This is a genomic window from Phycicoccus endophyticus, from assembly GCF_011326735.1.
Classification (GTDB): Bacteria; Actinomycetota; Actinomycetes; order Actinomycetales; family Dermatophilaceae; genus Phycicoccus; species Phycicoccus endophyticus.
The window spans coordinates 504869-560064 of sequence record NZ_JAANCN010000001.1; the positions used below are offsets into that span (position 1 = coordinate 504869).

54 protein-coding genes and 4 tRNA genes (2 of these 58 running past the window's edge) are annotated in these 55196 nt (G+C 74.3%); 22 read left to right on the top strand and 36 right to left on the bottom strand.

Translation table 11 applies throughout. From position 1 onward, the window contains the following. Window positions 1-298: the 3' portion of an elongation factor G gene (locus G8D98_RS02475; RefSeq protein WP_166098560.1), read on the top strand. The gene continues 1808 nt to the left of window position 1, outside the view; 298 of the gene's 2106 nt are visible here — the last part of the coding sequence; its start codon lies off the left edge, out of view; it ends in the stop codon at window positions 296-298. Window positions 299-304: 6 nt separating this feature from the next. Here G8D98_RS02475 and G8D98_RS02480 read toward each other — a convergent pair whose 3' ends face one another. The 7 genes from G8D98_RS02480 to G8D98_RS02510 form a co-directional block, all read right to left on the bottom strand. Next, window positions 305-844 (bottom strand): HIT family protein, encoded by a 540-nt coding sequence (locus G8D98_RS02480; RefSeq protein WP_166098562.1) that lies wholly within the window; start codon window positions 842-844, stop codon window positions 305-307. A gap of 52 nt (window positions 845-896) precedes the next feature. Further along, the gene (locus G8D98_RS02485; RefSeq protein WP_166098564.1) at window positions 897-1361 is read right to left on the bottom strand and encodes a GNAT family N-acetyltransferase; all 465 of its coding nucleotides are present in this window, start codon (window positions 1359-1361) and stop codon (window positions 897-899) included. A 60-nt stretch (window positions 1362-1421) separates the two neighbouring features. Beyond that, window positions 1422-2246, bottom strand: a complete 825-nt coding sequence (gene ppk2 / locus G8D98_RS02490; protein ID WP_166098943.1) for a polyphosphate kinase 2 — start codon at window positions 2244-2246, stop codon at window positions 1422-1424. A 426-nt stretch (window positions 2247-2672) separates the two neighbouring features. Further along, window positions 2673-4652 (bottom strand): threonine--tRNA ligase, encoded by a 1980-nt coding sequence (thrS, locus tag G8D98_RS02495; protein ID WP_166098567.1) that lies wholly within the window; start codon window positions 4650-4652, stop codon window positions 2673-2675. A 116-nt stretch (window positions 4653-4768) separates the two neighbouring features. After that, window positions 4769-5626, bottom strand: a complete 858-nt coding sequence (locus tag G8D98_RS02500; protein ID WP_166098571.1) for a MaoC family dehydratase — start codon at window positions 5624-5626, stop codon at window positions 4769-4771. Between the two features lie 2 nt (window positions 5627-5628). Next, entirely contained in the window at window positions 5629-6981 is a 1353-nt protein-coding gene (locus G8D98_RS02505) for a 3-oxoacyl-ACP reductase (protein ID WP_166098573.1), read from the bottom strand. A 1-nt stretch (window position 6982) separates the two neighbouring features. Continuing rightward, window positions 6983-8266, bottom strand: coding sequence for an acetyl-CoA C-acetyltransferase (locus G8D98_RS02510; protein ID WP_166098576.1), 1284 nt, complete (start codon window positions 8264-8266; stop codon window positions 6983-6985). Window positions 8267-8368: 102 nt separating this feature from the next. On the opposite strand from G8D98_RS02510, the gene G8D98_RS02515 reads away from it, so the two are divergent. After that, window positions 8369-9010 carry a TetR/AcrR family transcriptional regulator gene (locus tag G8D98_RS02515; RefSeq protein WP_166098578.1) on the top strand — a complete coding sequence of 214 codons (642 nt, stop codon included), beginning with the start codon at window positions 8369-8371 and terminating at the stop codon, window positions 9008-9010. Window positions 9011-9015: 5 nt separating this feature from the next. Here G8D98_RS02515 and G8D98_RS02520 read toward each other — a convergent pair whose 3' ends face one another. From G8D98_RS02520 to G8D98_RS02560, 9 genes are all read right to left on the bottom strand, one after another. Next, window positions 9016-10275, bottom strand: coding sequence for a class I SAM-dependent methyltransferase (locus G8D98_RS02520; protein ID WP_166098580.1), 1260 nt, complete (start codon window positions 10273-10275; stop codon window positions 9016-9018). Window positions 10276-10296: 21 nt separating this feature from the next. After that, entirely contained in the window at window positions 10297-11694 is a 1398-nt protein-coding gene (locus G8D98_RS02525) for an FAD-binding oxidoreductase (RefSeq protein ID WP_229661691.1), read from the bottom strand. Continuing rightward, window positions 11691-12029 (bottom strand): hypothetical protein, encoded by a 339-nt coding sequence (locus tag G8D98_RS15420; protein ID WP_166098583.1) that lies wholly within the window; start codon window positions 12027-12029, stop codon window positions 11691-11693. The genes G8D98_RS02525 and G8D98_RS15420 overlap by 4 nt, the downstream gene beginning before the upstream one ends. 278 nt (window positions 12030-12307) lie before the next feature. Further along, window positions 12308-12381: transfer RNA gene (locus tag G8D98_RS02535), tRNA-Val, on the bottom strand. Window positions 12382-12450: 69 nt separating this feature from the next. Then, a complete protein-coding gene (locus G8D98_RS02540) occupies window positions 12451-12894 on the bottom strand; it encodes a TIGR02611 family protein (RefSeq protein WP_229661690.1) in 444 nt (147 codons plus the stop codon). Beyond that, window positions 12891-13733, bottom strand: coding sequence for an aminotransferase class IV (locus G8D98_RS02545; RefSeq protein WP_166098585.1), 843 nt, complete (start codon window positions 13731-13733; stop codon window positions 12891-12893). Before G8D98_RS02545 ends, G8D98_RS02540 begins: the two co-directional genes overlap by 4 nt. Window positions 13734-13736: 3 nt before the next feature. After that, complete coding sequence (locus G8D98_RS02550; protein ID WP_229661689.1) at window positions 13737-14771, bottom strand: chorismate-binding protein; 1035 nt, start codon at window positions 14769-14771, stop codon at window positions 13737-13739. Window positions 14772-14812: 41 nt separating this feature from the next. After that, window positions 14813-16663 (bottom strand): phosphoenolpyruvate carboxykinase (GTP), encoded by a 1851-nt coding sequence (locus G8D98_RS02555; RefSeq protein WP_166098590.1) that lies wholly within the window; start codon window positions 16661-16663, stop codon window positions 14813-14815. Between the two features lie 257 nt (window positions 16664-16920). Then, window positions 16921-17808, bottom strand: a complete 888-nt coding sequence (locus G8D98_RS02560; protein WP_166098592.1) for a fructose bisphosphate aldolase — start codon at window positions 17806-17808, stop codon at window positions 16921-16923. A 184-nt stretch (window positions 17809-17992) separates the two neighbouring features. Here G8D98_RS02560 and G8D98_RS02565 point away from each other — a divergent pair, with 184 nt between their 5' ends. Further along, window positions 17993-19111, top strand: a complete 1119-nt coding sequence (locus tag G8D98_RS02565; protein ID WP_166098594.1) for a permease — start codon at window positions 17993-17995, stop codon at window positions 19109-19111. 27 nt (window positions 19112-19138) lie between these two features. Here the strand turns inward: G8D98_RS02565 and G8D98_RS02570 are convergent, their stop codons facing one another. Continuing rightward, complete coding sequence (locus G8D98_RS02570) at window positions 19139-20014, bottom strand: SDR family oxidoreductase (RefSeq protein ID WP_166098596.1); 876 nt, start codon at window positions 20012-20014, stop codon at window positions 19139-19141. Between the two features lie 174 nt (window positions 20015-20188). On the opposite strand from G8D98_RS02570, the gene G8D98_RS02575 reads away from it, so the two are divergent. Both G8D98_RS02575 and G8D98_RS02580 read left to right on the top strand, forming a co-directional pair. Then, on the top strand, window positions 20189-21196 hold the full coding sequence (locus G8D98_RS02575; RefSeq protein ID WP_166098599.1) for an SDR family NAD(P)-dependent oxidoreductase: 1008 nt from the start codon (window positions 20189-20191) through the stop codon (window positions 21194-21196). Window positions 21197-21258: 62 nt separating this feature from the next. Next, window positions 21259-21966 (top strand): ZIP family metal transporter, encoded by a 708-nt coding sequence (locus G8D98_RS02580; RefSeq protein ID WP_166098601.1) that lies wholly within the window; start codon window positions 21259-21261, stop codon window positions 21964-21966. A gap of 24 nt (window positions 21967-21990) precedes the next feature. Here G8D98_RS02580 and G8D98_RS02585 read toward each other — a convergent pair whose 3' ends face one another. After that, complete coding sequence (locus G8D98_RS02585; protein WP_166098603.1) at window positions 21991-22191, bottom strand: DUF4177 domain-containing protein; 201 nt, start codon at window positions 22189-22191, stop codon at window positions 21991-21993. A 135-nt stretch (window positions 22192-22326) separates the two neighbouring features. On the opposite strand from G8D98_RS02585, the gene G8D98_RS02590 reads away from it, so the two are divergent. From G8D98_RS02590 to G8D98_RS02600, 3 genes are all read left to right on the top strand, one after another. Continuing rightward, complete coding sequence (locus G8D98_RS02590; protein WP_166098606.1) at window positions 22327-22473, top strand: hypothetical protein; 147 nt, start codon at window positions 22327-22329, stop codon at window positions 22471-22473. Between the two features lie 40 nt (window positions 22474-22513). Beyond that, a complete protein-coding gene (locus G8D98_RS02595; protein WP_229661727.1) occupies window positions 22514-22882 on the top strand; it encodes an iron chaperone in 369 nt (122 codons plus the stop codon). Window positions 22883-22957: 75 nt separating this feature from the next. Then, entirely contained in the window at window positions 22958-23128 is a 171-nt protein-coding gene (locus G8D98_RS02600; protein ID WP_166098613.1) for a hypothetical protein, read from the top strand. Window positions 23129-23251: 123 nt separating this feature from the next. On the opposite strand, the gene G8D98_RS02605 is transcribed toward G8D98_RS02600, so the two are convergent. From G8D98_RS02605 to G8D98_RS02620, 4 genes are all read right to left on the bottom strand, one after another. After that, window positions 23252-23326: transfer RNA gene (locus tag G8D98_RS02605), tRNA-Val, on the bottom strand. Window positions 23327-23342: 16 nt separating this feature from the next. Continuing rightward, window positions 23343-23413 (bottom strand) — tRNA-Cys (locus G8D98_RS02610). A 23-nt stretch (window positions 23414-23436) separates the two neighbouring features. Then, window positions 23437-23509: transfer RNA gene (locus tag G8D98_RS02615), tRNA-Gly, on the bottom strand. 131 nt (window positions 23510-23640) lie between these two features. Beyond that, window positions 23641-24774, bottom strand: coding sequence for a YihY/virulence factor BrkB family protein (locus G8D98_RS02620; protein ID WP_166098615.1), 1134 nt, complete (start codon window positions 24772-24774; stop codon window positions 23641-23643). A 31-nt stretch (window positions 24775-24805) separates the two neighbouring features. On the opposite strand from G8D98_RS02620, the gene G8D98_RS02625 reads away from it, so the two are divergent. Continuing rightward, window positions 24806-26461, top strand: a complete 1656-nt coding sequence (locus G8D98_RS02625; protein ID WP_166098618.1) for an acyl-CoA dehydrogenase family protein — start codon at window positions 24806-24808, stop codon at window positions 26459-26461. A gap of 45 nt (window positions 26462-26506) precedes the next feature. Here G8D98_RS02625 and G8D98_RS02630 read toward each other — a convergent pair whose 3' ends face one another. Further along, window positions 26507-27484 carry a polyphosphate kinase 2 family protein gene (locus G8D98_RS02630; protein WP_166098621.1) on the bottom strand — a complete coding sequence of 326 codons (978 nt, stop codon included), beginning with the start codon at window positions 27482-27484 and terminating at the stop codon, window positions 26507-26509. Window positions 27485-27515: 31 nt separating this feature from the next. Between G8D98_RS02630 and G8D98_RS02635 the strand changes: the two genes are divergently transcribed. Further along, complete coding sequence (locus G8D98_RS02635; RefSeq protein ID WP_166098623.1) at window positions 27516-28283, top strand: dihydrofolate reductase family protein; 768 nt, start codon at window positions 27516-27518, stop codon at window positions 28281-28283. Here G8D98_RS02635 and G8D98_RS02640 read toward each other — a convergent pair. Continuing rightward, on the bottom strand, window positions 28268-29455 hold the full coding sequence (locus tag G8D98_RS02640; protein ID WP_229661688.1) for an alpha/beta hydrolase family protein: 1188 nt from the start codon (window positions 29453-29455) through the stop codon (window positions 28268-28270). The genes G8D98_RS02635 and G8D98_RS02640 overlap by 16 nt on opposite strands. Before the next feature lie 8 nt (window positions 29456-29463). Further along, window positions 29464-31632, bottom strand: a complete 2169-nt coding sequence (locus G8D98_RS02645) for an ATP-dependent DNA ligase (protein ID WP_166098628.1) — start codon at window positions 31630-31632, stop codon at window positions 29464-29466. A 102-nt stretch (window positions 31633-31734) separates the two neighbouring features. Here G8D98_RS02645 and msrB point away from each other — a divergent pair, with 102 nt between their 5' ends. Next, entirely contained in the window at window positions 31735-32166 is a 432-nt protein-coding gene (gene msrB / locus G8D98_RS02650; protein ID WP_187566788.1) for a peptide-methionine (R)-S-oxide reductase MsrB, read from the top strand. A 186-nt stretch (window positions 32167-32352) separates the two neighbouring features. Here msrB and G8D98_RS02655 read toward each other — a convergent pair whose 3' ends face one another. The 3 genes from G8D98_RS02655 to hemG all read right to left on the bottom strand — a co-directional run bounded on the left by G8D98_RS02655 (window position 32353) and on the right by hemG (window position 35643). Continuing rightward, window positions 32353-33264 (bottom strand): type IV toxin-antitoxin system AbiEi family antitoxin domain-containing protein, encoded by a 912-nt coding sequence (locus G8D98_RS02655; protein ID WP_166098631.1) that lies wholly within the window; start codon window positions 33262-33264, stop codon window positions 32353-32355. Between the two features lie 187 nt (window positions 33265-33451). Then, a complete protein-coding gene (gene hemQ / locus G8D98_RS02660) occupies window positions 33452-34177 on the bottom strand; it encodes a hydrogen peroxide-dependent heme synthase (protein WP_166098634.1) in 726 nt (241 codons plus the stop codon). Next, on the bottom strand, window positions 34174-35643 hold the full coding sequence (gene hemG, locus G8D98_RS02665) for a protoporphyrinogen oxidase (protein WP_166098636.1): 1470 nt from the start codon (window positions 35641-35643) through the stop codon (window positions 34174-34176). The genes hemQ and hemG overlap by 4 nt, the downstream gene beginning before the upstream one ends. 153 nt (window positions 35644-35796) lie before the next feature. Here hemG and G8D98_RS02670 point away from each other — a divergent pair, with 153 nt between their 5' ends. Next, complete coding sequence (locus tag G8D98_RS02670; protein WP_166098639.1) at window positions 35797-36744, top strand: DUF4349 domain-containing protein; 948 nt, start codon at window positions 35797-35799, stop codon at window positions 36742-36744. Window positions 36745-36765: 21 nt separating this feature from the next. Here the strand turns inward: G8D98_RS02670 and G8D98_RS02675 are convergent, their stop codons facing one another. From G8D98_RS02675 to G8D98_RS02685, 3 genes are read right to left on the bottom strand one after another with little or no spacing between them, the layout of a single operon-like run. Continuing rightward, a complete protein-coding gene (locus G8D98_RS02675) occupies window positions 36766-37260 on the bottom strand; it encodes a DinB family protein (RefSeq protein WP_166098642.1) in 495 nt (164 codons plus the stop codon). After that, window positions 37257-38330, bottom strand: a complete 1074-nt coding sequence (hemE, locus tag G8D98_RS02680) for a uroporphyrinogen decarboxylase (RefSeq protein ID WP_166098644.1) — start codon at window positions 38328-38330, stop codon at window positions 37257-37259. The genes G8D98_RS02675 and hemE overlap by 4 nt, the downstream gene beginning before the upstream one ends. A 34-nt stretch (window positions 38331-38364) precedes the next feature. Then, entirely contained in the window at window positions 38365-39183 is an 819-nt protein-coding gene (locus G8D98_RS02685; protein ID WP_166098648.1) for an EamA family transporter, read from the bottom strand. Between the two features lie 117 nt (window positions 39184-39300). On the opposite strand from G8D98_RS02685, the gene G8D98_RS02690 reads away from it, so the two are divergent. Genes G8D98_RS02690 through G8D98_RS02705 form a run of 4 tightly spaced genes read left to right on the top strand, consistent with a single transcriptional unit; the run spans window position 39301 to window position 41900 of the window. Further along, the gene (locus tag G8D98_RS02690; RefSeq protein WP_166098651.1) at window positions 39301-39885 is read left to right on the top strand and encodes a DUF3000 domain-containing protein; all 585 of its coding nucleotides are present in this window, start codon (window positions 39301-39303) and stop codon (window positions 39883-39885) included. 8 nt (window positions 39886-39893) lie between these two features. Next, window positions 39894-41162 carry an HRDC domain-containing protein gene (locus G8D98_RS02695; RefSeq protein WP_166098653.1) on the top strand — a complete coding sequence of 423 codons (1269 nt, stop codon included), beginning with the start codon at window positions 39894-39896 and terminating at the stop codon, window positions 41160-41162. Between the two features lie 52 nt (window positions 41163-41214). Continuing rightward, the gene (locus G8D98_RS02700; RefSeq protein ID WP_166098655.1) at window positions 41215-41511 is read left to right on the top strand and encodes an ArsR/SmtB family transcription factor; all 297 of its coding nucleotides are present in this window, start codon (window positions 41215-41217) and stop codon (window positions 41509-41511) included. Then, entirely contained in the window at window positions 41508-41900 is a 393-nt protein-coding gene (locus G8D98_RS02705; protein ID WP_166098658.1) for a VOC family protein, read from the top strand. The genes G8D98_RS02700 and G8D98_RS02705 overlap by 4 nt, the downstream gene beginning before the upstream one ends. 8 nt (window positions 41901-41908) lie before the next feature. Here the strand turns inward: G8D98_RS02705 and G8D98_RS02710 are convergent, their stop codons facing one another. Continuing rightward, window positions 41909-42544 carry a pyridoxamine 5'-phosphate oxidase family protein gene (locus tag G8D98_RS02710; RefSeq protein WP_229661687.1) on the bottom strand — a complete coding sequence of 212 codons (636 nt, stop codon included), beginning with the start codon at window positions 42542-42544 and terminating at the stop codon, window positions 41909-41911. Between the two features lie 133 nt (window positions 42545-42677). On the opposite strand from G8D98_RS02710, the gene G8D98_RS02715 reads away from it, so the two are divergent. From G8D98_RS02715 to G8D98_RS02725, 3 genes are all read left to right on the top strand, one after another. Next, window positions 42678-43889, top strand: coding sequence for a thiolase family protein (locus G8D98_RS02715; protein WP_166098661.1), 1212 nt, complete (start codon window positions 42678-42680; stop codon window positions 43887-43889). A gap of 3 nt (window positions 43890-43892) precedes the next feature. Next, window positions 43893-46016: a 3-hydroxyacyl-CoA dehydrogenase NAD-binding domain-containing protein gene (locus G8D98_RS02720; RefSeq protein WP_166098663.1), complete on the top strand. Its 2124-nt coding sequence runs from the start codon at window positions 43893-43895 to the stop codon at window positions 46014-46016. Between the two features lie 136 nt (window positions 46017-46152). Beyond that, a complete protein-coding gene (locus G8D98_RS02725) occupies window positions 46153-47694 on the top strand; it encodes a helix-turn-helix domain-containing protein (protein ID WP_166098666.1) in 1542 nt (513 codons plus the stop codon). A 72-nt stretch (window positions 47695-47766) separates the two neighbouring features. Here the strand turns inward: G8D98_RS02725 and G8D98_RS02730 are convergent, their stop codons facing one another. From G8D98_RS02730 to G8D98_RS15425, 3 genes are all read right to left on the bottom strand, one after another. After that, on the bottom strand, window positions 47767-48798 hold the full coding sequence (locus G8D98_RS02730) for an aldo/keto reductase (protein WP_166098668.1): 1032 nt from the start codon (window positions 48796-48798) through the stop codon (window positions 47767-47769). Between the two features lie 57 nt (window positions 48799-48855). Beyond that, window positions 48856-50724, bottom strand: a complete 1869-nt coding sequence (dxs, locus tag G8D98_RS02735) for a 1-deoxy-D-xylulose-5-phosphate synthase (protein ID WP_166098671.1) — start codon at window positions 50722-50724, stop codon at window positions 48856-48858. A 153-nt stretch (window positions 50725-50877) separates the two neighbouring features. Beyond that, entirely contained in the window at window positions 50878-51333 is a 456-nt protein-coding gene (locus G8D98_RS15425) for a hypothetical protein (protein WP_229661686.1), read from the bottom strand. A 113-nt stretch (window positions 51334-51446) separates the two neighbouring features. Between G8D98_RS15425 and G8D98_RS02745 the strand changes: the two genes are divergently transcribed. Genes G8D98_RS02745 through cobA form a run of 3 tightly spaced genes read left to right on the top strand, consistent with a single transcriptional unit; the run spans window position 51447 to window position 55065 of the window. After that, the gene (locus G8D98_RS02745) at window positions 51447-53153 is read left to right on the top strand and encodes a nitrite/sulfite reductase (protein ID WP_166098672.1); all 1707 of its coding nucleotides are present in this window, start codon (window positions 51447-51449) and stop codon (window positions 53151-53153) included. After that, a complete protein-coding gene (locus G8D98_RS02750; RefSeq protein ID WP_205859674.1) occupies window positions 53150-53866 on the top strand; it encodes a phosphoadenylyl-sulfate reductase in 717 nt (238 codons plus the stop codon). Before G8D98_RS02745 ends, G8D98_RS02750 begins: the two co-directional genes overlap by 4 nt. After that, window positions 53863-55065, top strand: coding sequence for a uroporphyrinogen-III C-methyltransferase (gene cobA / locus G8D98_RS02755; RefSeq protein ID WP_166098679.1), 1203 nt, complete (start codon window positions 53863-53865; stop codon window positions 55063-55065). Before G8D98_RS02750 ends, cobA begins: the two co-directional genes overlap by 4 nt. Before the next feature lie 34 nt (window positions 55066-55099). Here cobA and acnA read toward each other — a convergent pair whose 3' ends face one another. After that, window positions 55100-55196, bottom strand: the final stretch of a protein-coding gene (acnA, locus tag G8D98_RS02760) for an aconitate hydratase AcnA (RefSeq protein WP_166098681.1). 2675 nt of this gene lie beyond the right edge of the window; the window shows 97 of its 2772 coding nt (coding positions 2676-2772); its start codon lies off the right edge, out of view — the gene reads right to left on this strand; its stop codon occupies window positions 55100-55102.

Here is a 55196-nt window from a genome sequence, read left to right on the forward strand (position 1 = left end):
GTGCCTGCTCGAGCCGGTCGACACCGTGCGGGTCACCCTCGACGACGAGTACCTCGGCGCGGTGATGACCGACATCGGGACCCGCCGCGGGCAGATCATCGGCTCGGAGCCGGACCAGGAGGAGGGCCGCTCGGTCCTCGAGGCGGCCGTCCCCCGCCTGGAGCTGCTCGACTACGCCGTCGCCCTGCGCTCGCTGGCCCACGGCACCGGCACCTTCCACCGTGAGCCGCGCGGCTACGAGCAGCTGCCGGAGCGGATCGCCCGCCAGCACCTGGCCGCGCAGCCCGCGCCGGCGTAGCGCCGCTCAGGCGGGCCAGTGCTCGCTGAGCCGGGAGCGCACGTCCTCGAGCAGCATCGGCAGGGCCTTGGTCCGGGCGATGATCGGGAGGAAGTTGCTGTCGCCGCCCCAGCGCGGGACCACGTGCTGGTGCAGGTGGGCGGCGACCCCGGCGCCGGCGACCTCGCCCTGGTTCATCCCGAGGTTGAACCCCATCGGCGCCGAGGCCGCCTCGAGGGCCCGCACGGCGCCCTTGGTCAGCGTGGTGAACTCGGCGGTCTCCTCGTCGGTGAGGTCGACGTAGCGCGCGACGTGCCGGTAGGGGCAGACGAGGACGTGCCCGGGGTTGTACGGGAAGAGGTTCATCACGACGTAGCAGTGCTCGCCGCGGTGCACGACGAGCCCCTCCTCGTCGCTCTTGCCCGGTGCCGCGCAGAAGGGGCAGCCCTGCCCGGGGTCGGGGTCGGGGCGCTCGCCGTGGATGTACACCATCCGGTGGGGCGTCCACAGCCGCTCGAAGCCGTCCGGATCGCCGACGAAGTCGGCCGGGTCCTCGAGGTCGGGCATGCCTCGATCCTAGGACCGGGGCCGCGGGCGCTCGCGGCGGCCGGCGCGCTCCTTACGGGTCCGGGTCGAGCCGGTACTCCATGAACCGGTCCGAGGCCGGCCCGAAGCCGAGCCGCTCGTAGAGCGAGCGCGCCTGCGGGACGGCGTGCAGCTGGATGCGTGTCACCCCCTCGCCCCGCGCCCACCGCAGCAGGGCCCGCATGAGCTGCTCGCCCGTGCCCCGGCCGCGGGCGTCGCGCGCGACGAAGAGGAGGCTGACGTGGAACCACGCCTCGGCGCCACGGTGGGCGCTCGGCAGCTTCTGGACGCGCGTGCCGTGGACCACCCCGACGGGCCGGCCGCTCGCCTCCTCGGCCAGCCACGTCCGGCGGGCCCGGTCGCGCAGCCACGCGTCGGCGAAGGCGTCGAGGAACCCCGCGGGGATGGTGCTCGCCAGCTCCCGCTCGTGCTGGATGTGCAGGGCGCCCACGGAGAAGGCGTCCCGGGGCTCGGCGGCTCGCACGACGACGCCTTCCATGGCCCGAGCATGGCACGCGGGCGCCCGTCGCGGGCCGCTTCGCTCGGCGGCCCGGCACGCTCAGCGGTGGTCGGGCTGCCCCTGCGCCTGTGCGGCAGCGGCCCTCTCGACCTCGGCGGCATGGTCGGGCACGAGGGTGGACTCGTTGCGGGGCGGGCGCTCGTAGCCCTTGGTCGCCGGACGCGGCGGCACCTCGACCGGCTCCCGTTCGATCGGCTCCCACGGGACCTGGGCGAGCAGGTGGGAGATCATGTTGAGGCGTCCGCGGCGCTTGTCGTCGGACTCGACCTCGAACCACGGCGCCTCGGGGATGTCGGTGTGCACGAACATCACGTCCTTGGCGCGCGAGTAGTCCTCCCATCGGGTGATCGAGGCGACGTCGTTGGGGCTGAGCTTCCAGCGTCGCATCGGGTCCTGTGCCCGGGAGCGGAAGCGCTTCTCCTGCTCGGTGTCCGAGACGCTGAACCAGTACTTCAGGAGGATGACCCCGTCCTCGACGAGCATCCGCTCGAAGATCGGCGCCTGGTGGAGGAAGCGGTGGTACTCGGCGTTGCTGCAGTAGCCCATGACGTGCTCGACGCCGGCGCGGTTGTACCAGGAGCGGTCCATGAGGACGATCTCGCCGGCCGCGGGCAGGTGCGGCACGTAGCGCTGGAAGTACCACTGGGTGCGCTCGCGCTCGGTCGGCGAGGGCAGCGCGACGATGCGCGCGATCCGGGGGTTGAGGTACTCGGTGACGCGCTTGATCGTCGAGCCCTTGCCGGCGGCGTCGCGCCCCTCGAAGACGACGACGATCCGCGCTCCGCGCGCCCGCACCCACGCCTGCATGTCGACCAGCTGGGCCTGCAGGCGCTTCAGCTCGCGCTCGTAGAGCTTCTTGTCCATCCGTGCGACCACCGGTGGCTCCGTCCTGGGGGGTGTCGAGGACCGTCACCGTACGCCGTCGCCGCCCGCACCGGGCACGCACATGGGTGAGGCCCCGGGAAGTATGAGTTCCCGGGGCCTCGTCGACACGCTGTGATGACTCGCGTCTCACGGACCGACATCCGGTCGCCACCACCGTCATCACCCGGTGGCTCCTCACGGCAGAACCGCGAGGCCTGGCGTCCTTCGCCTTTCCGATCCCTCCACCACCGAGGTGGTGAAGTGACTTATTTCTATCCCCGTTCGTGGTGTCGCGCAAGAGCTTTGACGAAGCACTTTGGCCGCGCGGGGCCCGTGTCGGCGTGTCGTCGGCGTGTCGTGTGACTGGCGTGACCGTCGCTCACGAGGTGACCCCGGCGTCTCGCCATCCGGACGCCGGCCTCCGGGTCAGACCTGGGTCTTGGCGCGGATCGCGCCGAGCACCTCCTGCACGGCCTCCTCGACGGGCACGCCGTTCTTCTGCGACCCGTCGCGGTAGCGGAAGGAGACCGCACCGGCCGAGCGGTCCTCCTCCCCCGCGATGAGGACGAAGGGCACCTTGGACTTGCTCGCGTTGCGGATCTTCTTTGGGAAGCGGTCGTCGCTCTCGTCGAGCTCGAACCGCACCCCCTCGGCCGCCAGCCGCTCGCCGACCTCGCGCAGGTAGGGCTCGAACTCCTCGGCGACGGGGATGCCGAGGACCTGGACCGGCGCGAGCCACGGGGGGAAGGCGCCGGCGTAGTGCTCGACGAGGACGCCGACGAAGCGCTCGATCGAGCCGAACTTCGCCGCGTGGATCATCACCGGCTGCTGGCGGGTGCCGTCGGCGGCCTGGTACTCCAGCCCGAAGCGCTCCGGCTGGTTGAAGTCGTACTGGATGGTCGACATCTGCCAGGTGCGCCCGATGGCGTCCCGCGCCTGCACCGAGATCTTCGGGCCGTAGTACGCCGCCCCGCCCGGGTCGGGCACGAGCTCCAGCCCCGAGGCGACGGCGACCTCCTCGAGCACGCGGGTGGCCTCCTCCCACTGGGCGTCCGAGCCGATGAACTTCTCCGGCTTGCTGTCGTCCCGGGTGGAGATCTCCAGGTAGTAGTCCTCAAGCCCGAAGTCGCGCAGCAGCGAGAGGACGAACTCCAGCAGGTGGCCGACCTCGGCCGGTGCGTCCTCCTTGGCCACGTAGGAGTGCGAGTCGTCCTGGGTGATCATCCGCACCCGGGTCAGGCCCGAGAGGACACCGGACTTCTCGTCACGGTAGACGGTGCCGAACTCGAACAGCCGCAGCGGCAGGTCCCGGTAGGAGCGCCCCCGCGAGCGGTAGATGAGGTTGTGGATCGGGCAGTTCATCGCCTTGAGCCGGTAGCTCTGACCGTCGAGGTCCATCGGGGGGAACATGCCGTCGGCGTAGTACGGCAGGTGCCCCGAGGTGTAGAAGAGCTCCTCGCGCGAGATGTGGGGGGTGCCGACGTAGGAGAACCCCTCCTCGATGTGCCGGCGACGGACGTAGTCCTCCATCTCGCGCTTCACGACGCCACCCTTGGGGTGGAAGACAGGCAACCCGGCGCCGAGCACCTCGGGGAAGGAGAACAGGTCCAGCTCGGCCCCGAGCCGGCGGTGGTCGCGCCGCTCGGCCTCGGCGAGCCGCTCGAGGTAGGCCTTCAGCTCCTCCTTGCTCGGCCAGGCGGTGCCGTAGATGCGCTGCAGCTGGGGGTTCCTCTCCGACCCGCGCCAGTAGGCCGCCGCGCTGCGCATCAGCTTGAAGGCGTTGCCGAGCACCTTCGTCGAGGGCACGTGCGGGCCACGGCACAGGTCCCCCCACGCCACCGTGCCGTCCTTGCGCACGTTGTCGTAGATGGTCAGCTGGGAGCCGCCGACCTCGACCGACGCCCCCTCGGCCGCGTCCTCAGCCGCCCCGCCCTTGAGGCCGATGAGCTCGATCTTGTACGGCTCGGCGGCGAGCTCGGCGGCCGCCTCCTGGTCGCTCACCTCGCGACGACGGAAGGTCTGCCCCTCGTTGACGATGCGCTGCATCGTCTTCTCGAGGGCCTTGAGGTCCTCCGGGGTGAACGGGGTCTCGACGTCGAAGTCGTAGTAGAAGCCGTCACGGACGGGGGGGCCGATGCCGAGACGGGCGGAGGGGTTGACCTGCTGGACGGCCTGGGCCAGGACGTGGGCGGCGGAGTGCCGCAGCACCTCGAGGCCGTCCTGCTCGGCGGCGGTCACCGGCTCGACAGCCTCCCCGTCGTGGGCGGCGAGGTGCAGGTCGCGCAGCTCGCCGTCGACCCTGGCCACGAGCACGCCCCGCTGGTCCTCGAACAGCTCGCCGTACGTCGTCCCCTCGGCCACCGATCGCTCGCTTCCGGCGACGTGGACGGTGATCGGGGCGGGCATGCGGGTGCTCCTCGGTGATGGTGGGTGGTGCGCCGGTGGCCCGGCACCCCCACGATGCTATCGAGGCCCCGCGGGCCACGTCGCCGCAGTTCCCCCGACCGGGCCCGCGGCGGATGTCACGCCCGGCTCTCGAGTGTGAGGACGAGGTGTGTCCTCGCGGGGTCGGTGCGCTCGCGCAGGCCGGCGAGCCGCCCGTCCTCGTGCCGTCCGAGGACGAGCTCGACGGTGCTCGGCAGGTACACGGGCGCCGTGAACCACACGCGGCTGCTCGAGGGCCCGAGCGAGCCCCGGCCGAGCGCGGCGAGGGTGCGGGCGTAGGTCCACATGCCGTGCGCGATGTGCCGACGGAACCCGAGGGCGCGCGCCGTGAGCGGGTGCAGGTGGATGGGGTTGACGTCACCGGAGACCCGGGCGTACTCCCGGCCGAGCCCCGCCGGCAGCCGCCACACCCCGGCAGGCGGTCCCTCGGGCAGGTCCGGTGGCGTCTCGCCCCTCGGGGCGTCCTCATGGCCCGCTCCGCGCGCGAGGTAGACGCTGTCGCACTCCCAGACGAGCTCGTCCCCGACGCGGGCCTCGAGCCGCACCGCCAGGGTCCGGCCCCGACGGTGCGGGCGCAGCTCTCCCGCACGGGCCTCGAGGGTCAGGGGCTCGGCGGCGTCCATGGGCCGGTGGGTGGTCACCCGGTTCTCCAGGTGCACCATGCCCGGAAGGGCGAGCGGGAAGTCCGGACGCACCATGAGAGCGGTCTGCACCGGGAAGGCGAGGACCCACGGGTAGGGCTGCGGGACGGTGTCGGAGACGTCGTGGCCGGTGAGCCGCTGGTAGGCGGCGAGCCGGTGGCGGTCGATGCGGACGTCCTCGACCCGCAGGGTGCGCTCGGGCACCTCCTCGCCCGAGCGTCCACGCGCCGTCAGGGCGGCCCGGGCCAGCAGGGGCCCGGTGGCGGGCAGCCCGCCCAGGGTCTCGGTCGGCATCCTCACGCCCCGAGCAGGCTCTGGCCGCACACCCGCAGGACGTTGCCCGAGACCGCGGACTGGGCGTCGGCCGCGAAGTAGGCGATGGTCTCGGCGACGTCGACCGGTAGGCCGCCCTGGGCCAGGCTGCTCAGCCGGCGGCCCACCTCCCGGGTGGCCAGCGGGATCCGCGCGGTCATCTCGGTCTCGATGAACCCGGGGGCCACGGCGTTGACGGTGACGCCCCGGCGGCGTAGCCCGGGGTCGCAGGAGTAGCCGTCGACGAGGCCGATGACGCCCGCCTTGGACGCCGCGTAGCTGCTCTGCCCCCGGTTGCCGGCGATGCCGGCGATCGAGGAGACCAGGACCACCCGACCGCCGTCGCGCAGCCCGTCCTTCGCCAGCAGCGCCTCGTTCATCCGCAGGATGGAGAGGAGGTTCACCTGGAGGACCGAGCCCCACCGGTCGGCGTCGGTGTTCGCGAGCAGCTTGTCGCGCGTGATGCCGGCGTTGTGCACGACGACGTCGAGGCCGCCGTGGCGGGTGCGTGCGTGGTCGAGGATGCGCGCGCCGGCGTCCTCGCTCGTGACGTCGAGCTGGAGGGCGGTCCCGCCGACCTCGTTGGCGACCTGCGCGAGCTGGGCCCCGGCGGCCGGCACGTCGACGCAGACGAGCGTCGCGCCGTCGCGTGCCAGGGTGCGGGCGATGTCGGCGCCGATCCCACGGGCGGCCCCGGTGACGACCGCGACCTTGCCCGTGAGGGGACCCTCGGGGCTCTCGGCAGCGGTGTCGACCTCGGCGTCGCCGACCCGCACGACCTGCCCGTCGACGTAGGCCGAGCGGGCCGAGAGGAAGAAGAGGACCGTGCCGAGAGCCGCGGCCTCGTGACCGTCGCCGGTGAGCACGAGGTTGGCCGTGGCTCCCTCGCGCAGCTCCTTGGCGACCGAGCGGGTGACCCCCTCGAGGGCACGGCGGGCCGCGCGCTGGGCGGGCGATCCCGCGCCTCGCGGGTCCCGTCCCACGACGACGACACGGGCACAGCGCCCCAGACGCCGCAGGGCCGGCGCCAGCGTGGCCCGCAGCGACTCCAGGTCGGCCGGCGTCTCGGCGGCGGTCAGGTCGAGGACCACGCCCCCGAGCCGTTCCTGCTCGGGAGGCGTCTCGGTCAGGCTGACCCCCGCGGCGGTCAGCCCGCCGCGCAGCGCCGTGACCGCCGGCGTGTCACCGTGCCCACCGACGAGAACCTGGCCCTCGGTGACCGGCTGGCCCGGGGTGTACCGGCGCAGCGGCACCGGCCGGGGCAGCCCGAGGCTCGTGGCGAGCCTCGCCCCCACCCCGGTGTTGACGAACGCGGTGTACCGGTCGGAGCGGGCCATCTCAGGCCGCCTCGAGGATGGCGACGACACCCTGCCCGCCGGCGGCGCAGATCGAGACGAGCCCTCGCGCCCCGGACCCCTTCTCGTGGAGGAGCTTGGCGAGGGTGGCGACGATCCGCCCGCCCGTGGCGGCGAACGGATGGCCGGCGGCGAGCGAGGAGCCGGTGACGTTGAGCCGGTCCCGGTCGATGGCCCCGAGCGGCGCATCGAGCCCCAGCCGCTCGTGGCAGAACTCCTCGTCCTCCCATGCGGCAAGCGTCGTGAGCACGGTCGAGGCGAACGCCTCGTGGATCTCGTAGAGGTCGAAGTCGGCCAGGGTGAGCCCCTGACGCGCGAGCAGCCGCGGCACCGCGTACGCCGGTGCCAGCAGGAGGCCCTCCTCGCCGCCGACGTAGTCCACGGCGGCGGTCTCGGCGTCGACGAACCAGGCCAGCGGGGTCAGGCCGTGCGCCTGCGCCCACTCCGGCGTGCCGAGCAGGACGGTGGAGGCGCCGTCGGACAGTGGGGTGGAGTTGCCGGCGGTCAGGGTCGCCTCGGGGCCGGTACCGAAGGCCGTGCGCAGCGACGCCAGCTTCTCCAGCGTGGTGTCCGGGCGCAGGTTCTGGTCACGGGTGAGGCCGAGGTAGGGCGTCACGAGGTCGTCGAAGAAGCCGCGCTCGTAGGCCGCGGCGAGGTTGTGGTGGGAGGCCAGGGCGAGCTCGTCCTGCGCCTGCCGCTCGATGCCCCACCGGGCGGCCGTGAGCGCCATGTGCTCCCCCATCGACATGCCGGTGCGCGGCTCGGTGGCGGCGGGCACCTGGACGCCGAGGTCGGTGGGCCGCAGGGCGGCGGCCGCCCGGGCCCGCTGGCCCGCGGTGCGGGCGCGCGAGAGCCGCAGGAGCTTCCGGCGCAGCCGCTCGGGGACGACGACGGGCGCGTCCGAGGCGGAGTCCACGCCCCCCGCGATGCCCGAGTCGACCTGCCCGAGCGCGATCTTGTTGGCCACGAGGACCGCGGCCTCGAGCCCGGTCCCGCAGGCCTGCTGGACGTCGTAGGCGGGGGTCTGCGGCGACAGGCTCGAGCCGAGCACGGCCTCACGGGTGAGGTTGAAGTCGCGGCTGTGCTTGATGACCGCTCCGGCCGCGACCTCGCCGAGCCGCTCCCCCGCCAGCCCGTGCCGGGCGACGAGCCCCTCGAGCGCTGCGGTGAGCATGTCCTGGTTGGAGGCCTCGGCGTAGGGGCCGAACTGGCGGGCGAACGGGATCCGGTTGCCGCCGAGGACGGCGGCGCGGCGGGTGGTGGTCACCGGGAGGTGCTCCTTCGCGGGGTACGGGCGGCGGCACGGGGACCGCCGATATCCGGTACCGACGGTACACGGTACCGAGCGTCCCTGCTACCGTCGGGACCCGTGACCTCCGCCGCCCAGCCCGACGGGCGCCGTGCGCGCTGGGACGAGCACCGCCTCGCCCGGCGGCGCGAGCTCGTCGAGGCGGCCGTGGCCGCCGTCCGCGAGCACGGCGCGGCCGTCGGCATGGACGAGATCGCCGCCGTCGCGGGCACCTCGAAGACGGTCGTGTACCGGCACTTCGGGGACCGCGCGGGCCTCTACGCCGCGGTCGCCGACCGGGTGGACGCGACGATCATCCGCAGCATCACCCGCGCGGCCGGCGGCGCCGAGGCCGGCCCCCTCCCGCCGCGCGAGGTCGTCCGGGCGGCGATCGGCGCCTACCTGCACCTCGTCGAGAGCGACCCTCAGGTCTACCGCTTCATCGTCAACGCGCCACTGCTGGCCCCCGGTGAGCGCCCCGAGGGGGACGTCACCGCCGGGATGACCGGGCGGGTCGCCGAGCACGTGGCGCGGATCGTGCGCGACGGGCTGCGCGGCCGGGTCGAGGAGCCCACGGCCCGGCTGTGGGGCGTGGCGCTCGTCGGCATGGTCCGCGCGGTCGCCGACGCCTGGCTCGCCGAGGGCGCGGCGGACGGGCGCACTGCGAGCGACCTCGCGGACGCGCTCACTACGCTCGCGTGGGACGGCCTCTCGCCGAGCTGACCGCCTCAGGCGCTCCACCAGGGCCGCAGCGGACGGCCGTGGTTCCCGGTCTCGTCGGTCTTGGCGGCCAGGACGTGGTGCAGCTGGATCTCGTTGCGCTCGAACGCCAGCCGCGACCCGGCCATGTAGAGGCCCCACACGCGGGCGGTCCCCTCGCCGACCTCGGCCACACACTCGTCCCAGTGCTCGACGAGGTTGGCACACCAGCCCGCGAGGGTCTTGGCGTAGTGCTCGCGCAGGTTCTCCTCGTGGAGCACCTCGAGCCCGACGTCCTGGACCTCGGTGATGATCCGCCCGGACCCGGTCAGCTCGCCGTCGGGGAAGACGTACCGGTCGATGAACGCCCCGGTGGAGGTGGGCCGGTTGTGCGGTCGGGTGATGCAGTGGTTGAGCACCAGCCCGCCGGGGCGCAGCCGGTCCTTGATGAACCCGAAGTACGCGGGGTAGTTCCGCACCCCGATGTGCTCGGTCAGGCCGATCGAGGAGAGAGCGTCGAACCCGGTCTCGGTGACGTCGCGGTAGTCGCTGTGGCGCACCTCCGCGAGGTCGGAGAGCCCCTCCTCGGCGATGGCCTTCTGGGCCCACAGGGCCTGCTCGCGCGAGAGGGTGACACCGAGGGTCGAGACCCCCTGCCGGGCGGCGTAGCGCACCATCCCGCCCCAGCCGCACCCGATGTCGAGCAGGCGGTCCCCGGGCCGGAGGCCGAGCTTGTCGAAGACGAGCCGGTACTTGTTCTCCTGGGCCTGCTCGAGGGTGGCCTCGGGCGTGGGGTAGCAGGCGCACGTGTAGGTCATCGACGGGCCGAGGACCAGCTCGTAGAACCGGTTCGAGACGTCGTAGTGGTGGTGGATCGCCTCGGCGTCGCGGGTCAGGGAGTGGCGCAGCCCCTCGGCGACCCGGCGCCAGCGCGGCAGGCTCTCCTGCGGCGGCGGGGGCGGCGGGGTGAGCCCCTTGACCCCCAGCAGTCGGGCGAGCTCGACGACGTCGTCGCGGCCGGGGCGCCGGTAGCGGATCCTCGACATCGCCGCGAGCACCTCGTACGGGTCGCCGGGGTGGACCCCGTCGACCGTCAGCTCCCCGGTGAGGTAGGCACGGGCCAGGCCGAGGTCGCCCGGGGCGGTCGCGACGTAGGACACCCCGCGCTCGGACTCGACCCGCAGCCGGTACGGGGCGTCGGTCGGGCCGGCTGCGGACCCGTCGTAGGCCTCGAGCCGCACGGGCAGCGGTCCGTCGACGACGGACTCGACGATGGTGGCGATGCTCACGCTCTCTCCTCCAGGGTGTGGTCAGGCACCGCGCACGGCCTTGGCGTACAGGTCGGGCAACCGGTGGTCGGGGTCGAAGCGCTCCTTGAGCGCCGGGTAGTGCGCGCCGCCGTAGTGGCGCCAGAAGGTCTCCTCGTCGTAGAAGGCCTCCGAGTAGAGGGACTTGTGCCCGCCGAGCTCGCTCACCTCGTCCTCGATGCGGCGGTTCGCCGCACCGGGCGGCGCGGCGGGGTCGGCCGGGACCGTGGACCAGAAGCCGACGTTGACGTAGCGCTCCCCCGGCTGGAGCGGGTAGAGGGTCCACGCCTGCTCGCTGCGCAGCTGGAGCGGGCAGAGCCAGACCGGCTCGATGGGCACCTCGCGCAGGAACCAGCGCAGGAAGTCGGCGGTGCGCTCCAGCGGGATCTCGACGTCCTGGACGACCCGCTCGCGCGGTGGGCGGCCCTTGCGCGCCTCGAGCCGGTCGGCGACGTCGAAGCGCCGGTCGAGGGCGACGAGCTTCCAGTAGACGCTCGAGCGCAGCCAGCGCCGGGGCCACAGCCGCCGCACCAGGGGGTTCTGGGCACCAAAGGCCCGGCTGCACCAGAACCAGTCGGTGTCCCAGCGCCAGAGGTAGTCGTGCGTGGTCAGGGTGTCGCGGGCCGGCCGGGGGGCGTCGTGCTGGATCGAGCGGTAGAAGACCCGCTGGCCGGTGTAGTCGCTCGTCGGCCCGGGCTCCTCCGAACGCCGGCCAAGGACCAGGTAGGACTCGTCGGCGCTGAAGACGACACCGTCGAGGTAGTCGACGGCCTCGCCGTCGTGCTCGCCGCTGTCCATCACCGCGCCGACGGCCGCGACGAGGGCGTCGAGGTCGTGGAAGCGTACGTGCCGCAGGCTCACGGTGCGCCCGACGGGCTCGAGCTCGATCCGCAGCCGGGTCGCGTACCCGAGCGTCCCGTAGGAGTTGGGAAAGCCCTGGAACAGCTCGGGGTGCCGGTCGGTGGGGTCGGTGGTGACCACCTCACCGGCGCCGGTGAGCACGTCCATCTCGAGGACGGACTCGTGGGGCAGCCCGTTGCGCCACGAGGTCGACTCGATGCCGAGCCCGGTGACGGCGCCGCCGAGGGTGATGGTGCGCAGCTGGGGGACGACGAGCGGGGTCAGACCGTGCGGGAGGGTCGCGTCGACCAGGTCCTCGTACGTGCACATCCCCTGCACGTCGGCGGTGCGGGCGTCGGGGTCGACGGCGACGACGCCGGTGAGGCCGCTGGTGTCCAGCCCGGGCACGTCGGTGGCGGTGCGCCCCCGGAAGAGGTTGCTCGTGCGCTTGGCCAGCCGGACCGGGGCACCCTGCGGGATGGCGTGGTAGCTCGCGACGAGCCGCTCGACGCCGGCCTCGTGGGCCGCTCGGCCGGTCGTCGGCGCTGAGGTCACCGTCACGAGGGGTCCTCCACGACCTCGACCAGGTCTCCGACCGTGACCGTCCCCGCCTCCCCCACCGCGGCGTAGAGCCCGGGGCACGCGTTGCCCGTGCCCTCCACGGCGAGCAGCACGCCGCCGACCCGGACGACGTGGCCGGCGAGCGACTCGACCTGGGCCGTGGGGGCGTCGAGGACGAGGTTGGCCCGGGTGTGCGGGGAGTCGGCCCCGACGATGGAGACCGCCGCCTTCTTCGGCCGGTCGCCGGTCAGCCCGGCAGCGCCGACCCGCGAGCTGGTGTGCGCCCGGCCGTCGCGCCCCCGCTCCGGGTAGGTGTGGATGGCGCGGACCGACATCTGCATCCCCTATGCATACACCCGAGACGGTGCCGCTGCGTGACGCACCCCACGCTGCGGGCACTGCCCCCCACATATGACGAGGCCGACACCCGGGTCAGAGTGTCGGCCTCCTCACCACGCCCACCCCCTTCGTCCCTGCCCGATGGGGGTGGTGCGGTACTCACCAGTATGCACCGCTTCTTGACTGTTAACAGAGAATCTCTTTACTTTCTCTTTACTCGTCTCACGCCTCGGTCATCACCGACCTCGGGCGGCTCGACGGGCAGGACCCCGGGTGGATGTGGAGGGACTCGAACCCCCGGCCTCTCGCGTGTGAAGCGAACGCTCTAACCAGCTGAGCTACACATCCGGGTGCCTTGCGGCGTGCCGAGGATACCCGGCGCCGTCGCGGCGTGGAAATCGGCTGTGCCCCGGCGGCTCACAGCCAGAGGTTGGCGTGCAGCCAGGCCGCGACGCCGTCCGGGACGATGCCGGGCACACCCATCACCTTGGTGACGCCCCACAGGACGGCCGCGACGAACGCGAACGTCGCGAGGGCGACGCCGGCCTGGGTCCACCGGGACTGGGCCCGCACCCACTGGTCCCACTGGCGCACCTTGTCCTTGACAAACTCCAGCAGCCGAGCCGCCGGCTCGAACTCCGATGACCACACGGCGATCCCGAGGATGACGATGAACCACCCCGGCCCGGGCAGCGGCACGAGGAGCAGCCCTCCCCCGACGAGCACGAGACCGAGGACGGCCACCGCGGCGCGCAGCACGTGCCGGGTCGTCGGGTTGTTGCGCAGCCGTCGCCGCCACTCCCACTCGTCGTCGTCGCCGGCGGGGCGGAAGAACTCCCGACGGTGCTCGGACGCGCTCACGGGTCCACCGTGCGGGCCGCGTGCGTGGCCCAGATCTCGCGCACCGCGGTGGTCACCGGGCCGGGGGCCGCCAGCTCACGGCCGTCGAGCACCGAGACCGGCAGGACGTCCTTGACCGAGGAGGTGAGGAAGACCTCCTCGGCCTGCGCGAGCACCTCCAGCGGCAGCGTCTCCTCACGCACCTCGAGCGCCTCGGCCCGGCACCACTGCAGGACGAGCTCGCGGGTGATGCCGGCGAGGCAGCCGCTCTCCACCGGCGGCGTGCGCAGGACTCCCCCGGTGACGACGAAGACGTTGCTCCCGGTCCCCTCGCACAGCTCGCCGCGGGTGTTGGCGAAGAGCGCCTCGAGCGCACCCTGCTCGTGGGCCCGGGCCAGCGCGACGACGTTCTCGGCGTACGAGGTCGTCTTCAGCCCGGCGGTGGCCGAGCGCTCGTTGCGCACCCAGGGCACGGTGACGGCGGCACCGGAAGGCGGCGGAGGGTCGTGGGCGACCGCGGTGACGACGTAGGTCAGCCGCGAGGCCTGCCGGTCCGAGCCGAGGGGGCCCCGCCCGGCGGTGACGGTCCACCGCAGCCGCCCGAAGGGGATGGGCTCGCCCGCGAGCACCGCGGCGATACCCTCCCGGACGCGGTCGTGGTCGGCGGCCGGCAGCCCGAGACCTGCCATCGAGCGGTCGAGGCGGGCGAGGTGGCGGGAGAGCGCGAACGCCTCGCCGCCGTCCACCTTGGCGGTCTCGAAGACGCCGTCCCCGACGGTCACGCCGTGGTCGAGCGCGCTGAGCGCCGGCTCGTCGGGCGCCACCCTGGCGCCGTCGACCCACACCCGGACCTCGCTCATGCCTCACACCCTTCCAGACGCGGCCCCCGCGCCGGCGGCGAGCCCGACGAGCCGAGCCGCCTTCAGCTCGGTCTCGTCCCACTCGGCAACGGGCGAGCTGCCCCAGGTGATCCCCGCCCCCGTGCCGAACCGCAGCACCCGGGTGCCGTCCGCCCGCCGCGCGGCCCAGAACGTCCGGATGCCGACCGCGAGCTCGGCCTCGTCACGGTCGGCGTCGACCCACCCGACCGCGCCGCAGTACGGACCCCGAGGCACCGGCTCGAGGTCGGCGATGGCCTGCAGGGCGGTGTGCTTGGGCGCACCGCTCACCGAGCCGGGCGGGAACGTGGCCTCGAGCACCTGTGCCCAGGTGGCTCCGGGGCGCAGGTGCCCGGCGACGTCGGAGACCAGATGGACCAGGCCGGGGTGCCGCTCGAGCCGGCAGAGCGCCTCGACGATGACCGTTCCCGGGGTGCTGACGTGCTGGAGGTCGTTGCGGACGAGGTCGACGATCATGACGTTCTCCGCGTAGTCCTTCGCGAGCAGCCCGTCCGCCGCCACGGCGGTGCCCTTGACCGGGCCGGAGACCAGGCGCGCGCCGTGCCGCCCGAGGTATCGCTCGGGCGAGGCACACGCGACCTCGACCCCGGCCTCGGGCAGGTCCAGGGTGGCCGCGAACGGCGCGGGGTTGCCGGTGGCGAGGCGCTCGCCGAGCGCCAGCAGCGAGGCGTCCTCGGGCAGCTCGTGCTCGAGGACCCGGCAGAGGTTGACCTGGTAGACGGTGCCCGCGGCCACCCGGCGGCGGACCTCGGCGACCCCGGCGAGGTACTCGGCCCGCTCGAGGCTGCTCGTCCACGGGCCGGCGAGCCTCGGCCACGGGTCGCGACCCCCCGGGGGCCGGCCGGCGGGAGTGCGCTCGACCTCGGCCATCCGCACGGCGGTGAGCTCGCCCTCGAAGGTGACCACCACCGCCCAGAACCCCTCGGTCAGGTCGTCGGCGTCGTGGGTGACGGCCTCGACCCCGCGGGCCTGCACCGCTGCGAACCGCGCGACCGCCACGCCGAGCATCGTAGGGCCCGGGGTGGCGGTCGCAGGACGGCTCAGGCGGTGACGGTGGCCTCCTGGTCGAGAGCGGCCGCCACCCGGCGGTGTGCGGCCCAGATCTCCTCGGGCAGGTCGGCGAACTGCTCCAGGTGCTCCCGACGGTGGTCCATCTCCTCGCGCCAGCGTTCGACGTCGATGCTGAGGATCGTCTCGAGGTCGCCGTCGTCGATCTGGAGACCCTCGAGGTTGAGCTCCTCGCGCAGCGGCACGACGCCGACCGGGGTCTGCCGCCCGGTGACCTCACCCTTCTTGAGCTGGACGAGCCACAGCAGCGCCCGCAGGTTCTCCCGGTAGCCCGGCCACAGGAAGTGCCCGTCCTCGGGGTCGCGCTGGAACCAGTTGACGTGCGCGAAGATCGGCTGGTCGCTGGTGGCGCCGACGATGTCGAGCCAGTGCTGGGCGTACGCACCCTCGGGGTAGGACATGAAGGGCCGCATCGACATCGGGTCGTACCGCAGCTTGCCCTCGACGCCCTCGGCGGCGAAGGTCGCCTCGGCGCCGAGGGTGAGCCCGTCGTACACGCCCTCGGCGAGGTCGGTGATCGCCCGCACGAGCGGTTCGCGGTCACGGGTGCGACCGCCGAAGATGATCGCGTCGATCTTCACACCCTTGGGGTCCTCGAAGTCCTCGGCGACGTTGGGGACGTTGGCCAGGGTCGTCGTGAACCGGCTGTTCGGGTGGGCCCACGGCTCCCCCGCCTCGTCGGGGTTGCGGTCGGCGATCAGCTCGCCCTTCCAGTCCCGCCAGCCGGTGACGTCCTCGGGCGGGTTCGGCGTGCGCCCCTCCCACCACACCTCGTGGGTGTCCTCGTTGTAGGCGATGTTCGTGAAGAGGGCACCGGTCCCGGGCGCCACCGCCTCCAGCGCCGTCGGGTTGGTCTTCTCGTTGGTGTCCTTGGCGACGCCGAAGACGCCGTTCTCGGGGTTGAGCCCGTAGAGGCAGCCGTCCTCGCCGACCCACAGCCAGGCGATGTCGTCACCGTAGAAGGAGACGTGGTAGCGCTCGCCGAGGGCGTCGGGCGCGAGGGTCATCGCGAGGTTGGTCTTGCCCGAGGCGCTCGGGAACCCGCCGCAGACGTGGTGGGTCTCGCCGGTCTCCTTGTCGGTGATCCCGAGGAGCATGAACTGCTCGCCGAGGAACTCCCGAGAGGCCCATCCGTCGTACGCCGCCTGGCGCAGCCCGTGGGCGATCTTGCCGAGCAGCGCGTTGCCGCCGTAGGAGGAGCCGAAGTGCAGGATGGTCCGCTCGTCGGCCACCGTGACGAAGTAGCGCTTGTCGTGCGGCGTGCCCTGGCCGAGGTTGGGCAGGTCGCCGGTGACGTGCACGGCGCGCACGAACATCTCGGGGTCGGCGAGGTGGTTGATCAGGTCGACCCCGACGCGCGCCATCCGGATCATGTGCAGGCACACCGTGCGGTTGTCGGTCAGCTGCACCCCCGCCGCGAACCGCTCCAGCGGGGACCCCAGCGGTGCCATGAGGTACGGGATGACGTACATCGTCTTGCCCGCGAGGGCCCCCTGCATGTGTCCCTCGACGACGGGGCGGATCTCGTCGCTGTGCCGCCAGTTGTTGTAGACGCCCTCGTCCTGCGGGCGGCTCGTCGCGACGATGGTGCGCTCCTCCGAGCGCGCGGTGTCCTTGGCGTAGCTGCGCGAGTAGTACAGGCCCTCACCGGCCGGCTGGATCTCCCCCGAGGCCAGGGACTCCTCCACCAGCCGGGCGTCGTCGGAGGCGCTGACGACCTCCACCCGCTCGGCGCCGAGGAAGTCCGCCCAGTGGCGGACGTACTCGCGCACGCTGGTGTTGGTCAGCCCCGCATCGTCCAGGGACTTGTCCAGGTCGGCCACAATGCTCACCCTTTTCGGTCGTCATGCCGGTCAACCCGAGGACAGAGCCACGACGTGTCCGCCCCTCGAGGTAGCCCATTGCACCGCACCCGCGACGAGGGGGTCCACAGCGGAAGCGCTTAGATCCGGGAGTCCTTGGTCACATCCGGCCTCCAGGGGGCGAGACTCCGGTCACATCGGCGCTCTGCGGCGACTTCCGCTGTGCGACAACGTTGTCAGCGACGGGCTCCCGTGCCGGCCGCGGTCGCGGCGCCCGCTCAGGTTGCCGAGGCCGCCCTGATGGCCTCGATCGAGGCGTCCAGGGCCGCGTCGAACTCGGCCTGGCTCATCTGCGCGCTCAGCCCCTCGGTCAGCGCCCGCGAGAAGCTCGCGATGACGCCCTCGGCCCGGCGGAGCCGCTCGACGGCCTCTTCGCGGGAGTACCCGCCCGAGAGGGCCGCCACCCGCAGCACCCGCGGGTGCGCGAGCAGGCGACGGTGGCCGTCGTCCGCCTCGGGCAGGGTGAGCTTGAGGACGACGGAACGGTCCTCGGCGAGGGCGTCGAGGTGCACGAGGAGGGCACGTTCGAGCAGCTCCTCGGCGGTCGCCTTCTGCGGGCAGTGGATGTCGACCTCGGGCTCGACGATCGGGACCAGGCCCGCGTCGAGGATCCGGCCGGCCAGCTCGAACTGCTGGTCCACGACGGCGTCGATACCGGCGGGGTCGGCCTCGAGGACGAGCGAGCGCATCTTCGTCCCGAACACCCCGTGCGAGAGGGCCCTCTCGAGCAGCGCGTCGAGCCCCGGGACCGGCTTCATCAGCCGCACGCCGTCGGCCGGCTCCGCCAGGCCCTTGTCCACCTTGAGGAAGGGGACGATGTGCTTGCGCTGCCACAGGTACTCGGCCGAGCCGAGGCCGTCGATCTCGCGGTCCATCGTCTGCTCGAAGAGGATCGCGGCGAGGATGCGCTCGCCGTCGAAGACGGGGCTGGTGATGATCCGGGTGCGCATCTGGTGGACGAGGTCGAACATCTCCTCCTCGCCCGAGTAGCTGTCCTCCTCGATGCCGTAGCGCCGCAGGGCTCCCGGCGTGCTCCCGCCGCTCTGGTCGAGGGCCGCGATGAAGCCGGCCCCGGTCGAGACCTTGGCGAGCATCTCCTGGTTCACGATGGGCTCCTCTCTGCGGAGGGCCGTCGCCGACGGGTGCGGGCGCACCGCCCACCGCCACCTCTCCAGCGTGCGCCGCGGCCGGGCCCGGGGCAAGGACGGGGGTCACATCAGGGGGTGTGCGCCCCGAGCACCGGGTACGACACTGCACGCAGGAGCACCGACCCCGCGAGGAGCGACGCCGATGACCACTCCCCCGCCCCGGCCCGCGCCCCCCGGGCCCGAGGACCCGTCCCCCGGCAGCGCGGCGGACGCCGGCGCGCTCCTGCGGGTGCGCCTCGCCGGTCTCGCCGTCCTCGCCGTGCTCGCCGTGGCCGGGCTGCTGTGGGCGAAGTGGCTGCCCTACGGCGGCAAGGTCGAGGGGCTCGCGACGAGCCGCCACTGGAGCGGGTCGGCGATCTTCGGCGCGAGCGGCGCGCCGGGGTCGCCACCGTCCCTCGCCGGGGCCGTGGAGTTCACCCGGGCCTACGCCGCCGCGGTGTGGAAGGCGGCGGTCGTCGCCGTCGTCCTGGCCGCCGCCCTCGAGGCGCTCGTGCCGCGGTCCTGGCTGCTGCGCCCGCTCAGCCGCCCCGGGGCGCTGCGCCAGGGCGTCACCGGCGGCCTGCTCGCCATGCCGAGCATGATGTGCACGTGCTGCACCGCGCCGGTGACCATCGGGCTGCGCCGCCGCGGCGCCCCGGTCGCCGCCAGCGTCGCCTACTGGCTCGGCAACCCCGTGCTCAACCCGGCGGTGCTCGTCTTCCTCGCGCTCTGCCTGCCCGGCGAGCTCCTCGCCCTGCGCGTGCTCGTCGGGGTACCCCTCGTCCTCGGCGCCGCCGTGCTCGCCTCGCGCCTGGCCGCAGGCCGCCCCGCCGACCCGAGCGGGCTCGTCCCCGTCACCGACGAGCCCACCGGCGGGCGGCAGATCGCGGCACGCTTCGGGCGATCGCTCGCGCGCTACCTCGTGGTCGTCGTGCCCGAGTACCTCGTCGTCGTCCTGCTGACCGGCGCGGTGAGTGCCTGGCTGTCGGACTGGACGGGCCTGGGGTCCCTCGCGGGGCCGCTGGCGATCCTCGTCGTCAGCGTCGTCGGCGCCCTCCTCGTCATCCCCACCGGCGGGGAGATCCCGGTGGTCGCCGGGCTCGCGGGTGCCGGGCTGGCCACCGGCTCGGCCGCCGCCCTGCTCATCACCCTCCCCGCGCTCAGCCTGCCCTCGGTGGTCATGGTGGCGCGCAGCCTCACCTGGCGGGTCACCCTGGCCGTGACCGGGCTCGTCGTGCTCGCCGGGGTCGCCGCGGGTCTCGTCGCCCGGGTCGTCGGCTGACGCTGCCCGCCTGGGCGCCGCCCCCGCTCAGAAGACCGGCTTGCCGCCGGTGACGCCGAGGACGCTGCCGGAGACGTAGCGCGCCTCGTCCGAGGCGAGGAAGAGGAAGGCCGCCGCGACCTCGACCGGCTGGCCGGGCCGCCCGAGCGGGGTCGTGGTCCCGAAGGACTCGACCTTCTCGGCGGACATCGTCGCGGGGATGAGCGGCGTCCAGATCGGCCCCGGCGCGACGGCGTTGACCCGGATCCCCCGCGGTCCGAGCTCCTGGGCGAGGTTGACGGTGAGGTTGGTCAGCGCACTCTTGCTCGCGGCGTAGTCGAGCAGGTGGTCGGCCGGCTCGTAGGCCTGGACGGACGTCGTGACCAGGACGTTGCCCCCGGAGCTCTCGAGGTCGCCGACGAGCTCGCGCACGAGCCAGAACGTCGCGAACACGTTGGTCGCGAAGGTGCGCTCGACCTGCTCGGGAGGGAAGTCCTCGAGGCGGTCGTGGGTCATCTGGTAGGCGGCGTTGGAGACGAGGACGTCGACGCCGCCGAGGTCGGTGCGCGCCCGCTCGGCGAGCTCACGGACCGCGTCGTGGGTTCGCAGGTCGGTCTCGTGGAGGACCGCGAGACGTCCCTCGGCGGCCACGAGCTCGGCGGTGACGCGGGCGTCCTCGGCCTCCTCGGGCAGGTGGGCGACGAGCACGTCGGCCCCTTCACGCGCGAAGACGAGGGCAACCGCCCGGCCGATGCCGGAGTCGCCGCCGGTGACGAGCGCGCGCCTGCCCGCCAGCCGCTCCCGCCCGACCCACGAGTCGACGCCGTGGTCGGCAGGCGGGTCGAGCGCGGCCTCCGAGCCGGGCCACCGCTGCTCCTGCGGGGGCGGGCCGTCGGGCATGGGGCCGTCGGCCGGAGTGCTCATGCGTCCCTCCGGGCTCGGCGGGACGGTGCACCGGCGGGTGCGGTCGTGGGCTGGCGTGCTGCGGGCATCGCGGCTCCTTCGGCGGTGCGGTGGTCACCTCACCGCTACCCGGTTCGGCGGCGGCCATGCGCCCCGGGTTGGTTGGGCCCGACGCACCGGGGGTAGCGAGGTGCCATGCCCCTCCCCGGCCCCTCGGTCGCCCTCGTCGCCGGAGGCTCCCGCGGCCTCGGCCTGGCCGTCGCCCGCGAGCTGCTCTCGCGAGGGTGGCGGGTACACGTCGCAGCCCGGGATGCCGCCGAGCTGGAACGGCTGGCGCACGAGGCCACCGCGGGGCTGCTGCGCACCCACGTCGTCGACGTCGCGGACGCCGAGGCCGTCGGGCGGCTCGTCGGCGCCGTGGTGGAGGCCGACGGGCGGGTCGACGCCGCCTTCCACGTGGCGGGAACCATCCAGGTCGGCGCGCTCGAGTCGGTGACCCTCGGGCACGTCGAGGAGGCGATCGGCACGATGCTGTGGGGGCCGGTGCACCTCAGCCTGGCCGTCCTGCCGGCGATGCGTCGCCAGGGGCGGGGCCGGATCGGCGTGGTCTCGTCGGTCGGGGGCCTCGTGGCGGTCCCGCGGCTGCTTCCGTACAGCATCGCCAAGTTCGGCGCGGTCGGGCTCGCCGAGGGGCTGGCCGCCGAGCTCGCCGGCACCGGGGTCACCGTCACCTCGGTCACGCCGTGGCTCATGCGCACCGGTGGCCACGAGCACGCGCACTTCACGGGCGACGGCGCCGCCGACCACGCCTGGTTCGCCCCGGGCGCCTCGCTGCCCGGGCTGACCGTGCCGGCCGAGCGGGCGGCCCGGCGCATCGTCGACGGCGTGCTCGCGGGCCGGGTGGTCGTCGACACCTCGCCCCTGCCCCGGCTGGCCCGCGTCGTCCACGGGCTCGCCCCCGCCACCACGGTGCGCGCCCTCGGGCTGGCCGCCCGGGTGCTCCCCGGGGCTGCGCCCCGCCGCGACTGGCGCGCCCGGGACGCGCCACACACCGACGGCCACGCCGTCGCCCACCGCCGCGGCGACCGGGTGCTCGGGGTGCTCACCGCGGCGGGACGACGAGCGGCGCGCCGGCTGAACCAGCCGGCGGCCCGCCCGACCCCCGAGGAGGTCGCGGCGCCGCCGGACGCACGAGGAGACTGACCCCCGTCCCCGCGGGTCCACGCAGCCGCCGCCCGCCACGCCCGGATCTCACAAGGACGCCCATGCTCACTGCTCTGCTCTGGGGGGCCCTGGCCGCCTCGTCGCTGCTCGTCGGGGCGGCGCTCGCCGCCGTCCGGCCGTGGCGCCCCGCCCTCGTCGGGACCGTCCTGGCCTTCGGTGCCGGCGCCCTGATCTCCGGTGTCGCCTACGACCTCGCCGAGGAGGGGCTGCGGCAGTCCGGGGCGCTGCCCGTGGCGGTCGGCATCACCGTCGGCGCGCTGAGCTTCTACCTCGCCAACCGTGCGGTGGGCCGGCTCGGCGGACGCGACCGCGGCTCGGGAGCCGGGCTGCCGCTGGCCGTCGGGGCGCTGCTCGACGGCATCCCCGAGCAGGCGGTCCTCGGCATCGGGCTGGCCTCGGGCGACGGGGTGAGCATCGCCCTGCTCGTCGCGATCTTCATCTCCAACGTGCCCGAGGCCGTCGGGTCCTCGGCGGACATGCTGACCGGAGGCCGCTCGCGGCGTGGCGTCCTCGCCCTGTGGGCTGCGGTCGGGCTGGTCTGCGTGGCCGCGACCGTCGCGGGCTTCTCGCTCGCCGACGTCGCGGGCCCGCAGCTCTCGGGCGGGATCGACGGGTTCGCGGCCGGGGCCCTGCTCGTCATGCTCGTCGACGAGATGGTCCCCGAGGCGCGCAGCAAGACCGGCACGTGGGCGGGGCTCGTGACGGTCCTCGGGTTCTCGCTCGCTGCGGGGCTCTCCCAGCTGACCTGAGCCGGCCGCGACGTCGGCGCCGGGCTACCCGACGCGTTCGAAGGTGACGAGCAGCCCCTCGACGCCACCGGGACCCATGCGTCCCTTGACGTCGGCTGCCGTGATCGCCTTGAGCTGCCATCCCTCGCGCGCGTGCTCGTTGAGCACCTTCTCGAGCCGCTCGCCGGACATCTTGCCGCCGATCATCTTCTCGCGGAGCTCGACCACCTTGTACTCGTAGGCCATCCTCGGGTCCTCCTGTCACCTGGGCGTGCCGTCCTGTGACCGTAGCCGCATCGGGCCCTGGCCTGCCGACGGGTCGCCGGCATCGAGCAGGATCGGAGAAGCATCCGCCGGCCCGAGCGGCCTATCGTGAGCGTCATGACGGTCACCCTCGGCAGCGACGAGGAGCCCGGCGTCGCCCTCGCGCCGTGCGAGCCGCGGGCCGCCCGCCGCCCGCGGGACTGCACCGTCCGGGGCCTCTCCGGCAGAACGGTCCAGGTCATGGCCGCGGAGCCCTCGCCGTGAGGCCCGCGTACGTGGGTCGTGGGAGGCGATAGCCGTGCCGATGCCCCGGCGAGCGAGCGTCGACGACTTCTTCGCCCGGCTCGAGGACGTCCAGCGTCCTCATCTGGAGGCGCTGCGGTCCTTGAGCGTCCGGGTTGCCCCCGACGCGCGCGAGGAGCTGAAGTGGAACCTGCCCACCTACGTCCGGGGCGAGAGGAGGACCCTGTGGATGCTGCAGAACTTCGCCAGGCACTGCTCGCTGCGCTTCTCCCCGGAGTTCTTCGCCACGCAGCGGGCGGCGGTCCTCGCGGCCGGCCAGGAGTGTGGCGCAGGGTTCGTCAGGCTGCCCTACGACCGTGAGCTCCCCGTGCCCCTCCTGGAGTCCCTCATGCGCGCTCGCCTGGCCGACAGCGACCCGACCGGAGGCTGACCGCCGACCGTCGCCCGTGCTCGGTACCCCAGCGGTCGTCACCGCCGTCCGTGCGGCCGCTACCGCACTGCCGGCGTGGTCATCGAGGTCGACTCTCTCGAGGTGCTGCCGTTCTCGGCCGTCACCGACGAGGACGTGGCCGCATCGGGCGAAGCCGACCCTGAGGCACTTCGGGACCGGGCGGCGCACGCCGGGCCGATCCGCGAGGACACCCTCGTCCACCGGGTCGAGTTCCACGTCGTGTAGACGCGTGTGGCGGGCTCGACGCGTCCGGCGCCGCTCGGCTGCGGCAACGCGCGGTGCGCCCGGGGCGACCGGTACGAGAACGGCCCCTGGCCCGCGTCTCCGCAGGTCAGGGGCCGTTCGTCGTGGTGGGCGATACTGGGTTTGAACCAGTGACCTCTTCCGTGTCAAGGAAGCGCGCTACCACTGCGCCAATCGCCCGTGGGGGTCCTACTCGAGGTGGAGACGGGATTTGAACCCGTGTACGCGGCTTTGCAGGCCGCTGCCTCGCCTCTCGGCCACTCCACCATTGGGGGCGGCTAAACCCTCCGAGCGGATGACCGGCCTCGAACCGGCGACCTCAACCTTGGCAAGGTTGCGCTCTACCAACTGAGCTACATCCGCGTGCGTCGAGAGGCCATCCGCGGGCGGCGTCCCCTCTCGGCGTGCTCCGAGACAGTAGCCGATCGGCGGGGCGAACTCCAAACCGGCGCGGCCGCCCGAGACACCCGGGCCGGCCCCTCGCCGACGGCGGTTCAGCGCTCCGGCTCACCCGCCCCGACCCGCGCCGCCGAGGCCGCCGTCTCCGCCGGGGAGGACGCGTTCGACATCGGCGTCAGCGGCTGGTTGGCGGCCCGCCGCAGGCTGCGCAGGTCGAGCTCGTCGGAGTCCTCGTCGGCCATCGTCGCGTACCCCTCGAACGGGTCGACGCGCGCGGGCTGCTCCTCCGGCGGGCGACGGCGGGTACGCAGCCAGTCGACCAGCCGGGTGTGCAGGGCACGGCGCTCCTCGACGGGCCACAGCTCACGGACCGCGGCGTTGAGGGCGGCGCCGATGAGCACGGCGATCGCCAGCGCGTAGAGCCAGATGAGGATGACGATCGGCGCCGACAGCGGCCCGTAGATCGACGCTCCGCCGAGCGAGGCCGCGATCGTCCCCCGCACGACGAACGAGGCCAGTGCCCAGATGACGAGAGTGAGCACCGCGCCGGGCACGTCCCGGGTCCACGGCGAGCGGCGCGGTGTCGCCACGTGGTACAGGCTCGTCAGCCCGCCGACGGTGAGCACCGTGACGAGCGGCCAGTACAGCAGGACGAGGTTGTCCCACGGCGAGGGCAGCCAGCCCCGGATGATCGTCGGCCCGAGGAGGACGAGCGGGATCGTGATGATCCCGAGGACGAGGGCGACGACGTAGAGCGAGAACGAGAGCGCACGGGTCTGCACGATGCCGCGCACGCCCGACTGCCCGTACATGATCGAGATGGTGTCGACGAACACGTTCAGGGCCCGCGAGCCCGACCACAGCGAGAGCAGGAACCCGATGGAGAGCAGGTCGGCGCGCCCCGCCTCGAGGACGTCGTTGACCGTCGGCCCGAGGACGGAGTCGATGACCGGCTGGGTGAGGAACTGCGCCGAGTAGTCGAGAATGTCCTGGCGCACCTCGACCACCGTGTCCGGCCCGAGTGCGGTGCCGAGGTAGCCGATGCCGCCGAACAGCCCGAGCACGAGCGGCGGCAACGAGAGCAACGCAAAGAACCCTGCCTCCGAGGCCAGCCCGGTCACCCGGTAGCGCAGGCAGATCCGCGTCGTCACGACGGTCAGCCGAGCGGTCGGCAGCGCGCCGGGGACCCGCGCGAGGGCCCGGCGCGCGCGATGCCTCGCGTCCGTCATGCGCCCACGGTAACCGCCGTAGAGTGCCAGGGTGCGGACCCATGACGTGACCAACCAGGTGCCGACGCTGCAGGGACACGACGTGTACGGCGGCGACCCCGCCCTCACCGAGGCCGTCGACCGCTGGGTCCGGCCGCACGACCCGGACGGTGTGCGCGCCCTGCACGAGCTCGGCCGGCTCGCCGGGACCCCCGAGGCGCGCACCTGGGCCGACCAGGCCGACCGGGTCGGCCCGCTGCTGCGTACGCACGCCCCCACCGGCGAACGCCTCGACGAGGTCGAGTTCCACCCGGCCTACCACCGCCTCATGGAGGTCGCCGTCGGCGAGGGGCTGACCGCCGAGCCGTGGACCCGCCCCGAGGGCACCGGCGCGCACGCCCGCCGGGCGGCCGGCTTCCTCGTCTGGTCCCAGGTCGAGGCCGCCCACATGTGTCCGGTCTCGATGACCTACTCCGCCGCCCCCGCCCTGCTCGCCAACGCCCCCGGGCTCGCCGAGCAGTGGGTGCCCGGGCTCGCCTCGCGCGGCTACGACCCCGTGCTGCGCCCTCGCGCGAAGAAGCCGGGGCTCACCGTCGGGATGGGGATGACCGAGAAGCAGGGTGGCTCGGACGTTCGCGCGAACACCACCCGGGCGCTCGCGGCACCGGGCGGCCCGCTCGAGGGCGAGACCTACCGGCTCACCGGCCACAAGTGGTTCTGCTCGGCCCCGATGAGCGACGGCTTCCTCGTCCTCGGCCAGGCCGACGCCGGGGTCACCTGCTTCCTCCTCCCCCGCGTCCTCGACGACGGGACCCGCAACGCCATCCGCATCCAGCGCCTCAAGGACAAGCTCGGCAACCGGGCCAACGCCTCCTCCGAGATCGAGCTCGAGGAGGCCTGGGCGCTGCGCGTCGGCGACGAGGGCCGCGGGGTGCGCACCATCATCGACATGGTCGCCTCGACCCGCCTGGACTGCGTGCTCGGCTCGACCGCCACGATGCGCGCCGCCCTGACCCGTGCCGTCCACCACGCCCGGCACCGCAGCGCGTTCGGGGCCCGCCTGGTCGACCAGCCCCTCATGCGCAACGTCCTGGGCGACCTCGCGCTCGAGACCGAGGCCGCCACCGTGCTCGGGATGCGCCTCGCCCACGCCGTCGACGCCGGCGAGCACGAGCTCTCCCGGCTCGGGGTCGCGCTCGGCAAGTTCTGGGTGTGCAAGCGGACCGCGCCGGTGGTCGCCGAGGCCCTGGAGTGCCTCGGGGGCAACGGCTATGTCGAGGAGAACGGCCTCGCCCGCCTCTACCGGGAGGCCCCGCTGAACTCCATCTGGGAGGGCTCGGGCAACGTCAACGCCCTCGACGTGCTGCGCGCCATCGCCCGCGAGCCGGCCTCGCTCGCCGCCCTCGGCAAGGAGCTCGCGCTCGCCCGCGGCTACGACCCGGGGCTCGACGCCGCGATCGACGCCTGCGAGGAGGCGGGCGCCGCGGCCCTGGCCGACGACGCGCCGTGGGGTGCCCGCCGGCTCGTCGAGCGGCTCGCGCTCACCCTCCAGGCGGCGCTGCTCGTGCGCCACTCCCCCGGACCGGTGGCCGACGCGTTCGTCGCCAGCCGGGTCCGTGGAGAGCACGGCGCGGTCTTCGGCACGCTCGACGCCGGCCTCGGCCAGCAGGCCGCCCGCACCCTCATCGAGCGCGCGCTGCCGTCCTGAGCCCGCGCCGTCGCGGCCCGGCTGCCCGGCACGCCCGCCCGGGCGTCAGGGCGACATCTCGAGGCGCTGCTGCTCGGCCTCGACGTCGAAGTCGGCCGCCGGCCACTGCGGGTCCATCCCCTCCAGCGCCTCGAGGAGCAGGTTGGTCACGGCGAGGCGGGCGTACCACTTCCGGTCCGCGGGCACGACGTGCCACGGCGCGGCGTCGCTCGAGCACCGCTCCAGGGCGGCCTGGTAGGCCGCCATGTACTCCGGCCAGTGGGCGCGCTCGTCGAGGTCGCCGGGGTTGTACTTCCAGTGCTTGTCACCGCGGGCCAGCCGCTCGGCGAGGCGCTCCTTCTGCTCCTCGGGCGAGATGTGCAGCATCACCTTGACGACCGTCGTGCCGGCGTCGACGAGCCCCTGCTCGAAGTGGTTGATCTGGCCGTAGCGGCGCGCCCACGTCGCCCGGGGGACGAGGTCGTGCACCCGCACGACGAGCACGTCCTCGTAGTGCGAGCGGTCGAAGACGCCGATGATGCCCGGCCCGGGCAGGGCCCGGCGGATCCGCCAGAGGAAGGGGTGGCGTCTCTCCTCGGCCGTCGGCACCTTGAACGCGGTGATCCGTACGCCCTGCGGGTCCACCGCACCGACGACGTGCCGCATGATGCCGCCCTTGCCCGCCGTGTCCATCCCCTGGATGACGAGCAGCACCGAGCGCTCGCCGCCACCGCGGGACTCCGCGAAGAGCCGCTCCTGGAGGTCGGACAGCCGCTGCTGGAGCCCGGCCATGAGCGCCTCGGCGTCCTTCTTGCCTCCGTCGAACCCGGGGGTACCGCGGGTGTCGACGTCCGCGAGGTCGAACCCGTCTCCGACGCGCAGCACGTGCGACCAGGATGCGGCCTCCACCGCCTCGTCCCGGCGCGCGGCCCGCGCGGCGTCCGCCTTCTTGCGGGCCTTCTTCGCGGCCTTCCCCCGCAGGGGCGCCGCCTCGGGCGCGCCGCCCTTGCCGCCGGACCTCTTCTTCTTCGTGCCCTTGCCCATGACGGCATCCTCGCAGAGCCGGCCTGCGAGGATGCCCCTCGTGCGCGTCCTCCTCGACCCCCGCCGGCCCGCGTCGCCCGGGTCGCGCCCGAGCACCGAGCAGCTCGCCGGGCTCTACGCGCCTCCGCGACGGCGCTGGGTGCGCTCGAACATGGTCACCACCCTCGACGGCTCGGCGACCGGTGCCGACGGCCGCAGCGGCTCGGTCGGCACCCCCGCCGACCGGCGGGTCTTCGACATCCTGCGGGGGCACGCCGACGCCGTCCTCGTCGGTGCCGGGACGGCGCGCGCCGAGGGGTACCGGCGCCTGCGCGTGACGCGGCGCACTCCGCATCCGGCCACGCTCGTCGCCGTGACCCGCAGCGGTGGGGTGCCGGACGGGCTGCGGTCCCCGACCGAGGGGCGCGGACCCGCCCTGCTCGTGACGTGTGCGGCCGCGGGGCCGCGCGCGCTCGCGCGGGCCCGCGCGACCCTCGGCGAGGAGTCGGTCCTCGTCTGCGGCGACGACCTCGTCGAGCTGCCCGCCGCCCTGGACGCCCTCGCCGAGCGCGGGCTGCGGCACGTCCTCCTCGAGGGCGGCCCGTCGCTGCTCGGGGCCGCGCTCGCGGCCGGGGTCGTCGACGAGATGGCCGTGACCGTGGCCCCCACCGTTGTCGGGGGCGGCTTCCCGCGGATCGTTGCCGGCCCTGCCCTGGCCACCCCGGTGGGGGTCGCGGTGCGCCCGCACCTGCTGCTCGAGCAGGCCGGCACCCTGCTCGGGCTGTGGCGGGTGCGCCGCCGGGGTCAGCCGGCCACGTAGGCGCCGACGAGCTCCTCCCAGCGCTGAGGGTCGGTGTTCCACTCCTTGCAGTGCCGCGCGAGCCGCCACTGTTGGAAGTCGACGAGGTCGGGACGGGCCTGCGCCAGCGCGAGCGAGGGGCCGAAGGGCACGAACTCGTCGTCGGCGGAGTGGATGAGCAGGACGCGGTGGCGCAGCTCGTCGGCCCGGCGCACCCAGTCGGTGAGGGCGAGGTCGACCCCCTCGTGCACGCCGACGAGCCGGTGTCCCCAGCGCTGGCGCATCATCACCCGGGCCAGCGAGCCGACCGGCCGCGGCAGGTGGTGCTCGCGGGCGTGGTGGGCCAGGACGTCGCCCCAGTCGACGACGGGTGCGTCGAGCACCACCCGGCTGACCGCGTCCGCCCGCGGCGAGCGGTCGAGCACCTGCAGCACGATGGCACCGCCCATCGACCAGCCCGCGAGGAGCAGCTCGCCGGCACCGCGCGCCGCCGCGTACCCCATCGCCGCGTCGACGTCGCGCCACTCCGAGAGCCCGAGTGCGTAGCGCCCGTCCGGCCCGGCGGGCACGCCCTCGTCGTTGCGGTAGCTCGGCACGAGGCAGGTCCAGCCCTGCGCGAGCAGCGGCGGCACGGCCCGCAGCACCTCCTCGCGCCGCGCGCCGCGGCCGTGGACGAGCACGGCCCAACGGTCGGTCGGGGAGCCGCCCGGGGCGACGACCCACGCCGGCATCGGGCCGAGCTCGCCGTCGTAGGTGACGTGCTCGGTGGGCAGCCCGAGGCTCTCCTGCGGCGGCCCCCCGTGGAAGTAGGAGTTCCAGCGGGCCGGCCCGGGGGCGAGCCGCCCCCGGTCGACCCCGAGCAGCTCGCGGCGCACGGCCCCCGCGGCGGGGTCCAGCTCGAGCACCTCGCCGAGGCGCGCGTGCCCCTCCCCGCCGTCGAGCCACAGCCCGTACCGTCCGGGGACGACCGTCTCGGCGGTCGTCTCGAGGGTGACCTCCCCCTCCCCGACCTCCCGGACCAGCACGTCGTCGGGGCGACGAGCCTCGGGCGTGAGCACCCGGCGGGCGAAGTACGCCGCGGCGGCCAGCGACCCCCCACCCGAGGCGAGCGCCGCCGTCCCGCTGACCGCGGCCCCGGCGACCGCCGCGCGACGTGCCCGGGGGTGCCCGCGCAGGGGCTGGGCGCGCGTCACCGGCCCGCTCATCGCCGGCCGCCCGCGAGGACGGCCGACAGGTCGTAGGACACCGGCTCCTCGAGCTGGTCGTAGGTGCACTCGCGCGGGTCCTTGTCGGGGCGCCAGCGGACGAACTGTGCCGTGTGCCGGAAGCGGACGCCCTCGAGGTGGTCGTAGCGCACCTCGACGACCCGCTCCGGGCGCAGCGGCGTGAAGGAGAGGTCCTTGCCGGCGGCCCACCGGCTGCCGGCGGCGTTCTGCGGGGTGCGCGTACCCTCCTCCTGCCGCGCCCAGGCCCACGGGTGGTCCTCGAAGCCGGTGACGAGGGGCTGCAGCTCCTCGAACAGCTCGCGGCGCCGGGCCATCGGGAAGGCGCCGATGACCCCGACCGACAGCAGCGTCCCGGTGTCGTCGTGGATGCCGAGCAGCAGGCTGCCCACGGCGTCGGGGCCGGACTTGTGGGTGCGGTAGCCGGCGACGACACAGTCGGCGGTGCGCTCGTGCTTGACCTTGAGCATGGTGCGCCGATCCGGCTCGTACCGGCCGTCGACCGGTTTGGCGACGAGCCCGTCCAGGCCGGCACCCTCGAACTCGGTGAACCAGGCGGCGGCGACCTCGGGGTCGGAGGTCGCCGGCGTCAGGTGCACGGGTGGGCGCGCGTCGGCGAGGGCCCGCTCGAGCAGTGCACGGCGCTCGGCGAACGGCCGCCCCGTGAGGTCGTCGTCGCCGAGGGCGAGCAGGTCGAAGGCGACGAACCGGGCCGGGGTCTGCGCGGCGAGCCGGGCCACCCGGCTGGCCGCGGGGTGGATGCGCTGGCTCAGCAGCTCGAAGTCGAGCCGGTCCTCGCCGGGACGCACGACGATGATCTCGCCGTCGACGACGCAGCGCTGCGGGAGGTTGTCGAGGACGGCCTCGACGACCTCGGGGAAGTAGCGCGTCATCGGCTTCTCGTTGCGGCTGCCGATCTCGACCCGGTCGCCGGAGCGGAAGACGATGGAGCGGAAGCCGTCCCACTTCGGCTCGTAGACGACCTCGGTGTCCTGGAGCGCCTTGGCGTCCAGGCCCCGGACCGGCTTGGCGAGCATCGGCGGCACCGGCGGCACGAGGGGGATCCCCCACTCCTCGCGCAGGGCGGCGTCGCGCTCGGCCTTGGGCGCCATGTACTCGTCGTCGGCCTTGTCCTGCCGGCGCTTGCTCGGCTGCACCCGCGGCGGCTCGCCGGGCATCTTCGGGTAGTCCGGGGGGAAGCTGAGCTCCCCGAGGCCGCGCTCCTGGACATCCTTGTCCCACAGGACGACCGCCGCGGCGACGTCGCCCACCGCGTCGTCGATGCCGGCCCAGGCGTCACCGCGGTCCTCGAGGACGTCCGGGACGGTGAGCACCGTGAAGTCGCCCGGGGCGACCGTGCCGAGCTCCTCCCAGCTGACCGGCATCGACACCGGAGCACCGGGCAGCGGCCGTGGGCTGTAGGCGGAGGCGATCGTGCGGTCGCGGCAGGCCTGGTTGAAGTCGACGAAGACCCGTTCGCCGCGCTCCTCCTTCCACCACGAGGCCGTGACGAGCCGCGGCAGGCGCCGCTCGAGCTCGCGGGCGATGCCGATCACCCCGTGCCTGACGTCGAGGAACTCGTGGGTCGGCCGGATGCGGGCGTACACGTGCACGCCGCGGTTGCCGCTGGTCTTGGCCCACGCGGTCAGGCCGAGCTCGGCGAGCAGCTCACGCAGCGCCCGGGCCGCCTCGACGGCGTCGGTGAAGGTGCGGCCGGGCTGCGGGTCGAGGTCGACGCGCAGCTCGTCCGGGTTGTCGGTGTCGGCGGTGCGCACCGGCCACGGGTGGAAGGTGACGGTGTTCATCTGCACGGCCCAGAGCGCCGTGGCGACCTCGTCGACGACGAGCTGGGGGTGCCGGCGGCCGCTCGGGTAGCGGCAGGAGACGGTACGCACCCACTCCGGCATCCCCGTGGGTGGGTTCTTCTGGTAGAACTCCTCGCCCCCGACGCCGTCGGGGAAGCGCTGCAGGGTGACCGGACGGTCGCCGATGTGGCGCACGAGGGGGTCACCGACGGCCATGACGTAGCCCGCGAGGTCGCCCTTGGTGACACCGGCGTCGGGCCACATGACCCGGTCGGGGCTGCTCAGGCGCACCTGGCGGAGCCCGCCGGGGCCCTCGACCTCGACGATCTGCGCATCGGCCATGCCCGGAGCCTAACGAGGGGCGAGGGCCGTCGGGTTCTCACGAGGTCCTTTCACCCCCGGCATCCCGGGAACCATCACCCGCGTCTCGGTGTTGGGACGGGCATGACGATGAAGCCGACCGGCCACGAGTACACCGTGCGCAAGTCCGACGCCGAGTGGCGTGAGCAGCTCTCACCCGCGGAGTACCAGGTGCTGCGCGAGGCGGGGACGGAGCGGCCGTGGACCGGCGAGTACACCGACAGCAAGACCGTCGGGGTGTACGCGTGCCGGGCCTGTGGCGCGGAGCTGTTCCGCTCGGACACCAAGTTCGAGTCGCACTGCGGGTGGCCCTCGTTCTGGAGCCCGCTCGCCGGCGATGCCGTCGAGCTCCTCGAGGACCGCTCGCTCGGCATGGCGCGCGTCGAGGTGCGGTGTGCCTCGTGCGGCAGCCACCTCGGCCACGTCTTCGAGGGCGAGGGCTTCGACACCCCGACCGACCAGCGCTTCTGCATCAACTCGGTGAGCCTCACGCTGCATCCCACCTCCCCCGCCTGACCCCAACTTTCCCTCCGGCTGCCGGAACCTTCAGCGACCTGCCGGTTGCAAGGGGTCGTTCGCCGAAGGTTCCGGCAGGTCGGGCTCGACGCGGCGAGTCATCCGTAGGGTTTCCGACCGCGTGGCTGGCCGGCGCGGGACACGGTCGAGCCCGGCGGGCCGCTCGAGCGATGACGAGAGTCGAGCTCAGGCGGCACGCACGGCAGAACGTACGGCGGCGGCGACGGCGCCGGGGCGTTCGAGGTCTGCCCACGTGATGCGGACGACGACGTAGCCGAGCCGGCGGAGCCGGTCCTCTCGTCGCTTCTCGGCCCAGAGCACCGCCGGGTCGCCCGAGCCGTACTTCACCCGGCCGTCGAACTCGACGATGACGTTGCTCCCCTCCACGAGCCAGTCGACCCGGGCGACGAGCCGTCCCCGGCCGTCCCGGATCTCGACCTGCGGGGTCACCGCGATACCGGCGAGGGCGAGCGCCAGGCCGCACCGTGACTCCCCGACCGACTCGCGACGTCCGTCGGCCAGGTGCATCGTCGCCAGCGCGCGACTTCCGTGCCGCCAGGTCGCGACGGCGGCCACCTCCGTAGCGAGCGCGTCTGCCTCCACGAGGCCTCGGTGGAGCGCGGCGTCGGCCGACACCACGCCCGGCGCGATCCCGTGGTCGACCGCGTGCTCGACCAGCGCGCGAGCGACGGGCTGGGCCGGTCCGACCGCCGACGGGGCGACCTCGCCGACGCCGTGCCGGACGGTGAAGCAGGCAACCCCGCGCCACCGGTCGGGCGGGCGGCGTACGAGGGGGCGGCGCAGGTCGACACCCCACACCGGCAGGCCGTGGGCGAGGACGGCAGAGGTCCCGGCGAGGACCGCGTCCGGGTACACCAGGAGCGCCGCGGCGCACAGCTGGAGGTGACGGCGCTCGGCATCCGGCTCGAGGAGGGCGCTGACGAGGTACACGCCGCGGCCCGGATGCGCGAGCACCCCGGCTCGCACGAGCGCGACCAGGCCGGGCGCCGAGATGCCGCACGCCGCGGCCTGGGCGGTCGTGAAGGCACCGTGCTGGGCAGCAGCGGTGTCCAGGAGGGCGGCATCGAGGGTCGGCACGAGCCGATCATCGGACTGCTCGAGACGGCCATCCAGGCGTCAACCCCGGGCTGTGGACGACCCGGTCGTGACGCGGGCCCTGTGGACGGGACCGCTGCGGGCGTCCGTCATGCCGGAAGCTTCAGCGACCTGCCGCGTACAAGGGGCCGCTCACTGAAGGTTCCGGCAGCCGGAGAGAAAGTTGTGGTCAGCGGAGGCGGGTGAGCAGGTCGCGGACCTCGACCCGCGGGCCGGTGTGGAAGGGGACCTCCTCGCGCACGTGCATCCGGGCGCGCGAGGCCCGCAGGTCGCGCATCAGGTCGACGATGCGGTGCAGCTCGTCGGCCTCGAAGGCGAGGATCCACTCGTAGTCGCCGAGCGCGAACGAGGAGATGGTGTTCGCCCGCACGTCCGGGTAGCCGCGCGCCATCTGCCCGTGCTCGACGAGCAGGTCGCGTCGCTCCTCGTCCTCGAGCAGGTACCAGTCGTAGGAGCGCACGAACGGGTAGACGCACACGTACCGGCGCGCCTCCTCCTCGGCCATGAAGGCCGGGATGTGGCTCTTGTTGAACTCCGCCGGGCGGTGCAGCGCGGCGGCCGACCACACCGGCTCCAGGTGCTCACCGAGGCCGGTGCGCAGCAGCCGGTGGTAGGCGTCCTGGAGGGCCTCGATCGTCGGCGCGTGCCACCAGACCATGACGTCGGCGTCGCCACGCAGCCCGGCCACGTCGTAGACGCCACGCACGACGACGTCGTCCTCGGCGAGCGCGGCGAACAGCTGCTCGACCTCGTCGGCGAGCGCGTCGCGGTCGGCGTCCCCGACCGGCTCGGCGAGGGCGAACACCGACCACATGGCGTAGCGGATGGTGTCGTTGATCTCCCGGATGCGGGAGGCCCCGGGCCTGCTCGGCGCGGGGCGGCTGGGGGTGCTCATCCGGACTCTCCTTCGGACGCGATGGTGGTGGCCGCGACGCCCGCGGCGCTCGTGACGTGCTCGGCCACGGCCCGGGCGGCCCGGGTCGCCGAGGCGATGACGGCGGGAATGCCCACGCCGTCGTAGACCGCGCCGGCGACCTCGACACCGGGCAGGCGCGCGAGGTCGGAGCGGACGGCGGCGACGCGGCCGAGGTGGCCGACGGCGTACTGCGGCAGCCCCCCGCCCCAGCGCTGGACGTGGTGGTCGACGACGGGCGGCAGCGGCGCACCGAGGGCCTCCCCGACCTCGGCGACCGCGAGCGTGACGAGCTCGGCGTCGTCGCGCTGGAGGGCGGCCTCCTCGCCGGCGCGGCCCAGGGACGCGCGCAGGTGGACGACCTCGGGCGAGAGCGCACCGACCCAGCCCCACTTGGCGAAACTGAAGGTGGCCGCCTTGACCCCGTGGCCGTCGACCGGGGGGACGAGGAAGCCGGAGCCGGGCAGGTCGGGCAGCCCGTCGCGGCGCACCGCGAGGGTGACGACCGCCATCGAGGCGGTCTCGACCTGCCCGAGGGAGCGAGCCGCAAGGGGGGCGAGCTCGGCGAGCAGGCGCGCGGCGGGGGTCGCAGGCACCGCGAGCACGACGGCGTCGGCCTCGACCGTCGCGGGGTGGGCTGCCGACCCGACGACGAGCCGCCAGCGCTCCCCCGCCCGCTCCAGGACGCGGACGACGGCGTCGGTGCGCAGCAGGGCACCGCGGGTGCGCAGCTCGTCCTCGACGAGCCCGGGCAGCCGCCCGACCCCACCGCGGATGCCGGCGAAGGGCGAGCGCGGGGCGGAGCCGCCGGGCGCCGGTGGCCGCGCGGCGGGTGGTGTGCGCAGCGACTCGCCGCGGACCGCGCGCTGCCACAGCGCCGGCACGGTCGCCTGCAGGGAGAGCCGGTCGGCGTGGCCGGCGTACACGCCGCCGAGGAGCGGCTCGACCAGCCGGTCGACGACGGCCCGGCCCATCCGGTGGCCGACGTACTGCCCGACCGACACGTCCGTCTCGACGCGCTCGCCGGGCCACGGCTGCTCGTCCGTCGCGCGCGCGACCTCGGCGTCGTCGAGCAGGCCGCGGGCGGCGGGCGGGTCGGTGGGGACGCCCATGACCGTCCCGGTGGGCAGCGGATGGAGCGCCCCGCGGCTCCACACCTGGGCTGACGTCGTCGCCGGGGTCACGAGGTCGTCCTCCTCGAGCCCGGCCCGCCGCGCGAGGTCGACCGCCTCCGGACGCACCGCGAGGAGGGACTCGGCGCCGACGTCGACGCGGTGCCCGGCGACGGGCTCGAGCCGCAGCTTGCCGCCGAAGCGGTCACCGGCCTCGAGGACCGTGACGTGCGCCCCGGGCACCGCGTCGAGCACCTCGAGCGCAGCGGCCAGGCCGGCGATGCCACCCCCCACGACGGCGACGTGCGGCCGGGTCGGCAGGGAGTCCGCGGGCATGGACTCAGCGTCTCACGGGGGCGGCCGGCGGCTCCGGGCACCCCTGGAGGGCACCGCTCGCCGAGGTCGTGACCGGATCGAGACCCTCGCGAGGGAACCCGGCAAGGCGCCGGCGCGCCCCATCGGCGACCGGTCCTCGACGAAGGAGCCACCGTGCGAGCAGCAGCCCGACCCTCCCTTCCCCGCCTCGCCGCGGCGCTCGCCGCAGGCCTCGCCCTCACGCTCCTCGGTGGCTGCAGCTCCGGGGGGGACGGTGACGCCGGCAGCTCGGCCGACATCGCGGCCGACGCCCCCGGCGAGGACCGGGCCGGCGCTGCACAGGGCGAGGTGGCCACCGGTGAGGCGGACACCGTGCAGGTCACGGCGGCCTCGGTCGCGGACCGCCGGCTGGCGCGCCGGGCCGACGTCGAGCTCGAGGTCGAGGACGTCGCGGCGGCCGCGGCGAGGCTGCGGACGCTCGCCGCCCGCGCCGGCGGTCTCGTGGTCTCCGAGCAGGTCTCGGGCACGGGCGCGACGGCGCCGGAGGACCCCGACGCCCCGGGGTGGGGCACGGTGACCATCTCCGTGCCGGCGGAGTCCCTGGACTCCACCCTCGAGGACGTCGCCCGTCTCGGCAGGCTGCTCTCCCGCAGCACGACGAGCGAGGACGTCACCGCGCAGTACGTCGACACCACGGCCCGCCTGCAGACGATGCGGGCGAGCGTCCAGCGGGTGCGCACCCTCCTGGGCCGGGCCGAGAAGATCGCCGACGTCGTGAGCATCGAGGCCGAGCTCTCCCGCCGGCAGGCCGACCTGGAGTCCCTCGAGCGACAGCTGGCGAGCCTCGAGGACCAGGTCGCCCTCTCCCCGGTCACCGTCGGGCTGAGCACGGCGGACGCGCAGGAGGAGGACCCCAGCGGCTTCCTCGCCGGGCTCGCCTCGGGCTGGAGCGCCCTGACCACCTCCGTCCAGGTGCTGCTCACCCTCCTCGGGGCGCTGCTGCCGTTCGCGCTGGTCGCCGCGCTCGTCCTCGTCCCGCTCGTCACCTGGCTGCGCCGACGTACCCGCTCCGGTGCGCTCGAGGGCCCGTCAGCTCCTCCGCCGGCCGCCCCGACGAGCTGACGGGGCAGGGCGACGCCGGGCTCAGTGTCGGGCGTCCTCGGCGAGCACCTGCTCGCGGAGGATGTCGGCGTGGCCGCAGTGCTGCGCGAGCTCACGCAGCAGGTGCAGCTGGACCCATCGCAGCCGCAGGGGCCCGCGCCGGTTGCCCTCGACGAGGTCCTCGAGGGCCACTGCGGCGTGGATGGCCCTCGCCGTGGCGCACGCGGCGTCGTGCGCAGCGAGGACCGAGGCCACGGTGTCGTCCTCGGTGAGGAGGAAGGACTCCCCGGCGACCTCCGGCAGGCCCAGCTCGGCCCGGGGCCTGCGCAGCACCGCCTCCTCGGACCAGACCCGCTCGACGAAGACCGCGTGCTTGACGAGCCCGAGCAGCGTCGTCGCCGACGGGACGAGCCGCCGGCGGGCCTGCTCCTCGGTCAGCCCGTCGAGGGCATCACGCAGGCCGGCTCGCTGCTCGTCGAGGAATGCCTCGATCATCGTCCGCTCGTCGGCCCGCAACACCTCCGGCTCGAGGGTCATCGCGCCGACACCTCGTGGACGAGCTCGACGACCCGGGTGAGCACGTCGGGGTCGGTCTCGGGCAGCACGCCGTGGCCGAGGTTGAACACGTGCCCGGGAGCCGCCCGGCCCTCCTCGACGATCTCGACGACCCGGGCGCGCACCGCCTCCCACGGTGCGAAGAGCAGGGCGGGGTCGAGGTTGCCCTGCAGGGCCCACCGGCCGCCGGTGCGCTCGAGGGCGTCGGTGAGCGAGACGCGGTAGTCGACGCCGACGACGTCGGTCCCGGCCTCCCCCATGAGGGTGAGCAGCTCCCCGGTGCCGACGCCGAAGTGGATGCGCGGCACGTCGAGGCCCGCGACCGACGCGAGCGCCGCCGCGGAGTGCTCGGCGACGAAGCGGGCGTAGTCGGCCCGGCTGAGGGCGCCCGCCCACGAGTCGAACAGCTGGACCGCCGAGGCCCCCGCCTCGACCTGGACCCGCAGGAACGCCCCGGCGACCCGCGCCAGCTGCGCGCACAGGTCGTGCCAGAGCCCGGGGTCGCCGTGCATGAGCGCCTTGGTGTGCTCGTGGTTGCGCGAGGGCCCGCCCTCGACGAGGTAGGAGGCGAGGGTGAACGGTGCGCCGGCGAACCCGATGAGCGGGGTGGCGCCGAGCTCGGCGACGAGCAGCCGCACCGACTCGGTGATGTCGGGGACGTCCTCGGGGGCCAGGTCGCGCAGCCGGGCGAGGTCGGCGCGGGTGCGCACGGGTTCGGCGACCACCGGCCCGACCCCGGGCACGATGTCGAGGTCGACGCCGACCGCGGCCAGCGGGACGACGATGTCGGAGAAGAAGATCGCCGCGTCCACCCCGTGCCGGCGCACCGGCTGCAGGGTGATCTCGGTGACGAGCTCGGGACGGCGGCAGGCCTCGAGCATGCCGACGCCCTCGCGCACCCTGCGGTACTCCGGCAGCGACCGGCCGGCCTGGCGCATGAACCAGACCGGCGTGTGCGGGACCGGCAGCCCGCGGGCGGCGCGCACGAGGGGAGAGTCCTGCACGGTCGCGGCCGGGGACGGGATGGTGCTCACGAGCCGACATCCTCGCATCCGTCGGCGGGCCCGGCGGACGACCTTCGACGCGCTACGCGGCGACGAGCACCGCTCCGACGGCGGCCAGGGCGACGCCCGCCTGCTGCACCCGGCGCAGCCGCTCCTGCAGGACGGCACGGGCGAGGAGCACGGTGACCACGGGGTAGAGCGAGCCGAGGACGGAGGCCAGGCTGACCTGCCCCCGCGAGGAGGCCAGGGCGAAGAGGGCGTTGGCGCCGAGGTCGCCGGCGCCGATGACGAACAGGCCGGGGACCTCCCGGGCACCGACGCCGCCGGCGGTGCGCAGCACGAGCGAGAGCAGGGCGAGGACCGCGACCGAGGTCACCCGCATCCCCCAGAGCGTCATGAGCGTCGACTCGCGGGCGCCACGGTCGATGAGGTAGAGGGTCAGGCCGAAGCCGAGGGCCGCGCCGGCGGCCAGGGCGACCGGGCGCACCGACAGCCCGGCGGCCAGCTCGGGGCCGGAGGCCAGGCTCACCCCGGCGACCGCGAGCACCATGCCGCCCCATGCGAGCGCCGAGGGGCGCTCCCCGCCGAGCACCCCGAGCACGACGGGGACGACCACCCCGAGCCCCGCGATCGGCGCGACGACGCCCATGGTCCCGGTCGCGAGGGCCGTGTAGAAGCACACGAGGCCCGCCAGGCCGCTCAGTCCGGCACCGACGGCCCAGGGCAGCCAGCCGAGCCCCTCGCCGGGCCACCGCAGCACGAGGACGGTGAGCACGACCAGCGCCAGCCCCTGCGTCCAGCCCACGACGGCGACGGGGTGGCGCCGGCGGCTGGCGAGACCGGCGAGGAAGTCCGAGGTGCCCCAGGCCAGCGAGGAGCCGAGGGCGAGGAGGCTGAGCACCCCCGGAGCGTAGGGCGCCGAGTGGCGTCGCCGGGACACGGCCGGCGCTGCCGGCGGTCCAGCCGTGACCGGCGTGGCCTCACGCCCGGCACGCCGGGCTCGTCCTACATTGCTCGGGTGACGCGCAGCACCGTGACCGGGCGCGAGTCCCCGGAGTTCGCCCGGGCTCTCGAGGAGCTCCACCATGCGCGGCTGCGCCCGGAGCTGCGGCTCACCGAGGTGCCGGCGCCCCAGCGCATCGCCCCGCACGCCGTGGCGATGACCGCCGACGTCCTCGACCCGCGCGACCCCGACGCCGAGCTGGCCTCCGGGCGGTTCGTCCTCCTCCACGACCCCGCGGCCCCCGAGCCCTGGGACGGCGAGTGGCGTGCGGTGACCTTCGCCCGGGCCGAGCTCGAGCCCGAGTTCGCCGCAGAGCCGCTGCTCGGCGAGGTCGGCTGGAGCTGGCTGACCGACGCCCTCGACGCCCGCGGGGTCCCCTTCGCCGCGGCCGCCGGGACGGTGACCCGGGTGGTCTCGGAGAGCTTCGGTGGCCTCGCCGACCGACCGGCCAGCGTCGAGATGGAGCTGCGCGCCTCGTGGACCCCCCTCGGCCCCGAGGTGGGCGAGCACCTGCTCGCATGGTCGGACCTGCTGTGCACCATCGCCGGGCTCCCCCCGCTCCCCGAGGGAGTCGTCGCGCTGCCCGGCCCCCGGCGGTGACCTCCGGCATGAGCACCCCCTCGGACCTGCCCGCGGGCGTGGACCCGGCCGGTGAGGACGTCCTCGCCGCCCCGCCGGTCCCACCGCAGGAGCCCGTCCCGCTCGAGGAGCCGGCCGACGGCGTCCCGCCCGTCGTCGAGACCGAGCGGGCGCTCCAGGAGGCCGCGCGGGCCGTGGCCCACGGTGTCGGGCCGTTGGCCATCGACGCCGAGCGGGCCTCCGGGTATCGCTACGGCCAGCGGGCCTACCTGGTCCAGGTCCGTCGCGAGGGCTCGGGCACCTGGCTCGTCGACCCGATCGCCGTCCCGGACCTCGGCCCCCTCGACCAGGCCGTGGGAGCCGCCGAGTGGATCCTGCACGCCGCGACCCAGGATCTCGCCTGCCTCGCCGAGGTCGGCCTGCGCCCGCGCCAGCTGTTCGACACCGAGCTCGCCGGCCGCATCCTCGGCCTGCCCCGCGTCGGCCTCGCGGCCGTCGTCGAGCACTACCTCGGGCTGCGGCTGGCCAAGGAGCACTCCGCGGTCGACTGGTCCACCCGGCCGCTGCCGGAACCGTGGCTGCGGTACGCGGCGCTCGACGTCGAGGTCCTCGGCGAGCTGCGCAACCTCATGGGCGTCGACCTCGCGGCCCAGGGCAAGGACGAGTGGGCGCGCCAGGAGTTCGCCGCCCTCCTGTCGTGGGCGCCGACCGAGCGGGTCGACCCGTGGCGGCGCACCTCGGGGATCAACACGCTGCGCTCGCGCCGGGCCATCGGGGTGCTGCGCGAGCTCTGGTACACCCGGGACGCCATCGCCCGCGAGCGCGACACCTCCATCGGCCGGGTGCTGCCGGACACCGCGCTCGTCGACATCGCCCGGGCCGCCCCCCGCGACCCCTCCGGGCTGCCGTCCGGGCACCGGGCGATCCGCCGCTACGCCCGCCAGTGGGTCGAGGCGGTCACCCGCGCGCTGGACCTGTCCGAGGAGGACCTGCCACCGCGCACGCTGCCCTCGGACGGTCCGCCGCCACCGCGGGTGTGGGCCGACAAGGACCCCGTGGCGGCGGCCCGGCTCGGGGCCACCCGGGCCGCGCTCACCGCGTTCGCCGAGGAGCACACGATCCCCGTCGAGAACGTCTGCTCCCCCGACCCGCTGCGCCGCGTCGTGTGGTCTCCCCCGGCCGAGCGCTCGGTCGAGGGGTTCGCCGCCGCGCTCCAGGGCCACGGCGTGCGGCGCTGGCAGGCCGAGATCGTCGCACCGCTGCTCGTCGCGGCCTTCGAGGCCCACCCGGACGCCTGAGGACCCCGCCCGCCCGTTGACATGCAAGCAGGCACTTGCATATGGTGACCGGGTGGACGACGGTGCCGACGCGGTCTTCCGGGCCCTCGCCGACCCGACCCGGCGGGCCCTGCTCGACGCGCTGCTCGAGCGCGACGGGCAGACCCTCTTCGAGCTGTGCACCCGGATGGCCGACACGGGTGTCGGCTCGAGCCGACAGGCCATCTCCCAGCACATCGACGTGCTCGCCGGAGCCGGCCTGGTCCACGTGCGCCGCGAGGGGCGCTACCGGCTGCACGACCTCGACACCACCCCGCTGCACCCCCTACGCGAGCGCTGGCTGCGCGCCGAGAAGAGGAACCGACCATGAGGATCACCCGCACGAGCGTCTTCGTCGACGACCAGGCCAAGGCGCTGGAGGTCTACACCCGGCTGCTCGGCTTCGAGGTGCGCCACGACATCCCCCTCGGGGAGCACCGGTGGCTCACCGTCGTCAGCCCCGAGGAGCCCGACGGCGTCGAGGTCGTCCTCGAGCCGAACGAGCACCCGGCCGCGCGCGCCTTCACCGAGGCCCTCGCCGCCGACGGCATCCCCTCGACCTCGTTCACCGTCGACGACGTCGAGGCCGAGTACGACCGGCTCACCGGACTCGGGATGACCTTCACCCAGCCACCCACCCCGACCGGGCCGGTGGTCACCGCCGTCCTCGACGACACCTGCGGCAACCTCGTCCAGCTCGTGTCCGCAGCGCCGGCCTGACGCCGGTCTCAGCCGTAGAGGCCCGCCTCGTACTGCTCCCCGTAGTAGGCGTCGAGCTGCTCGAGCGAGCGGCCGTCGGGCTCGACCTCGTGAGCGAGGACCGCCCGGCGTGGCACGCGCTCCTGGGGCGCCCAGGTCCCGGTGTCCCACAGCCGCGAGCGCAGGAACGCCTTGGAGCAGTGGAAGAAGACCTGCTCGACCTCGACGACGAGGGCGAGCACCGGGCGGTGGCCCCGCACGACCATCTCCTCGAAGAACGGGGCGTGCGAGACGAGCCGGGCGCGGCCGTTGACCCGCAGCGTGTCGCCCCGGCCGGGGATGACGAAGACCAGCCCGACGTGGGGGTTGTCGAGGACGTTGCGGTAGCCGTCGACTCGCCGGTTGCCGGGGCGCTCGGCGATGGCCAGGGTGCGCTCGTCGAGGACGTGGACGAGCCGTCCGGCGGGGTCGCCCTTGGGCGAGGCGTCGCAGGTGCCCTCCGGCCCGGCGGTCGCGAGGACGCAGAACGGCGAGGCGGCCAGCCACTCGCGGTCGACGTCGAGCAGCCGGTCCCGCTCCTTGTCCCGGGCCCTCGCCGTCGGCTCCCCGACGAGCGCCCCGAGGGCGGCCTCGTCCTCGACCACGGTCCACGTCGCGTCCTCCACGCCCGCCAGGGTAGAGGGGCGTGAGGCCCCTCACGCCCACCGCCGTCGACGACTAAGCGCTCGCTTAGTACGATCGCCGGTGTGCCCGGGGGTCCCCGGCACCCATCCGCACCCGACCAGGGAGGCCACCGACGTGCCCCGTGAGCTCCAGGAGGTCGTCTTCGTCGACGGCGTCCGCACCCCGTTCGGCAAGGCGGGCGAGAAGGGCATGTACGCCCAGACCCGCGCCGACGACCTCGTCATCAAGTGCGTCCGCGAGCTGCTGCGCCGCCACCCCGAGCTGCCGCCGGAGCGGGTCGAGGAGGTCGCGGTCGCCGCGACCACCCAGATCGGCGACCAGGGCCTGACCCTCGGCCGGCTCACCGCCCTGCTCTCCGGCCTGCCGAAGAGCACCCCGGGGTACTCGGTGGACCGGATGTGCGCCGGGGCGATGACCGCGGTGACGAACGTGTCGGCGGCCATCGGCGTCGGCGCGATCGACGTGGCGATCGCCGGCGGTGTCGAGCACATGGGCCGCCACCCGATGGGCGAGGGCGTCGACCCCAACCCGCGGATCGTCGCCGAGCGGCTCGTCGACGAGTCGGCGCTCGTCATGGGCAAGACCGCCGAGAACCTCCACGACCGCTTCCCCGCCCTGACCAAGGAGCGCTGCGACGCCTTCGCCGTCGGTAGCCAGCGCAAGCTCGCCGCCGCCTACGAGGCCGGCCGGGTCCAGCCCGACCTCGTGCCCGTCGCCACCCGGCACGTCGAGAAGGGCTGGGGCCTGGCCACCACCGACGAGCCGCCGCGCCCCGGGACGACGCTCGAGGAGCTGGCCGGCCTGAAGACACCGTTCCGCCCGCACGGCCACGTCACCGCGGGCAACGCCGCCGGCCTCAACGACGGGGCCACGGCGTGCCTGCTCGCGTCGCAGGCGGCAGCCGAGGAGCTCGGTCTGCCCGTCGCCATGCGCCTGGCGTCCTACGCGTTCGTCGGCGTCGAGCCGGAGGTCATGGGGGTCGGCCCGATCCCCGCGACCGAGAAGGCGCTCGCGAAGGCGGGCCTGGGCATCGAGGACATCGGGCTGTTCGAGCTCAACGAGGCCTTCGCCGTCCAGGTGCTCGCCTTCCTCGACCACTTCGGCATCGCCGACGACGACGAGCGGGTCAACCCGTGGGGTGGCGCCATCGCCACCGGGCACCCGCTCGCCTCCTCCGGGGTGCGGCTGATGACCCAGCTCGCCCGGCACTTCGAGGAGCACCCCGAGGTGCGCTACGGCCTCACCGCGATGTGCATCGGCATCGGGATGGGCGGCGCCGTCATCTGGGAGAACCCGCACCACGCGGACTACGGGAAGGACGCCTGAGCCATGACCACGACCACCCCGTCCCCCGCGATGCCCGCCGAGGTCGTCACCCGCACGCCCGTCCAGGACGTCGTCCTGCCCGGCGGCGCCGGCACCCTGGCCCTGGTCACGCTGGAGAACGGCAAGGACCACACCCGGCCGACGACCTTCGGGCCGGAGGGCGTCGCCGGGCTCCAGGCCACCCTCGACGGGTTGCGCGCCCGCGCCAAGGCCGGCCAGGTCCAGGCCGTCGCCGTCACCGGCAAGCCGTTCGTCTTCGCCGTCGGCGCCGACCTCTCGGGCATCCCCTACGTCACCGAGCGCGCCCAGGCGGTCGAGATCGCCCGAGCCGGCCACCGGGCGTTCGCCACGCTCGCCGACCTGCCGGTCCCGACGTTCGCCTTCGTCAACGGTGCCGCGATGGGCGGTGGGGTCGAGCTCGCGCTCTCGGCCGACTACCGCACCGTGTCCGCGGGCGTGCCGGCGTTCGGGCTGCCGGAGACCTTCCTCGGCCTGCTCCCCGGCTGGGGCGGCTGCTGGATGCTGCCGCACCTCGTCGGGCCCGAGGCGGCCCTGACGGTCATCGTCGACAACCCCCTGGCGAACAACCGGATGCTGCCGGCCCGGGACGTCGTGCGGCTCGGCGTCGGCGACGTCCTCCTCGAGCCCGCCGACTTCCTCGAGGACTCGCTGCGCTGGGCGGCCGGAGTGCTCACCGGCACCGTGCCGGTCGAGCGCACCCCGGTCGACCTGGAGGACGCCGAGACGTGGGAGGCGGCGTGCGACGCCGCCCGCACCCGCGCGCTGGCCAAGACGGCCGGCCGCTCCCCCGGCGTGCTGCGGGCCGTCGAGCTCGTGCGGGCCGCCCGGACCGCCAGCCGGGAGGCGGCCTTCGCCGCCGAGGACGAGGCGCTCGGCGACCTCATCATGTCCGACGAGCTGCGCGCCGGCCTCTACGCCTTCGACCTGGTCCAGAAGCGGGCCAAGCGGCCGGCCGGTGCCCCGGACAAGGGCCTCGCCCGCCCGGTCACCAAGGTCGGCGTCGTCGGCGCCGGGCTGATGGCCAGCCAGCTCGCCCTCCTGTTCGCCCGCCGTCTCGGTGTGCCGGTCGTCATGACCGACCTCGACGAGGAGCGCGTGGCGCGGGGCGTCGGGTACGTCCACCACGAGGTCGACCAGCTGCTCGCGAAGCGCCGCATCTCCCCCGACACCGCCTCGTTCCTCACGGGCCTGGTCACCGGCACGACGAGCAAGGACGGCTTCGCCGACGCCGACCTGGTCATCGAGGCGGTCTTCGAGGAGATGTCGGTCAAGCAGCAGGTGTTCGCCGAGGTCGAGGCGGTCGTGACGCCCGAGTGCGTCCTCGCGACCAACACCTCCTCGCTGTCGGTCACCGAGATGGCGAGCGGGCTGGCCCATCCCGAACGGGTCGTCGGGCTGCACTTCTTCAACCCGGTCGCCGTCATGCCGCTGCTCGAGGTCATCCCCGGGGAGCGCACCGACGAGGCGACGCTCGCGACGGCCTTCGCCGTGGGCAAGGGCCTGAAGAAGACGTGCATCCGCTCCACGGACTCCGCGTCCTTCGTCGTCAACCGGCTGCTCGGCCGGTTCATGGGCGAGTACTCGCGGGTCGTCGACGAGGGCACCCCGGTCGAGGTCGCCGACCGCGGCGTCGCCGGGCTGGCCCCGATGCCGCCATTCGTCCTGCTCGGGCTCGTCGGCCCGGCGATCGCCCTGCACAACAGCGAGACCCTGCACCGCGCCTTCGGCGACCGGTTCTTCGTCTCCCCCACCCTGCGGCGCCTCGTCGAGGCCGGCAAGCGCGGCTACTACGCGAGCGACGACACGGGCCGTCCGGTGCCCGACCCGGAGGTCGACGCGCTGCGCGAGCGCCCGGAGAACCCCGTGGAGCTCACCGCCGAGGAGGTCCGCGAGCGGGTTCTCGGGGCCCTCGCCGAGGAGGTCGGGCTGATGCTCGCCGAGGGGGTCGTCCAGGCCCCCATGGACATCGACCTCGCGATGGTCACCGGCGCGGGGTTCCAGTTCTGGAACGGCGGGCTAGTGCCCCTGCTCGACCGCGAGGGCGTCACCGAGCGGGTCCTCGGGCGCCGCATCCTCCCGCACGGGGTGGCGAGCGTCCCGGCCTGAGCGCCGGACCGCTACGGCGTCGGCCCGGGCCCAAGGGTCCGGGCCGTCGCCGCAGGTCAGGGGGCCGCCACCGGGCACCGGCGGGTGACCTGCCCGGCTGGCTTGGTTTATCTCACATGTGATCTACGATGGTCCGGTGACGACGACCACCGACACGTACCTGACCCGCATCGGCACCCTCATCCGGGACGCCCGACGCCACCAGGGGCTCACCCAGAGCGAGCTCGCCGACGTCCTCGGGACGAGCCAGAGCGCGGTCGCGCGGATCGAGCAGGGCAAGCAGAACCTCTCGCTCGAGATGCTCGCCCGCGTCGGCGAGAAGCTCGACAGCGAGTTCGTCTCCCTCGGCCACTCCGGCCCCCAGCACCTGCGCATCGTCGGCGGGCGCAAGCTCTCCGGGTCCATCCCGGTCAAGACGAGCAAGAACGCCGCCGTGGGTCTGCTGTGCGCGAGCCTGCTCAACCGCGGGCGCACGACGCTGCGCAACCTCGCGCGGATCGAGGAGGTCAACCGGATCATCGAGGTGCTCACCTCGATCGGCGTGCGCGTGCGCTGGCTGCCCGACAGCAACGACCTCGAGGTCGTCCCGCCCGCGCGCCTGGACCTCGCCGGCATCGACGTCGACGCCGCCCGACGCACCCGCACCGTCATCATGTTCCTCGGCCCGCTGCTCGCCGAGTACGACGAGTTCCGCCTGCCCTACGCCGGCGGCTGCGACCTCGGCACCCGCACCGTCGAGCCGCACCTGTCGGCGCTGCGGCACTTCGGCCTCGACGTCACCGCCACCCACGGCTTCTACGAGTCGGTCGTCGACCGCAGCCGGCACCCGAAGAAGGCGATCATCCTCACCGAGCGGGGCGACACCGTCACCGAGAACGTGCTGCTCGCCGCGGCCCGCTACGAGGGCACGACGGTCATCCGCAACGCCTCCCCCAACTACATGGTCCAGGACCTGTGCTTCTTCCTCCAGGGTCTCGGGGTGCGCATCGAGGGCATCGGCACGACGACGCTGACGGTCACCGGGGTGGGCCAGGTCGACACCGACATCGAGTACTCCCCCTCGGAGGACCCCATCGAGGCGATGAGCCTCATCGCGGCCGCGGTCGTCACCGGCTCGATGATCACCGTGGAGCGGGTGCCGATCGAGTTCCTCGAGATCGAGCTGGCCACCCTCGAGGAGATGGGCCTGACCTTCGACACGACCGAGGAGTACCTCGCCCAGAACGGCCACACCCGGCTGGTCGACCTGACGATCCACCCCGGCCCGCTCGTCGCGCCGAAGGACAAGATCGCGCCGATGCCCTTCCCGGGCCTGAACATCGACAACCTGCCCTTCTTCGCCCTCATCGCCGCCGTCGCCGAGGGCACGACGATGATCCACGACTGGGTCTACGAGAACCGGGCCATCTACCTCACCGAGCTGACCAAGGTCGGTGCCCAGGTCCAGCTGCTCGACCCGCACCGGGTCATGATCACCGGGCCGACGCCGAAGTGGCGGGCCGCCGAGGTGATGTGCCCGCCGGCGCTGCGCCCCGGCGTCGTCGTCCTGCTCGCGATGCTCGCCGCCCCCGGGACCTCGGTGCTGCGCAACGTCTACGTCATCAACCGCGGCTACGAGGACCTCGCGGAGCGGCTCAACGCGCTCGGCGCGACGATCGAGACCTTCCGCGACATCTGACCGGCGCGCCGCCCGGGGCCGGCGTCGTCCTCTCGGTGCCGCGCGAGAGCGTGTGCGCCGCGACGGCGAGCCTCAGCCGCCGGCGAGGGCGCGGGCGCGCTGGTCCACGCCCAGCTCGCCGTAGGGGTAGTCGGTGGCACCGGGGTCGCTCGCCTCGTCGAGCGCCGCCCGCTCCTGGTCCGTCAGCTGCAGGTCGACGGCCGCGAGGTTGGTCCGCAGCTGGTCGGTCGTGCGCGCACCGAGGATCGTCGCCGTGACCGCGGGACGGTTGTTGACCCAGGAGAGGGCGACCTCGGCCATCGAGCACCCGCGGCTCTCGGCGACCCGCTCCACGGCGTCGACGATGCGCCACGTGCGGTCGTTGCCCCGCCGGTCGTAGGCCTCCATGCCGCGTCCGGGGTCGTCGCCGAGGCGGGTGTCCCCCGTCGGCCGCTCGTCACGCCGGTACTTCCCGGAGAGCCACCCACCCCCGAGCGGGCTCCACGGCAGCAGCCCCATGCCCGCGTCCAGCGCGGCCGGGACGATCTCCCACTCGATCTCCCGGACGACGAGGCTGTACTGCGGCTGCAGCGTGACCGGCTGCCGCAGCCCGAGGGCGCGGGCGGTGAGCACCGCCTTCGTCAGCTGCCAGCCGGTGAAGTTGGACAGGCCGTAGTAGTGGATCTTGCCGGCCTGGACGAACCCGTCGAGGGTGCGCAGCGTCTCCTCCATCGGGGTGTGCTCGTCGAAGGCGTGCACCTGGTAGAGGTCGACGGCGTCGACGCCGAGCCGGCGCAGGGAGTCCTCGAGGGCGCGGGTGAGGTGGCGGGTCGAGAGGCCGTTGCCGTTGGGGCCCTGGTCGGTGGCGGCGAACCGGCCCTTGGTCGCGAGGACCACCCGGTCGGTGACCTCCCGCGGGCGGCTCCTCAGCCAGGCGCCGATGATCTCCTCCGAGACGCCCGCGGAGTAGACGTCGGCGGTGTCGACGAAGGTGCCGCCGGCCTCGAGGAAGACGTCGAGCTGCTCGTGCGCGCCGGCCTCGTCGGTCTCGTTCCCGAAGGTCATGGTCCCCAGGCAGAGCTCGGAGACGGCACATCCACTGTGGCCCAGACGTCGGTAGCGCATGGGGTCGACCCTAGCCCGGCGCCCCCGCAGCCGTCGGGTGAGCCGGGTGGGGTGACGTCAGCCGAGCCCGGCGCGCAGCCGGTCGGCCACGGCGTCGGGGGTGAGCCCGACGGCGTCGAGCACCTGGCCGCGCGAGGCGTGCTCGAGGAACTGCCGGGGCAGCCCGAAGAGGTCGACGGGGACCTCGACCCCCGCGTCGCGCAGGGCCTGGGTGACCTGGGAGCCGATGCCGCCGACGACGACGTTGTCCTCCGCGACGGCCACCCGCCGGGCCGCGCGCGCGAGCGACACGACGGCGTCCGGCACCGGCAGCGCCCAGACGGGGTCGACGACGCGGACCCGGTGCCCCTCGGCGGCCAGCTTCTCGGCGGCGGTGAGCGCGGTGGCGGCCATCGAGCCGACGCCGACGAGCAGGACCTCGACGTCGTCCTCGTCGGGCTCGGCGAGGACGTCGACACCCCCGACGGTGCGGACGGCCTCGACCGGCTCCGCGACGGTGCCCTTGGGGAAGCGGACGACCGAGGGCGCGTCGGCGATGGCCACCGCCTCGCGCACCGCCCGGGCCACCTGCTGGCCGTCGCGCGGCGCCGCGAGGTGCAGGCCGGGCACGACACCGCTGATCGACATGTCCCACATGCCGTGGTGCGAGGCTCCGTCCGGCCCGGTGACGCCCGAGCGGTCGAGCACGACGGTGACGCCCGCCCGGTGGAGCGCGCAGTCCATGAGCAGCTGGTCGAAGGCGCGGTTGAGGAAGGTCGCGTAGACCGCGACGACCGGGTGCAGCCCGGCGTAGGCGAGCCCGGCGGCCATCGTCAGGGCGTGCTGCTCGGCGATGCCGACGTCGAAGGTGCGCTCGGGGAAGCGGCGGCAGAACGGCTCGAGCCCGACCGGGATCATCATCGCGGCGGTGATCGCCACGAGGTCCTCGCGCTCGCGCCCGAGCTGGACCATCGTGTCGGCGAACTCGTCGGTCCAGCTGCGCCCGGCGATCTCCAGCGGGAGCCCGGTCTCGGGGTTGATGACGCCGACGGCGTGGAACTGGTCACCCTCGTCGTTGACCGCGTGCTCGTAGCCGCGCCCCTTCTGGGTGATGACGTGGACGAGCACCGGGCCCCCGAAGGCCCGGGCCTTGCGCAGGGCCGCCTCGAGGGCCGGCTCGTCGTGCCCGTCGACCGGGCCGACGTACTTCAGGCCCAGGTCCTCGAACAACCCCTGGGGGGCGACGATGTCCTTGATCCCCTTCTTGACGCCGTGCAGCGTCTCGTACATGGCACCGCCGACGTAGGGGGTGCGCGAGAGCGTGTGCTTGCCCCAGTCGAGGAAGCGCTCGTAGCCCTGGGTCGTGCGCAGGGTCGCGAGGTGGTCGGCGAGACCGCCCCGGGTCGGGGCGTAGGAGCGCTCGTTGTCGTTGACGACGATGACGAGCGGGAGGTCCTCCTCGGCCGCGATGTTGTTCAGGGCCTCCCAGGCCATCCCGCCGGTCAGCGCGCCGTCGCCGATGACCGCGACCGTGTGCCGGTCGCGCTCGCCCCGGACCACCCGGCCCGCGGCGATGCCGTGCGCCCACGACAGGGAGGTCGAGGCGTGCGAGTTCTCGACGACGTCGTGCTCGGACTCGGCCCGGCTCGGGTAGCCGGCGAGGCCCCCGGCCCGGCGCAGCCCGGAGAAGTCGCGTCGCCCGGTGAGCAGCTTGTGGACGTAGGACTGGTGGCCGGTGTCGAAGACGACGGCGTCGTGCGGGCTGTCGAAGACCCGGTGCAGGGCGATGGTCAGCTCGACGACGCCGAGGTTCGGGCCGAGGTGGCCCCCGGTGCGCGAGACCTGCTCGACGAGGAAGGCCCGGATCTCCTCGGCGAGCGCGGGCAGCCGGTCCGCGGGGAGCGCCTTGAGGTCGCGGGGACCGCTGATCCGTTCCAGCAGGCTCACCGGGCCTACCTCCTCGTCGCTCGGGTCCGGGCCAACCCCGCAAGTCTAGGCGCTCGGGCCCGCCCGGCCCGCACCGCACGGGCCGTGGCCGGTGGCCTCCACGAGACCTCCGGACGGTCTCCAGGCGGGGCGCGACCCGGTCCTCGGGCCCGCTCACAGCCGCGGGACGAACTCCAGGCCCCGTAGCGCGTCCAGGAGGAGCCCGGCCGAGCGGCGCGCGGCGAGCAGCCGGACGCCCTCGCACTCGAGGTCGGCGAGCACCTGGGCGACCCCCTCGGGACCGATGTCCTCGCCGAGCGCGACCCGCACCTCCCGGTAGGAGCCGCGCATCGCCTCGAGCTGGGCGTCGAGGTGGCGTACCGCGAACCAGCCGAGCGCGACCGGGTGGCGGCGCCAGGACGGGTAGAGCCGGTAGTCCGGCGGGCAGTGGTCGAACAGCCAGCCGACGGCCCGCTGCTCCCACCCCCGCTCCCCCGGCGGTGGGACACCCGGCGGCCAGCCGGGGGGACCGCCGGCCCCCGTCGCCCCGGCGGTGGAGCGGCGCCGGGCCGGCGCGGCCGGGGTCGGGGCGCGCAGCGGGGGCCCGCCACCAACCACCTCCTCGAACATGTGTTCGATGGTAACCCCGCTCGACCACATGGTGGACCCGGGATGCAGGAATAACCTTGCGTTATAGATTGCATGACGCCCAGTGATCCCCTACCCGTCCCGAGGACCCTGCGATGACGACGACGGACCCGGCCTCCCGCGCCCTGCGGCCACCGCGCCCCGGGCGCAGCAACGGCCAGTGGGCGCTCGACGGCCGCACGCCGCTGAACGCCAACGAGGAGGCCAAGCAGGCCGGGGGCGGGCTCGAGGTGCGTGAGCGCATCGAGACCGTCTACTCCCGCGAGGGCTTCGCCTCCATCCCCGCCGACGACCTCGACGGCCGGTTCCGGTGGTGGGGCCTGTACACCCAGCGCCGCCCGGGGATCGACGGCGGCCGCACCGCGACCCTCGAGCCACACGAGCTCGCCGACGAGTACTTCATGCTGCGGGTGCGCCTCGACGGCGGTGCGCTCACCCTCGCCCAGCTGCGCACCCTGGCCGAGATCTCCACCGAGTACGCCCGGGGCACCGCCGACATCAGCGACCGGCAGAACATCCAGTACCACTGGGTGCGGGTCGAGGACGTCCCGGAGATCTGGCGGCGGCTCGAGGCGGTGGGGCTGCAGACGACCGACGCCTGCGGCGACACCCCGCGCGTCGTCCTCGGCAGCCCGCTCGCCGGGATCGCCGCGGACGAGATCCTCGACCCGACCCCGGTCATCGACGAGATCGTCTCCCGGTTCGTCGGCGACCCCGAGCTGCAGAACCTCCCCCGCAAGTTCAAGACCGCCGTCACCGGCCACCCGAGCCTCGACGTCGTCCACGAGACCAACGACATCTCCCTCGTCGGGGTCCTCCACCCCGAGCTCGGGCCGGGCTACGACCTGTGGGTGGGCGGCGGGCTCTCGACGGCTCCGCGGCTGGCCGAGCGGCTGGGCGCCTTCGTCCCGCCGGAGCGGGCGGCCGAGGTCTGGTACGCCGTCGTGCGGATCTTCCGGGACTACGGCTACCGCCGGCTGCGGACCAAGGCCCGCCTGAAGTTCCTCCTCGCCGAGTGGGGCGCCGCGAAGTTCCGCCGGGTCCTCGAGGAGAACTACCTCGGCACGCCCCTGCCGGACGGGCCCGCGCCCGCGGCCCCGACGACCCCGGGCGACCACGTCGGCGTCCACCGGCAGAAGGACGAGCGCTACTACGTCGGCGCGGCACCGACCGTCGGCCGGGTCAGCGGGGAGGTCCTCGCCGGGCTCGCCGAGCTCATGGCCGCCGCCGGCACCGACCGGCTGCGGCTGACGCCGCACCAGAAGCTCGTCGTCCTCGACGTGCCGGCCGAGCGGCTCGACGCGCTCGTCGAGGGGCTCACCGCCCTCGGGCTCTCGGTGCGCCCGAGCCCGTTCCGGCGCGCCACGATGGCGTGCACCGGCATCGAGTACTGCAAGCTGGCCATCGTCGAGACCAAGGCGACCGCGGCCGGGGCCGTCGCCGCGCTCGAGCAGCGGCTCGCGGACGTCACCGAGCAGCTGGCCACGCCGATCACGCTGCACGTCAACGGCTGCCCGAACTCCTGCGCCCGCATCCAGGTCGCCGACATCGGCCTCAAGGGCCAGATCGTCACCGTCGACGGCGAGCAGCGTCCGGGCTTCCAGGTCCACCTCGGGGGTGGGCTGGCCTCCACCGAGCGGGACGAGGCGGGCCTGGGCCGCACCGTGCGTGGCCTGAAGACCACCGCCGAGGAGCTCCCCGACCTCGTCGAGCGGCTCGTGCGCCGGTTCGTCGACGCGCGGGCCGACGGCGAGAGCTTCTCCTCGTGGGTCCACCGCGCCGACGAGGAGGACCTGCGGTGACCGCCGTCGCCCGGCGCACCCGCCGCTCCACCGGGCGGCTGCGGGCCCTCGCCGCCGACGGCGCCGACCGGCTCGGGCAGGCCGGCGCCGAGGAGGTCCTCGCCTGGGCGGCCGCCACCTTCCCCGGCACCCTGACCGTCGCGAGCAGCATGGAGACCTCCGTGCTGCCGCACCTGGTCTCACAGCAGGTGCCCGGGGTCGACGTGCTCTTCCTCGACACCGGCTACCACTTCGCCGAGACCCTCGGGGCCCGCGACGAGGTCGCCCACACCCTCGACGTCACCGTCGTCGACGTCCGACCGGAACGCACCGTCGCGCAGCAGGACGTCGAGCACGGTCCGCGCCTCCACGAGCGCGACCCCGCCGCCTGCTGCCGCATGCGCAAGGTCGAGCCGCTGCGTGCGGCCCTGGCCGGCTACGAGTGCTGGGTCACCGGCGTGCGCCGTGAGGAGTCGGCGAGCCGGGCCGACACGCCCCTCGTCGCCTTCGACGAGACCAACGGCCTGGTCAAGGTCAACCCGCTCGCCGCGTGGAGCGCCGACGACGTGCTCGGCTACGGCCTGCGCCACCGGCTGCCGGTCAACCTCATGCTCTCGTCCGAGTACCCGTCGATCGGGTGCGCGCCGTGCACCGCCCGGGTCGAGCCGGGGGCCCACCCCCGCTCCGGACGGTGGTCGGGGATGAGCAAGACCGAGTGCGGGATCCACGGATGAGCCTGCCGGTGGCCCTCGACCTGCGCGGTCGCCGCGTCGTCGCCGTCGGTGGGGGCCCGGTGTCGGCACGCCGGGTCGCCGCCTTCCACGCCGAGGGGGCCCGGGTCCACGTCGTCGCCCCGTGGCTGTGCGAGGACCTCGCCGGGCTCGCCGGTACCGGGGAGGTCACCTGGGCCGAGCGCGACTACGCCGGCCCCGAGGACCTCGAGGGCGCCTGGCTGGTGCACACCGCGACCGGCGACCGGCTCGTGGACGCGACCGTGCGGGCCGACGCCCAGGCGGCCCGGCTGTGGTGCGTGGACGCCACCGACGCCGAGGCGAGCGCCCTGGCCGTCCTGGCCCGCCACCGGGTCACGACCCCGGACGGGACGCTCACCGTGGCCGTCCACGCCGACGGCGACCCCGGGCTGGCCCGCGACGCCGCCCGCTCACTCGCCCGGGACCTCGCGACGGGCGGCACCGACCTGCGCCGTCGGCGCCCTCGCCGCGGACCCGGGTGGGTCGCGCTCGTCGGCGGTGGCCCGGGCGACGCCGGGCTGCTCACCGCCCGCGGGCACGAGCTGCTCGCCGCGGCCGACGTCGTCGTCGTCGACCGGCTCGCCCCCCGCGACCTGCTCGAGGCGCTCCCCGCGAGCGTGCGGGTCGTCGACGTCGGCAAGCTGCCCGGTCGGCATGCCGTCCCCCAGGACCGGATCACCGACGTGCTCCTCGAGGAGGCCCTGGCCGGCCACGGCGTGGTGCGGCTCAAGGGCGGCGACCCGTACGTCTTCGGGCGGGGCGGCGAGGAGCGGCTCGCGTGCGAGGCCCGCGGCATCGCCGTCGAGGTGGTCCCGGGCGTCACGAGTGCGGTGGCCGTGCCCGCGGCGGCCGGTATCCCGGTGACCCACCGGGGGGTCAGCCGCGGGTTCACCGTCGTCACCGGCCACGACGAGCTGCCGGCGCTGCCCACCGGCTCCGAGCACACCCTCGTCCTCCTCATGGGGGTGGCGACGCTGGGCGCGTCGACCCGGGCGCTGCTCGCGGCCGGGCGCGCGGCGGACTGCCCGGTGGCCGTCGTCGAGCGCGGCTGGCAGCCCACGCAGCGCACGACGGTGGGCACCCTCGGGGACATCGCCGAGCGGGCCCGGGCCGCAGGCGTCGAGAACCCCGCGGTCGTCGTCGTCGGCGACGTCGTCCGGCTGGCCCACCCGGCCGGCTAGGAGGACCCGGGCGGGTGGGCCGGCCGGCGCTCGGCTACGCGAGCGAGCGCAGGACGTACTGGAGGATGCCGCCGTTGCGGTAGTAGTCCGCCTCGCCGGGGGTGTCGATCCGCACGACGGCGTCGAAGGAG

What these genes read in the sequence shown, in the direction of transcription:
- G8D98_RS02575 (WP_166098599.1), top strand. Translation starts at nt 20,189, where the DNA reads ATGCCCCTCCCCGGCCCCTCGGTCGCCCTCGTCGCCGGAGGCTCCCGC.
- G8D98_RS02705 (WP_166098658.1), top strand. Translation starts at nt 41,508, where the DNA reads ATGAGGATCACCCGCACGAGCGTCTTCGTCGACGACCAGGCCAAGGCG.
- hemQ (WP_166098634.1), bottom strand. Translation starts at nt 34,177, where the DNA reads ATGAGCACCCCCAGCCGCCCCGCGCCGAGCAGGCCCGGGGCCTCCCGC.
- G8D98_RS02630 (WP_166098621.1), bottom strand. Translation starts at nt 27,484, where the DNA reads ATGGGCAAGGGCACGAAGAAGAAGAGGTCCGGCGGCAAGGGCGGCGCG.
- G8D98_RS02645 (WP_166098628.1), bottom strand. Translation starts at nt 31,632, where the DNA reads ATGGCCGATGCGCAGATCGTCGAGGTCGAGGGCCCCGGCGGGCTCCGC.
- G8D98_RS15420 (WP_166098583.1), bottom strand. Translation starts at nt 12,029, where the DNA reads ATGTCGGTCCGCGCCATCCACACCTACCCGGAGCGGGGGCGCGACGGC.
- G8D98_RS02505 (WP_166098573.1), bottom strand. Translation starts at nt 6,981, where the DNA reads ATGGCCCGCTCCGACCGGTACACCGCGTTCGTCAACACCGGGGTGGGG.
- G8D98_RS02595 (WP_229661727.1), top strand. Translation starts at nt 22,514, where the DNA reads ATGCCCCGGCGAGCGAGCGTCGACGACTTCTTCGCCCGGCTCGAGGAC.
- G8D98_RS02485 (WP_166098564.1), bottom strand. Translation starts at nt 1,361, where the DNA reads ATGGAAGGCGTCGTCGTGCGAGCCGCCGAGCCCCGGGACGCCTTCTCC.
- G8D98_RS02480 (WP_166098562.1), bottom strand. Translation starts at nt 844, where the DNA reads ATGCCCGACCTCGAGGACCCGGCCGACTTCGTCGGCGATCCGGACGGC.
- G8D98_RS02720 (WP_166098663.1), top strand. Translation starts at nt 43,893, where the DNA reads ATGACCACGACCACCCCGTCCCCCGCGATGCCCGCCGAGGTCGTCACC.
- G8D98_RS02500 (WP_166098571.1), bottom strand. Translation starts at nt 5,626, where the DNA reads ATGCCGACCGAGACCCTGGGCGGGCTGCCCGCCACCGGGCCCCTGCTG.
- G8D98_RS15425 (WP_229661686.1), bottom strand. Translation starts at nt 51,333, where the DNA reads ATGTTCGAGGAGGTGGTTGGTGGCGGGCCCCCGCTGCGCGCCCCGACC.
- hemE (WP_166098644.1), bottom strand. Translation starts at nt 38,330, where the DNA reads ATGCGAGGATGTCGGCTCGTGAGCACCATCCCGTCCCCGGCCGCGACC.
- G8D98_RS02695 (WP_166098653.1), top strand. Translation starts at nt 39,894, where the DNA reads ATGAGCACCCCCTCGGACCTGCCCGCGGGCGTGGACCCGGCCGGTGAG.
- G8D98_RS02730 (WP_166098668.1), bottom strand. Translation starts at nt 48,798, where the DNA reads ATGCGCTACCGACGTCTGGGCCACAGTGGATGTGCCGTCTCCGAGCTC.
- hemG (WP_166098636.1), bottom strand. Translation starts at nt 35,643, where the DNA reads ATGCCCGCGGACTCCCTGCCGACCCGGCCGCACGTCGCCGTCGTGGGG.
- G8D98_RS02580 (WP_166098601.1), top strand. Translation starts at nt 21,259, where the DNA reads ATGCTCACTGCTCTGCTCTGGGGGGCCCTGGCCGCCTCGTCGCTGCTC.
- G8D98_RS02635 (WP_166098623.1), top strand. Translation starts at nt 27,516, where the DNA reads ATGCCCCTCGTGCGCGTCCTCCTCGACCCCCGCCGGCCCGCGTCGCCC.
- G8D98_RS02745 (WP_166098672.1), top strand. Translation starts at nt 51,447, where the DNA reads ATGACGACGACGGACCCGGCCTCCCGCGCCCTGCGGCCACCGCGCCCC.
- thrS (WP_166098567.1), bottom strand. Translation starts at nt 4,652, where the DNA reads ATGCCCGCCCCGATCACCGTCCACGTCGCCGGAAGCGAGCGATCGGTG.
- G8D98_RS02545 (WP_166098585.1), bottom strand. Translation starts at nt 13,733, where the DNA reads ATGAGCGAGGTCCGGGTGTGGGTCGACGGCGCCAGGGTGGCGCCCGAC.
- G8D98_RS02585 (WP_166098603.1), bottom strand. Translation starts at nt 22,191, where the DNA reads ATGGCCTACGAGTACAAGGTGGTCGAGCTCCGCGAGAAGATGATCGGC.
- msrB (WP_187566788.1), top strand. Translation starts at nt 31,735, where the DNA reads ATGACGATGAAGCCGACCGGCCACGAGTACACCGTGCGCAAGTCCGAC.
- G8D98_RS02570 (WP_166098596.1), bottom strand. Translation starts at nt 20,014, where the DNA reads ATGAGCACTCCGGCCGACGGCCCCATGCCCGACGGCCCGCCCCCGCAG.
- G8D98_RS02565 (WP_166098594.1), top strand. Translation starts at nt 17,993, where the DNA reads ATGACCACTCCCCCGCCCCGGCCCGCGCCCCCCGGGCCCGAGGACCCG.
- cobA (WP_166098679.1), top strand. Translation starts at nt 53,863, where the DNA reads ATGAGCCTGCCGGTGGCCCTCGACCTGCGCGGTCGCCGCGTCGTCGCC.
- G8D98_RS02675 (WP_166098642.1), bottom strand. Translation starts at nt 37,260, where the DNA reads ATGACCCTCGAGCCGGAGGTGTTGCGGGCCGACGAGCGGACGATGATC.
- ppk2 (WP_166098943.1), bottom strand. Translation starts at nt 2,246, where the DNA reads ATGGACAAGAAGCTCTACGAGCGCGAGCTGAAGCGCCTGCAGGCCCAG.
- G8D98_RS02590 (WP_166098606.1), top strand. Translation starts at nt 22,327, where the DNA reads ATGACGGTCACCCTCGGCAGCGACGAGGAGCCCGGCGTCGCCCTCGCG.
- G8D98_RS02620 (WP_166098615.1), bottom strand. Translation starts at nt 24,774, where the DNA reads ATGACGGACGCGAGGCATCGCGCGCGCCGGGCCCTCGCGCGGGTCCCC.